This is a genomic window from Micromonospora endolithica (assembly GCF_003626595.1).
Lineage (GTDB): Bacteria > Actinomycetota > Actinomycetes > Mycobacteriales > Micromonosporaceae > Micromonospora > Micromonospora endolithica.
Genome location: NZ_RBAK01000002.1, coordinates 626474 through 682748, shown reverse-complemented (window position 1 = coordinate 682748; position 56275 = coordinate 626474). Strand labels below are relative to the sequence as shown.

At 73.5% G+C, this 56275-nt stretch carries 53 protein-coding genes and 1 pseudogene (2 of these 54 cut by a window edge); 31 read left to right on the top strand and 23 right to left on the bottom strand.

Annotation, left to right across the window (positions count from 1 at the left end):
* On the top strand, positions 1–213 hold the final stretch of the coding sequence (locus D7223_RS09060; RefSeq protein ID WP_202864606.1) for a response regulator transcription factor. Its footprint begins 447 nt before the window's first position; 213 of the gene's 660 nt are visible here — the last part of the coding sequence; its start codon lies beyond the left edge, outside the window; it ends in the stop codon at positions 211–213.
* A 77-nt stretch (positions 214–290) separates the two neighbouring features.
* Entirely contained in the window at positions 291–1364 is a 1074-nt protein-coding gene (locus D7223_RS09055) for a hypothetical protein (protein ID WP_120726979.1), read from the top strand.
* Between the two features lie 50 nt (positions 1365–1414).
* Here D7223_RS09055 and D7223_RS09050 read toward each other — a convergent pair whose 3' ends face one another.
* Positions 1415–1882 (bottom strand): GNAT family N-acetyltransferase, encoded by a 468-nt coding sequence (locus tag D7223_RS09050; protein ID WP_120726977.1) that lies wholly within the window; start codon positions 1880–1882, stop codon positions 1415–1417.
* A gap of 110 nt (positions 1883–1992) precedes the next feature.
* Between D7223_RS09050 and D7223_RS09045 the strand changes: the two genes are divergently transcribed.
* The 3 genes from D7223_RS09045 (at position 1993) to D7223_RS09035 (ending at position 6017) form a co-directional block, all read left to right on the top strand.
* Positions 1993–3498 carry a magnesium chelatase ATPase subunit I gene (locus D7223_RS09045; protein WP_120726975.1) on the top strand — a complete coding sequence of 502 codons (1506 nt, stop codon included), beginning with the start codon at positions 1993–1995 and terminating at the stop codon, positions 3496–3498.
* A 1-nt stretch (position 3499) separates the two neighbouring features.
* A complete protein-coding gene (locus tag D7223_RS09040) occupies positions 3500–5452 on the top strand; it encodes a VWA domain-containing protein (RefSeq protein ID WP_120726973.1) in 1953 nt (650 codons plus the stop codon).
* 103 nt (positions 5453–5555) lie between these two features.
* Positions 5556–6017 (top strand): hypothetical protein, encoded by a 462-nt coding sequence (locus D7223_RS09035; protein ID WP_120726971.1) that lies wholly within the window; start codon positions 5556–5558, stop codon positions 6015–6017.
* Between the two features lie 39 nt (positions 6018–6056).
* Here D7223_RS09035 and D7223_RS09030 read toward each other — a convergent pair whose 3' ends face one another.
* Together D7223_RS09030 and D7223_RS09025 are read right to left on the bottom strand one after the other, a co-directional pair.
* Positions 6057–6779, bottom strand: a complete 723-nt coding sequence (locus D7223_RS09030) for an RICIN domain-containing protein (protein ID WP_120726969.1) — start codon at positions 6777–6779, stop codon at positions 6057–6059.
* A 56-nt stretch (positions 6780–6835) separates the two neighbouring features.
* The gene (locus D7223_RS09025) at positions 6836–7120 is read right to left on the bottom strand and encodes a DUF427 domain-containing protein (protein ID WP_120726967.1); all 285 of its coding nucleotides are present in this window, start codon (positions 7118–7120) and stop codon (positions 6836–6838) included.
* Positions 7121–7202: 82 nt separating this feature from the next.
* Here D7223_RS09025 and D7223_RS09020 point away from each other — a divergent pair, with 82 nt between their 5' ends.
* The 10 genes from D7223_RS09020 (at position 7203) to D7223_RS08975 (ending at position 18616) form a co-directional block, all read left to right on the top strand.
* The gene (locus tag D7223_RS09020; protein WP_120726965.1) at positions 7203–8588 is read left to right on the top strand and encodes an FAD-binding oxidoreductase; all 1386 of its coding nucleotides are present in this window, start codon (positions 7203–7205) and stop codon (positions 8586–8588) included.
* Positions 8585–9928 carry a class I SAM-dependent methyltransferase gene (locus tag D7223_RS09015; protein WP_120726963.1) on the top strand — a complete coding sequence of 448 codons (1344 nt, stop codon included), beginning with the start codon at positions 8585–8587 and terminating at the stop codon, positions 9926–9928. The genes D7223_RS09020 and D7223_RS09015 overlap by 4 nt, the downstream gene beginning before the upstream one ends.
* Positions 9929–10018: 90 nt before the next feature.
* Positions 10019–10576 carry a winged helix-turn-helix domain-containing protein gene (locus D7223_RS09010; RefSeq protein WP_120726961.1) on the top strand — a complete coding sequence of 186 codons (558 nt, stop codon included), beginning with the start codon at positions 10019–10021 and terminating at the stop codon, positions 10574–10576.
* A complete protein-coding gene (locus D7223_RS09005; protein WP_120726959.1) occupies positions 10569–11432 on the top strand; it encodes an SRPBCC family protein in 864 nt (287 codons plus the stop codon). Before D7223_RS09010 ends, D7223_RS09005 begins: the two co-directional genes overlap by 8 nt.
* Positions 11433–11532: 100 nt before the next feature.
* Positions 11533–11766 (top strand): zinc-ribbon domain-containing protein, encoded by a 234-nt coding sequence (locus D7223_RS09000; protein ID WP_120726957.1) that lies wholly within the window; start codon positions 11533–11535, stop codon positions 11764–11766.
* A gap of 262 nt (positions 11767–12028) precedes the next feature.
* Complete coding sequence (locus D7223_RS08995; protein ID WP_120726955.1) at positions 12029–13426, top strand: MFS transporter; 1398 nt, start codon at positions 12029–12031, stop codon at positions 13424–13426.
* Positions 13427–13518: 92 nt separating this feature from the next.
* Positions 13519–14607 carry a hypothetical protein gene (locus D7223_RS08990; RefSeq protein ID WP_120726953.1) on the top strand — a complete coding sequence of 363 codons (1089 nt, stop codon included), beginning with the start codon at positions 13519–13521 and terminating at the stop codon, positions 14605–14607.
* A 37-nt stretch (positions 14608–14644) separates the two neighbouring features.
* The gene (locus D7223_RS08985) at positions 14645–16114 is read left to right on the top strand and encodes a hypothetical protein (protein ID WP_120726951.1); all 1470 of its coding nucleotides are present in this window, start codon (positions 14645–14647) and stop codon (positions 16112–16114) included.
* 107 nt (positions 16115–16221) lie between these two features.
* Positions 16222–17778 (top strand): glycosyl hydrolase, encoded by a 1557-nt coding sequence (locus D7223_RS08980; protein WP_120727153.1) that lies wholly within the window; start codon positions 16222–16224, stop codon positions 17776–17778.
* 79 nt (positions 17779–17857) lie between these two features.
* Positions 17858–18616 (top strand): MerR family transcriptional regulator, encoded by a 759-nt coding sequence (locus tag D7223_RS08975; RefSeq protein ID WP_120726949.1) that lies wholly within the window; start codon positions 17858–17860, stop codon positions 18614–18616.
* 49 nt (positions 18617–18665) lie between these two features.
* On the opposite strand, the gene D7223_RS08970 is transcribed toward D7223_RS08975, so the two are convergent.
* The gene (locus tag D7223_RS08970) at positions 18666–20963 is read right to left on the bottom strand and encodes a WD40/YVTN/BNR-like repeat-containing protein (protein ID WP_147442466.1); all 2298 of its coding nucleotides are present in this window, start codon (positions 20961–20963) and stop codon (positions 18666–18668) included.
* 152 nt (positions 20964–21115) lie between these two features.
* On the opposite strand from D7223_RS08970, the gene D7223_RS08965 reads away from it, so the two are divergent.
* Positions 21116–21400, top strand: a complete 285-nt coding sequence (locus D7223_RS08965) for a putative quinol monooxygenase (protein ID WP_120726944.1) — start codon at positions 21116–21118, stop codon at positions 21398–21400.
* 51 nt (positions 21401–21451) lie between these two features.
* Here D7223_RS08965 and D7223_RS08960 read toward each other — a convergent pair whose 3' ends face one another.
* Both D7223_RS08960 and D7223_RS08955 read right to left on the bottom strand, forming a co-directional pair.
* Positions 21452–22951, bottom strand: a complete 1500-nt coding sequence (locus D7223_RS08960) for a GntT/GntP/DsdX family permease (RefSeq protein ID WP_120726941.1) — start codon at positions 22949–22951, stop codon at positions 21452–21454.
* A 62-nt stretch (positions 22952–23013) separates the two neighbouring features.
* On the bottom strand, positions 23014–24564 hold the full coding sequence (locus D7223_RS08955; RefSeq protein WP_238161735.1) for a gluconokinase: 1551 nt from the start codon (positions 24562–24564) through the stop codon (positions 23014–23016).
* Positions 24565–24819: 255 nt separating this feature from the next.
* On the opposite strand from D7223_RS08955, the gene D7223_RS08950 reads away from it, so the two are divergent.
* The 4 genes from D7223_RS08950 (at position 24820) to D7223_RS08935 (ending at position 30462) form a co-directional block, all read left to right on the top strand.
* Positions 24820–25935 (top strand): hypothetical protein, encoded by a 1116-nt coding sequence (locus D7223_RS08950; protein WP_120726937.1) that lies wholly within the window; start codon positions 24820–24822, stop codon positions 25933–25935.
* Positions 25936–26000: 65 nt separating this feature from the next.
* The gene (locus tag D7223_RS08945) at positions 26001–27275 is read left to right on the top strand and encodes an RNA polymerase sigma factor (RefSeq protein WP_120726935.1); all 1275 of its coding nucleotides are present in this window, start codon (positions 26001–26003) and stop codon (positions 27273–27275) included.
* Positions 27276–27355: 80 nt separating this feature from the next.
* Positions 27356–27739, top strand: coding sequence for a YciI family protein (locus D7223_RS08940; RefSeq protein WP_120726933.1), 384 nt, complete (start codon positions 27356–27358; stop codon positions 27737–27739).
* Between the two features lie 563 nt (positions 27740–28302).
* A complete protein-coding gene (locus tag D7223_RS08935) occupies positions 28303–30462 on the top strand; it encodes an MMPL family transporter (RefSeq protein WP_120726931.1) in 2160 nt (719 codons plus the stop codon).
* A gap of 21 nt (positions 30463–30483) precedes the next feature.
* On the opposite strand, the gene D7223_RS08930 is transcribed toward D7223_RS08935, so the two are convergent.
* From D7223_RS08930 to D7223_RS08915, 4 genes are all read right to left on the bottom strand, one after another.
* Positions 30484–30936 carry a VOC family protein gene (locus tag D7223_RS08930; RefSeq protein WP_120726929.1) on the bottom strand — a complete coding sequence of 151 codons (453 nt, stop codon included), beginning with the start codon at positions 30934–30936 and terminating at the stop codon, positions 30484–30486.
* A gap of 2 nt (positions 30937–30938) precedes the next feature.
* Positions 30939–31307, bottom strand: coding sequence for a VOC family protein (locus D7223_RS08925; RefSeq protein ID WP_120726925.1), 369 nt, complete (start codon positions 31305–31307; stop codon positions 30939–30941).
* A 118-nt stretch (positions 31308–31425) separates the two neighbouring features.
* Positions 31426–33630 (bottom strand): choice-of-anchor J domain-containing protein, encoded by a 2205-nt coding sequence (locus tag D7223_RS08920; RefSeq protein WP_120726923.1) that lies wholly within the window; start codon positions 33628–33630, stop codon positions 31426–31428.
* Between the two features lie 175 nt (positions 33631–33805).
* The gene (locus D7223_RS08915) at positions 33806–34123 is read right to left on the bottom strand and encodes a GYD domain-containing protein (protein WP_120726921.1); all 318 of its coding nucleotides are present in this window, start codon (positions 34121–34123) and stop codon (positions 33806–33808) included.
* Between the two features lie 108 nt (positions 34124–34231).
* Here D7223_RS08915 and D7223_RS08910 point away from each other — a divergent pair, with 108 nt between their 5' ends.
* Positions 34232–35551, top strand: coding sequence for an AAA family ATPase (locus D7223_RS08910; RefSeq protein ID WP_120726919.1), 1320 nt, complete (start codon positions 34232–34234; stop codon positions 35549–35551).
* 81 nt (positions 35552–35632) lie between these two features.
* Here the strand turns inward: D7223_RS08910 and D7223_RS08905 are convergent.
* A pseudogene (locus D7223_RS08905) lies at positions 35633–35941 on the bottom strand (DUF3427 domain-containing protein); the annotation flags it as partial.
* A gap of 244 nt (positions 35942–36185) precedes the next feature.
* On the opposite strand from D7223_RS08905, the gene D7223_RS08900 reads away from it, so the two are divergent.
* Positions 36186–36551, top strand: a complete 366-nt coding sequence (locus tag D7223_RS08900) for a hypothetical protein (protein WP_120726917.1) — start codon at positions 36186–36188, stop codon at positions 36549–36551.
* Positions 36552–36653: 102 nt separating this feature from the next.
* Here D7223_RS08900 and D7223_RS08895 read toward each other — a convergent pair whose 3' ends face one another.
* Entirely contained in the window at positions 36654–37553 is a 900-nt protein-coding gene (locus tag D7223_RS08895) for a cellulose binding domain-containing protein (RefSeq protein WP_120727151.1), read from the bottom strand.
* A 199-nt stretch (positions 37554–37752) separates the two neighbouring features.
* Here D7223_RS08895 and D7223_RS08890 point away from each other — a divergent pair, with 199 nt between their 5' ends.
* From D7223_RS08890 to D7223_RS08875, 4 genes are all read left to right on the top strand, one after another.
* Positions 37753–38655 (top strand): hypothetical protein, encoded by a 903-nt coding sequence (locus D7223_RS08890; RefSeq protein ID WP_120726906.1) that lies wholly within the window; start codon positions 37753–37755, stop codon positions 38653–38655.
* A gap of 279 nt (positions 38656–38934) precedes the next feature.
* Entirely contained in the window at positions 38935–39603 is a 669-nt protein-coding gene (locus tag D7223_RS08885) for a hypothetical protein (RefSeq protein ID WP_120726904.1), read from the top strand.
* 20 nt (positions 39604–39623) lie between these two features.
* A complete protein-coding gene (locus tag D7223_RS08880) occupies positions 39624–39884 on the top strand; it encodes a hypothetical protein (RefSeq protein ID WP_120726902.1) in 261 nt (86 codons plus the stop codon).
* Positions 39881–40282, top strand: coding sequence for a hypothetical protein (locus D7223_RS08875; protein WP_238161729.1), 402 nt, complete (start codon positions 39881–39883; stop codon positions 40280–40282). Before D7223_RS08880 ends, D7223_RS08875 begins: the two co-directional genes overlap by 4 nt.
* Positions 40283–40374: 92 nt before the next feature.
* Here D7223_RS08875 and D7223_RS08870 read toward each other — a convergent pair whose 3' ends face one another.
* The 3 genes from D7223_RS08870 to D7223_RS08860 are packed head-to-tail and all read right to left on the bottom strand — an operon-like array spanning position 40375 to position 42124.
* Positions 40375–40749, bottom strand: a complete 375-nt coding sequence (locus tag D7223_RS08870) for a DUF4180 domain-containing protein (RefSeq protein ID WP_120727147.1) — start codon at positions 40747–40749, stop codon at positions 40375–40377.
* A complete protein-coding gene (locus tag D7223_RS08865) occupies positions 40742–41245 on the bottom strand; it encodes a helix-turn-helix domain-containing protein (RefSeq protein WP_238161727.1) in 504 nt (167 codons plus the stop codon). The genes D7223_RS08870 and D7223_RS08865 overlap by 8 nt, the downstream gene beginning before the upstream one ends.
* Before the next feature lie 6 nt (positions 41246–41251).
* Positions 41252–42124: a sigma-70 family RNA polymerase sigma factor gene (locus D7223_RS08860; RefSeq protein ID WP_120726898.1), complete on the bottom strand. Its 873-nt coding sequence runs from the start codon at positions 42122–42124 to the stop codon at positions 41252–41254.
* Positions 42125–42355: 231 nt separating this feature from the next.
* On the opposite strand from D7223_RS08860, the gene D7223_RS08855 reads away from it, so the two are divergent.
* Positions 42356–45556: an ATP-binding protein gene (locus D7223_RS08855; protein WP_120726896.1), complete on the top strand. Its 3201-nt coding sequence runs from the start codon at positions 42356–42358 to the stop codon at positions 45554–45556.
* A gap of 49 nt (positions 45557–45605) precedes the next feature.
* Here D7223_RS08855 and D7223_RS08850 read toward each other — a convergent pair whose 3' ends face one another.
* Complete coding sequence (locus D7223_RS08850) at positions 45606–46460, bottom strand: ABC transporter permease (protein ID WP_120726894.1); 855 nt, start codon at positions 46458–46460, stop codon at positions 45606–45608.
* The gene (locus tag D7223_RS08845; RefSeq protein WP_120727145.1) at positions 46457–47473 is read right to left on the bottom strand and encodes an ATP-binding cassette domain-containing protein; all 1017 of its coding nucleotides are present in this window, start codon (positions 47471–47473) and stop codon (positions 46457–46459) included. Before D7223_RS08845 ends, D7223_RS08850 begins: the two co-directional genes overlap by 4 nt.
* Before the next feature lie 332 nt (positions 47474–47805).
* On the opposite strand from D7223_RS08845, the gene D7223_RS08840 reads away from it, so the two are divergent.
* Positions 47806–48147 (top strand): GNAT family N-acetyltransferase, encoded by a 342-nt coding sequence (locus tag D7223_RS08840; protein ID WP_420330301.1) that lies wholly within the window; start codon positions 47806–47808, stop codon positions 48145–48147.
* A 7-nt stretch (positions 48148–48154) separates the two neighbouring features.
* On the opposite strand, the gene D7223_RS08835 is transcribed toward D7223_RS08840, so the two are convergent.
* Together D7223_RS08835 and D7223_RS08830 are read right to left on the bottom strand one after the other, a co-directional pair.
* Positions 48155–49141: an aldo/keto reductase gene (locus tag D7223_RS08835; protein ID WP_120726892.1), complete on the bottom strand. Its 987-nt coding sequence runs from the start codon at positions 49139–49141 to the stop codon at positions 48155–48157.
* A 109-nt stretch (positions 49142–49250) separates the two neighbouring features.
* Complete coding sequence (locus tag D7223_RS08830) at positions 49251–50102, bottom strand: aldo/keto reductase (protein WP_120726890.1); 852 nt, start codon at positions 50100–50102, stop codon at positions 49251–49253.
* A gap of 204 nt (positions 50103–50306) precedes the next feature.
* Here D7223_RS08830 and D7223_RS08825 point away from each other — a divergent pair, with 204 nt between their 5' ends.
* The 3 genes from D7223_RS08825 to D7223_RS08815 all read left to right on the top strand — a co-directional run bounded on the left by D7223_RS08825 (position 50307) and on the right by D7223_RS08815 (position 53426).
* Positions 50307–50810, top strand: a complete 504-nt coding sequence (locus tag D7223_RS08825) for an ArsR/SmtB family transcription factor (RefSeq protein WP_238161723.1) — start codon at positions 50307–50309, stop codon at positions 50808–50810.
* A gap of 65 nt (positions 50811–50875) precedes the next feature.
* The gene (locus D7223_RS08820; protein WP_120726886.1) at positions 50876–52342 is read left to right on the top strand and encodes a serine hydrolase domain-containing protein; all 1467 of its coding nucleotides are present in this window, start codon (positions 50876–50878) and stop codon (positions 52340–52342) included.
* 61 nt (positions 52343–52403) lie between these two features.
* Entirely contained in the window at positions 52404–53426 is a 1023-nt protein-coding gene (locus tag D7223_RS08815) for a hypothetical protein (RefSeq protein ID WP_120726884.1), read from the top strand.
* A 25-nt stretch (positions 53427–53451) separates the two neighbouring features.
* Here the strand turns inward: D7223_RS08815 and D7223_RS08810 are convergent, their stop codons facing one another.
* The 4 genes in view from D7223_RS08810 to D7223_RS08795 are tightly spaced (at most 42 nt apart) and all read right to left on the bottom strand, a layout consistent with a single transcriptional unit that may run on beyond the window.
* Positions 53452–54012, bottom strand: a complete 561-nt coding sequence (locus tag D7223_RS08810; protein WP_120726882.1) for an SOUL family heme-binding protein — start codon at positions 54010–54012, stop codon at positions 53452–53454.
* A gap of 42 nt (positions 54013–54054) precedes the next feature.
* Entirely contained in the window at positions 54055–54789 is a 735-nt protein-coding gene (locus tag D7223_RS08805; protein ID WP_120726881.1) for a YqeB family protein, read from the bottom strand.
* The gene (locus tag D7223_RS08800; RefSeq protein ID WP_120726879.1) at positions 54789–55580 is read right to left on the bottom strand and encodes an ABC transporter permease; all 792 of its coding nucleotides are present in this window, start codon (positions 55578–55580) and stop codon (positions 54789–54791) included. Before D7223_RS08800 ends, D7223_RS08805 begins: the two co-directional genes overlap by 1 nt.
* On the bottom strand, positions 55577–56275 hold the 3' portion of the coding sequence (locus D7223_RS08795) for an ABC transporter ATP-binding protein (RefSeq protein ID WP_120726877.1). 204 nt of this gene lie beyond the right edge of the window; 699 of the gene's 903 nt are visible here — the last part of the coding sequence; its start codon lies beyond the right edge, outside the window; it ends in the stop codon at positions 55577–55579. Before D7223_RS08795 ends, D7223_RS08800 begins: the two co-directional genes overlap by 4 nt.

The window sequence follows — 56275 nt, the reverse complement described above, 5'->3', positions numbered from 1 at the left end:
TTGCGGGCCGCCCGGCTCACCGACCGGGAAGCCGAGGTGCTGCGGCTGATGACCACCGGACTGTCCAACCCGGAGATCGCCGCCGAACTGGTCGTCGGGGTGGAGACGGTGAAGACCCACGTCGGCAACCTGCTCGCCAAGCTCGGCGTGCGGGACCGCACCCAGGCCGTCATCGCCGCGTACGAGTCGGGTTTCGTCACCCCCACCGGTTGAGTGTCTCCCCCCGGCGGGGGAGCGGGTTCACCGTCGTACGGGAGGAGTGCCCGGCCGCTCCGGCCGAGGCTGGAGGCATGACGACGACCGCTCCTCCCCGCGTCCCGGCCCGCCGGTCCGACCGGCTGGACCTCCTCGCCCCCCTCGCCGCCGGCTGGCTCGGCCTCGGCGGCGCTCTCGCGCTGCTCGGCACCGTCACCGGCGCCGGATACCCGTTCGGCGCCGACGACCCGAACCGGGAGGCGAACCTGCTGCGCCTGGTACCGGCCGATCTCGGGCCGCCGGTGTTCGCCGGGGTCCTGCTCACCGCCGCGGTGCTCGCGCTGACGCTGGCCGCGCCCGCCGCCCGGCCCGCCCGCCCGGTACGTGCCGTGCTGCTCGGCTACGGCTGGGCGGTCGCGTCCGTGCTGACCGTGGTGGTGCCCGGCATGCAGGTGCTGGTGATCCTCGGGTACCTGCCGATCCTGCTGGTCGGTGCCCCGTTCGGCTGGCCGCCGGTCGACTACGCCGACGTCTTCACCGGGGCGCTGGCCGCCCGCGTCGCGTCGATCGTCGGCGGGGTGCTGCTGGCCGGCGCGCTGCTGGTCTGGCAGCGGCGTACCTCCGGGGCCTGCGCGGCGTGCGGCCGCGACGGCGCCGACCGGGGCTGGCGCACCCCGGCCGCCGCCGCCCGCTGGGGCCGGTGGGCCGCCTGGACCGCCGCCGCCGTCCCGTTCGGGTACGCGCTGACCCGCTTCGCCTGGGCGGTGGGCATCCCGCTCGGCATCGACCCCGAATTCCTCGGCGGAATGCGGGAGAGCGGCGCGGTGTGGGCGGGAGCGGGGCTGGGCGCGTTCGCCACCGTCGGTGCGGTTCTCACGCTCGGCCTGGTGGCGCGGTGGGGTGAGCTGTTCCCCCGGTGGATCCCGGTGCTGGCCGGCCGGCGGGTGCCGGTGGCGCTCGCCGTCGTCCCGGCGACCGTGGTGGCGATCGCCGTCACCGGAACCGGCCTGAGTGCCCTGAGCAGCGCGAGCTTCTGGGACCTGGGCGACGGCGTGGTGGCCTGGGGACCGTTGCTGTTCTTCCCGCTGTGGGGCGTGGCCCTGGGCGCGGCCACGTACGCGTACCACCTGCGTCGCCGGGGCGCCTGCCACCGCTGCGACCGGGGCTGAACCGCCGGTGGCCCGGTCCCGGTCACGGGGCGGGACCGGGCCACCGGGTCCTATCCGGGCAGGTCGCGGGCGTAACAGACGGAGAGCGGCTCACCCCGGTACGGCCCGAAGTTCTCGATCCGCCGGTAGCCCTCCCGCTCGTAGAAGCGCATCGCGTCGGGCTGCGCGGTGCCGGTCTCCAGCAGCAGCGTCCCGACGCCGGCGGCGCGGGCGGCGTCCTCCAGGGCGCGCAGGATCGCCGTCGCCACGCCGGTGCCGCGGGCGGGCGGGTCGACGTACATCCGCTTGATCTCGGCCTCGCCGGGGCCGAGGATCCGCAGCCCGCCGCAGCCCAGGGCGACCCCGGCGGCGTCGCGGGCGACCAGGAAGACGGTGACGCTGTCGGCCGTCGGTGCCGCGCCCGGCTCGTGGTCGTCGCTGCCGTAGCGGGCGTCCAACTCGGCGCGTTGCGCGGCGCGCAGCCGGGCGGCGTCGGTCGAATCCCACGGTTCCCGGTCGACCGACAGGGTGCTCTCCATCGCGGTTCCCCTCTCCGTAACCCCGTGTCACGGTAGCGCCCGTCCGTCGGCGGCGGAGGCGGTGGTCAACGCACCGGTCGACGCCGATCCGGTGAGCTAGCGTTGGCCGGGTGACTGCGCCTTCCCCGGTTACCCCGGTCCCCCCGGTCGACCTGCCCGCCACGCTCGGCGCGCTGCGCGCGGCCGGTCACCGGTACCGCACCGTCAAGCAGGAACTCCGTGACAACCTCCTGGCCCGGATGCGTTCCGGCGCCGACCGCTTCCCCGGCATCGTGGGCTACGACGACACCGTGCTGCCCGAGGTCGAGCGGGCGCTGCTCGCCGGCCACGACCTGGTGCTGCTCGGCGAGCGCGGCCAGGGCAAGACCCGGCTCATCCGCTCGCTGGTCGGGCTGCTCGACGAGTGGACGCCGGTGATCGCCGGCTCGGTGCTCAACGAGCATCCGCTGCACCCGCTCACCCCGGCCTCCCGGGCCCGGGTGGCCGAGGCCGGCGACGACCTGCCGGTCGGCTGGCTGCACCGCTCGATGCGGTACGGCGAGAAGCTCGCCACCCCGGACACCAGCGTCGGTGACCTGATCGGCGACGTCGACCCGATCCGGATCGCCCAGGGCCGCACCCTCGGCGACCCGGAGACCATCCACTTCGGCCTGGTACCCCGCACCAACCGGGGCATCTTCGCCGTCAACGAGCTGCCCGACCTGGCCGAACGGATCCAGGTGGCGCTGCTCAACGTGCTGGAGGAGCGGGACATCCAGGTTCGCGGCTACCAGTTGCGGCTGCCGCTGGACCTTTTCCTGGTGGCCAGCGCCAACCCGGAGGACTACACCAACCGGGGCCGGATCATCACCCCGCTCAAGGACCGCTTCGGCGCCGAGGTCCGCACCCACTACCCGCTCGACCTCGACCTGGAACTGAACCTGATCCGCCAGGAGGCCGACCTGGTCGCCGAGGTCCCCGAGCACGTGCTGGAGGTCCTCGCCCGGTTCGCCCGCGCGGTGCGGGAATCGCCGTCGGTGGACCCGCGCTCCGGCGTCTCCGCCCGGTTCGCCATCGCCGCCGCCGAGACGGTCGCGGCCGCCGCGCTGCGCCGCTCCGGCCTGCTCGCCGCCGCGCCCGAGGTGTCAGGAGGGGAGTTGGGAGGGGACCCTTCCTCTACCGGAGGCGTCAACAGGGGGCCCTTCCTTTCCGAAGCGCCGGTGGCGCGGGTGGGGGACGCGGTGTCGGTGACCTCGACGCTGCGCGGGAAGGTGGAGTTCGAGAGCGGCGAGGAGGGCCGCGAGGTGGAGATCCTCGGTCACCTGCTGCGTACGGCGACCGCCGAGACGTTCCGGGCCCGCCTGGCCGGCCTGGACCTCTCCGGCTTCACCGCGCTTGTCGACGACGGCCGGGTGATCGAGACCGGCGAGCTGGTCGGCTCGGCCGACCTGCTCGGTCAGGTGGGCACCGTACCCGGCCTGGCCAAGGTGCTGGACCGGCTCGGCCTCGGTGACGCGACCAGCCCGGAGCAGGCCGCCGCCGGCGTCGAGTTCGTCCTGGAGGGGCTGCACCTGACCCGCCGGCTCGGCAAGGACGTCACCGACTCCGGCCGGACCCGCTACGGCAACCGGGCCTGACATGGCCGGCAACCGGTTCCGGTACGGGCAGTGGCACGACGGCCCCGATCCGCTGGCGCCCCCGTACGACGTGCGGGCGGCGGTGGACGCGGTCGGCTCCGAGGTGCTGGCCGGTGGCAGCCTCCGGGAGGCGCTGCGCAACCTGCTGCGCCGTGGCCCGCAGGGGCGCGGTGGCCTCGACGACCTCGCCGCCCGGGCCCGCCGGTTGCGCCGTGCGGCGCTGCGCCGCGGTGACCTGGACGGCGCGGTGACCCGGTCCCGGGCCCTGCTCGACCAGGCGCTCGCCGCCGAGCGCGACGCGCTGCGCGGGCGCGACGACGAGGACGCGCGGTTCGCCGAGGCGGTGCTGGACAACCTGCCCCGCTCGACGGCCCGTGCGGTGCAGGAGCTGTCCGGGTACGAGTGGGCCAGCGACGAGGCCCGGCAGACCTACCAGCGGATCCTCGGCGGACTGCGGGACGAGGTGCTCGGGCAGCGGTTCGCCGGGCTGCGGGAGGCCGCGCGCGCCGCCGGTGACCCCGAGGTGCAGCGTCGGCTCGCCGAGATGATGGGCGACCTCAACGACCTCTTGACGCGGCACGCCCGGGCGGAGGACACCACCGACGCGTTCGCCGAGTTCATGCGCCGGCACGGCGAGTTCTTCCCGGAACAGCCGAGGGACGTCGACGAGTTGGTCGACGTCCTGGCCCGGCGCTCGGCGGCCGGGGAACGGCTGATGCGCTCGCTGTCCGACCGGCAGCGGGAGGAACTGGCCGGCCTGATGCGCCAGTCCCTCGGCGACCGGCTCTCCGACCAGCTGTCCGCGCTCGACGCCAACCTCCGGGCGCTCCGCCCGGACCTGGGCTGGGGCCGGGGCGAGCGGGTACGGGGCGCCGAGCCGCTCGGGTACGCCGACGCGGCCGGTGCGCTGGGCGAGATCGGTGAGCTGGACGAACTGCTGGACTCACTCGAACAGGAGCACCCGGGCGCGTCCCTGGACGACGTCGATGTCGACGCGGTCGCCCGGACGCTGGGCCGGGACGCCGCCGACGACGTACGCCGGCTGCGTGAGCTGGAGCGGGAACTGCGCCGGCAGGGGTGGGTGAGCCGGGACTCGGACGGGCTGACCCTGAGCCCGAAGGCGCTGCGCCGGCTCGGCGGCACCGCCCTGCGCCGGGTCTTCGCCGACCTGACCGCCGGCCCGCGTGGCCAGCACGACCTGCGGTCGGCCGGCGCGGCCGGCGAGGTCAGTGGCGGGTCGCGCGCCTGGGAGTACGGCGACGAGCAGCCGCTGGACGTGGTCCGCACCCTCACCCGGGCGGTCAGCCGGTCCGGCGGCGGCGTGCCGGTGCAGCTGGCGGTCGAGGACTTCGAGGTGGTGGAGACCGAACGCCGGTCGTCGGCGGCGGTGGCGCTCTGCGTGGACCTGTCGTACTCGATGATCTCGCAGGGCCGGTGGGGTCCGATGAAGCAGACCGCCCTGGCGCTGTCGCACCTGATGGCGACCCGGTTCCCGCAGGACGCGCTGCAGATCGTCGGCTTCGGCCGGGAGGCGCAGCCGCTGACCCAGCGGGAGCTGGCGGCGGTCGAGCCGGACATGCAGCAGGGCACCAACCTCCAGCACGCGCTGCGGCTGGCCGGCCGGCACCTGCGGCGGCACCCGGACGCCGAGCCGGTGGTGCTGGTGGTCACCGACGGTGAGCCGACCGCGCACCTGGACCCGGACGACGGGGAGGCGCTGTTCCACTGGCCGCCGCTGCCGGAGACCATCGAGGCGACGGTCCGGGAGGTGGACCGGTTGGCCCGGTACGGCGCCACGCTCAACCTTTTCATGCTGGGCGACGACCCGGGTCTGCGCCGCTTCGTCGACGCGGTGGCCCGCCGCTCGAAGGGCCGCGTCTTCACCCCCGACCTGGACGACCTCGGCGAGTACGTCGTCTCCGACTACCTCCGCTCCCGCCGCACCCGCCGCTGATCGGCCTCTCCCGGTCGGGCTGAACCGCGCCGGGCCACCCGTCCGGGTGACCACGAACGGCGAACCCGGCGTGGGCCGCCGACCGGCGGGGTTGACTGGGGTCATGGACAGCGGGGCGTTGCGGCGGGCGTACTCCGACGTGCTCGCCGAGGTCGACGCCGGCGGGTTCGGGGTGGCGCCGGCCGGGATGCTCGGCGCCGAGCAGATCGTGGCGCACCTCGCCGCCAACGACGAGGTGATGAGCGAGGCCACCGAAGCCGTGCTCGCCGGCGCGCCGTTCGCGTACTACGACCTCGCGGGTGTGCACCGGCCGGAACTCGACGCGCTGGCCGCCGAGTGCGGGGGCCTGGACGGGCTGGCCACCCTGCTGCGGGCCACCAGCCAGAAGCTGCTGACGCTGGTCGACCGGTTGGGCCCGGCGGCCGACACCCCGGTCGAGACGCACCTGCGGGAGGGCTTCGACCTGGTCGTCGACGAGCCGCTGCCGTGGGCCCGGGTGATCGACCTGCACACCCGGGTCCACCTGCCCAAACACCAGGCCCAGCTGCAGACCCTCCGCCGGTGACCGCACGGCGTCGGTCGGGGACCGCCTACCGGGGCTGACTCAGCCGACCAGCCACTGCTGTTCGACCCCACCGGCGCACGCTGCCTGTTCCACGTCGTCGCCGGCCTCGGTGCCGCCGTCGTCGACCTGCCCGCACTTGCCGCTGTGCAGCGGGGCCAGCAGCACCGGGCCGGTGCCGGTCGGCACCAGCCGCCACTGCTGGTTGGCCCCGCCGTTGCACGGGAACTGCTGGATCTTGGCGCCGTCGTCGCCGCTGACGCCCTCGACGTCGAGGCAGAGCCCGTATGCGGCGTTGGTCAGCGTCACCACGTCCCCGCTCACCGGGTTGGCCACCCACTGCTGCTCGGGCCCGCCGGTGCAGGCGGCGAGCTGGGCGGCGGCCTTCTCGCCGCTGCCGTCGACGCCGAGGCACAGGTTCGAGGCGACCGCGCGGAACACCTTCGGCCCGGTCGGTGGGCCTGGTGCGGCCGGCGGGGTGGGCGACGGCGCGGCCGGGGTGGTCGGTGCCGGCTGGTCCGTCGTGGGGTTCGCCGCGGGCGTGGGGCCGGCCGCCGTCGGCGCGCCGGCCGCGGCCGGGACCACCGGCTGGTCGCCGCCGCCGCCGAGCACCCCGGTGGCGAAGAAGACCCCGAGGAGTACGCCGACCACGCCGACCGCCAGCGCGGCACGCAGCAGCGGGTCACCGGACAGCCGGGGCCGGGCTGCCGGGCGACCGCCGTACACGGTGCCGGAATCGTCGGGTCGGCGCGCGGGGACGGGCATACCGGCATCCTCACCCACCGGAGGGGTCGATGGCCAACCGTCCCGCACCCGGTGACTCAGTCGACGACCGTGACGTCCTTCCAGAACGCCACCCGGTCCCGGACCAGCTCGGCGTCCGGCTTCGGCTCCGGGTAGTACCAGACCGCGTCGGCGCTGGTCCGCCCGTCGTGTTCCAGGGTGTAGTACGAGGCGGTGCCCTTCCACGGGCAGACCGTGTGGGTGTCCGACTCGCGGATCAGGTCGTCGCGGAGGGCGGCGCGCGGGAAGTAGTGGTTGCCCTCCACCAGCACGGTGTCGTCGCTCTCGGCGACGACCAGGTCGTTCCAGACGGCTTTCGGCATGCCCCCACGCTATGCCGTACGGCGCGGCACGACCACGGTGGACATCCCACGGGATCCGGTTCCGGGCGCGTAAGGTGATCGCATGCACGCGGTGCGTGATCATGATTCGGCGGTGGCGCAGCTGCGACGGTCGTACGCGGCGGTGCCGCCGGGGGAACCGATCCGGCTGGCCAAGCGCACGTCCAACCTGTTCCGGCCACGCAACGCGCCCCGGGCGCCGGGGCTCGACGTGCGCGGGCTGGGCGGGGTGCTGACCGTCGACCCGGCCGCCCGCACGGCCGACGTGCAGGGCATGTGCACCTACGAGGACCTCGTCGACGCGACCCTGCCGCACGACCTCATGCCGCTGGTGGTGCCGCAACTGCGCACCATCACCCTCGGCGGGGCGGTGACCGGCCTCGGCATCGAGTCCACCTCCTTCCGCAACGGGCTGCCGCACGAGTCGGTGGTGGAGTTGGACGTGCTCACCGGGGCCGGCGAGATCGTCACGGCGCGCCCGGACGGGCCGCACGCCGACCTGTTCGCCGCGTTCCCCAACTCGCTGGGCAGCCTCGGTTACGCCACCCGGCTGCGCATCGAGCTGCAACCCGTACGCCGGTTCGTGGCCCTGCGCAACGTCCGGTTCACCCGACTGGCGGTGCTCGCCGACGCGATCGCCGAGATCTCCGCCACCCGCGCCTGGGCGGGCGAGCCGGTGGACGCGCTGGACGGGGTGATGTTCAGCCCCGGCGAGGCGTACCTGGTGCTCGGCTCCTTCACCGACGACGCCGCCGGGCCGCCGAGCGACTACACCGGCCAGGACATCTACTACCGGTCGCTGCGCCGGCGCACCCACGACCTGCTCACCACGTACGACTACCTGTGGCGTTGGGACACCGACTGGTTCTGGTGCTCGTCGGCGTTCGGTGTGCAGCACCCGGTGGTGCGGCGGGTCTGGCCGGCGCGCTGGCGACGCAGCGACGTCTACCACCGGCTGGTCCGGTGGGAGCACCGGCACCGGGTGGCCGCCCGGATCGACCGGTGGCGGGGCCAGCCCGCCCGGGAACGGGTCGTGCAGGACGTCGAGATTCCGCTCGACCGGACGGCCGACTTCCTGCACTGGTTCGCCCGCACGGTCGGCATGACCCCGGTGTGGCTCTGTCCGCTGCGACTGCGGGAGCCGGACGGTCCGGGGTCGGCCCGACCCTGGCCGCTCTACCCGCTACGGCCGGGGCGGGACTACGTGAACGTCGGTTTCTGGGGGAGCGTGCCGGTCGCCGAGGGTGCCGCCGACGGGGACGTGAACCGGGCGATCGAACGCGAGGTGTCGGAGTTGGGCGGGCACAAGTCCCTCTACTCCGACGCGTACTACGACCGGGCGGTGTTCGACCGGCTCTACGGCGGCGACACCTGGCGGGCGGTGAAGGACCGCTACGACCCGGACCACCGGCTCACCGGACTGTACGAGAAGGCGGTAGCACGACAATGAGCCTGACCGATCGAGACCGGGGAGCGGCGAGCGCTCCCGCCACCCCGCCGGCGGGGGGCCGGCGACCGCGTCCCACCGTGGCCGACGTGGTCCGCGCGTTGACGACCGGGGACCTGCCGGTGCGGGTCACCGGGTACGACGGCAGCGCGGTCGGCCCGGCCGACGCCGGGATCGGCCTGTCCATCCGCTCCGAGCGGGGCCTGACCTACCTGCTCACCGCCCCCGGCGACCTGGGCATGGCCCGGGCGTACGTCAGCGGCGACCTCGTCCTGCGTGGGGTGCACCCGGGCGACCCGTACGAGGCGTTGCGGGTGCTCAAGGACCAGCTGCGGTTGCGGACGCCACCGGTGGCCGAGGCGCTGAGCCTGGTGCGGGGGCTGGGCTGGGAGCGGCTGCTGCCGCCGTTGCCGCCGCCGCAGGAGGCGCTGCCCCGCTGGAAGCGGGTGGTGAACGGGCTGCGGCACTCCCGGTCGCGGGACAGCACCGCGATCTCGCACCACTACGACGTGTCGAACGCCTTCTACGAGAAGGTGCTCGGCGAGTCCATGACGTACACCTGCGCGGTCTACCGTTCGCCGGACGACACCCTGGAGCAGGCGCAGGCGGCCAAGTACGACCTGGTCGCGCAGAAGCTGGCGCTGAAGGCGGGGATGCGGCTGCTCGACGTGGGCTGCGGCTGGGGCGGCATGGTCCGGCACGCGGCCCGCGAGTACGGCGTACGCGCGCTCGGGGTGACCCTGTCGAAGGCGCAGGCGCAGTGGGCGCGGGCGGCGATCGAGCGGGAGGGGCTGACCGGCCTGGCCGAGGTGCGGCACCTGGACTACCGGGACGCGCCCCGGGAGCAGTTCGACGCGGTCTCGTCGATCGGCCTGACCGAGCACATCGGGGTGCGCAACTATCCGGCCTACTTCGGGGCGCTGGCCAACCGGCTGCGGGTCGGCGGGCGGCTGCTCAACCACTGCATCACCCGTGCCGACAACCGCGCGCCGCACCGGTCCGGCGCGTTCATCGACCGGTACGTCTTCCCGGACGGCGAGCTGGCCGGCCCGGGCCGGGTGATCTCGGAGATCCACGACGTGGGCCTTGAGGTGCACCACGAGGAGAACCTGCGGCAGCACTACGCGCTGACGCTGGCCGCGTGGTGCCGCAACCTGGCATCGCACTGGGACTTCTGCGTCTCCGAGGTGGGCCAGGGCACCGCTCGGGTGTGGGGGCTCTACATGGCCGGCTCGCGGATGGCGTTCGAGCGCAACGGCATCCAGCTGCACCAGGTGCTGGCCACCCGCAACGGCCCGGACGGGGTGAACGGCTACCCGCTGCGCCCCGACTGGCTGGCCTGACAGATCGGCGAGAGCCGCGCCGAACGCTTCGGCGCGGCTTTCCCCGAAGCAATTGACAAAGAAGTTTTGTACGTACAAACTGATTTTGCCATGAGAGACGTCCTGTACCTGGAGCAGATCGAGCAGGCCGAAGCCCTGCTCAAGCCGCAGCGTGTCGAGATCCTCCGGCAGCTGGCCGAGCCGCGCACGTGCACCGAGATCGCGGCCCGGATGGAGCAGACCCCCCAGCGGGTCTACTACCACGTCAAGCAGCTGGTCGCCGCCGGCCTGGTGGAGCTGGTCAACGAGCGCCGGGTCCGGGGCATCAACGAGGGCATCTACCAGGCCGTCGCCCGGTCCTACTGGCTGTCCCCCCGCCTGGTGGGGCGCATCGGCGGCCGCCGGGTGCGCGACGAGCTGAGCCTCGGCTACCTGCTCGACCTGATGGAGGAGGTCCAGGCCGACGTCGCCGCGCTGGACCGCACCGCCGGAGAACTCCCCTCGGTCGGGGTGTCCGGCGAGATCCGGGTCCCCCCGGAGCACCGCCAGCAGTTCCTGCACGACCTGCAGGCGACCCTGCAGGACCTGTTCACGCGCTACGGCGGCGCCGAGGGAGACGCCTTCAAGCTCGCCGTGGCCGTCTACCCGAAGGGAACCGACCGTGACTGACCAGATGATCCTCCGCGTCCGCCTCGCCGCGCCCGTCGCGACCGTCCACCGCGCCCTGACCGACCCGGCCGAGCTGCGCGTCTGGCTGGCCGAGCAGGTCGAGGTCGAGCTACCCGCGCGGTACGCGTTCTGGGGGCGGCACACCCCCGAGGGCGACGCCCCGCACCAGCGCCTCCTGCACGTCGACGACCACTCGCTGCGGTTCTCCTGGCTGCTCGACGGGGTCGAGACCACCACCGGGTTCGCCCTCGCCGAGGACGGGCCCGACGCGACCGTGCTGACCCTGGAGCAGAGCCACGTCGACTTCGCCGCGGCGACGAGTGGCAGCACCATCGGCGTCCTGCAGACCTTCTGGGCGCTGTCGCTCGCCAACCTGGCCGCCCACCTGGAGGGGCAGCCGCTGCTGCCGAAGACCGACTTCACCTCCGCCGAGCTGCGCGGCGAGCTGGTCATCGCGGCCCCCGCCGACAAGGTGTGGGAGTCGCTCACCGACTCCGGACAGGCCAGCGCCTGGTTCGGCTACCCGATCGGCATCGAGCCCTGGGTCGGTGGCCGGTACGCGATGGGCGGCTTCGAGTCCGGTCACGCGGCCAAGGTGGTCGACCTCGACCCGGGCCGGCGGATGTCCGTGGACTGGGGACCGATCGGTGTCACCACCTGGGAGCTGGCCGAGTCGCAGGGAAAGACCACGCTCACCTTCGTGCAGAGCGGCTTCGACGAGCAGCACCCCCCGTACAGCGCCTGGGCCGGGTCGGTCTCCGGGCTGGCCGAGCTGCGCCGCTTCCACGAGATGGCGGACTGGCAATCGATCTGGCTCTCGGTCGAGGTGCCCGGCCTGGAGCCGGCGGCGGGCTGACGCCGCGTGCCGACCCGACCGTCCCGGGGCCGAGCCACCACCGGTGGACCGGCCCCGGGACGGAGGTGATTCGGCGGGTGGAAGTGGGTAATGGCGGGCGATGTTCTTCATCTTCGGTCTCCGCACCAAGGTCACCCGGTCGGGCGTCGTGCAGCAGGTGTGCCGCAACTGCGGCAACCACGCGGCACAGGTCGTCACCCGCCGCTCGACCAAGTTCAGCCTGTTCTTCGTCCCGCTGATCCCCATCCGCACCCGCTACCTCCAGCAGTGCACCTTCTGCGGGGCCCAGTACGACGTACCGAAGTCCGCGGCGCAGCACCTTCCGGTCGGCTGAGGCGGAGATGGCCCGCTTCCTCTGCTGGTTGATCGGGCGGCAACCCGTCGCGCCGGTGCACACCGTCTCCCGGCCGCCGTGCACCCCTGGACGGCGTCGACGCCGTCGGCAGCTCCGCCCGACGGCCGGCACCACGCTGCCCCGCTCGCCCTGGAACCGCTCCGCCGGCCGGTGAGCCACCGCATGTGATCTCCACCCCGAACGGGCCGCCCGGCCGAGTCGTGACGACTAGCCTGGGGCGGCCGCGAAGAACGGGGGAGCCGTGCGCAACCACCCGGCCGTCGTGCTGGTGATCGTCCTGCTGTCCACCCTGTCGCTGCCGGTCTCGCTGACCGGCGCGTCGGTCGCCCTGCCGGACATCGGCCGCGACCTGGACGCCGGACTGGCCGCCGTGCAGTGGGTGGTGAACGGGTACAACGCCACCTTTGCCAGCTTCATGCTCGCCGCCGGCGCGCTCGCCGACCTGTTCGGCCGGCGCCGCGTCTTCGTCGCCGGTGTGGCGGTCTTCGCCACCGCCGGTCTGGTCGCCTCGGTCGCCGGTGACATCGTGCTGCTGGACGCCGCGCGGGTGGTCGCCGGCATCGGCGCGGCCGCCGCCGCGACCAGCGCCTCGGCGATCCTCGCCGGCCGGTTCCACGGCGCGTCCCGGGCCCGCGTGTTCAGCGTCTTCGGTACGACCATCGGCGTCGGCCTGGCCTTCGGCCCGTCGATGGCCGGCCTGCTCATAGACGCCTTCGGGTGGCGGGCCGTGTTCGCCGCGCCGGCCCTGGCCGCCGTGGTGGTCCTGCTGCTGTCCCCGCTGTTGCCGGACTCCCGGCCGGCGCGCCCCGGGCGGGTCGACTGGCCGGGAACCGTGTCGTTCACGGCCGCGCTGCTGCTGCTCATCTACGGATTCGTACAGGGACCCGAGCACGGCTGGTCCGACCCGACGATCGTCGGCGCGTTCGTCGCCGCGCCCGTGCTGCTGGTGCTCTTCGTCCGCGTGGAGCGCGGGCGCGCCGAGCCGATGTTCGACCTGTCCCTGCTGGGCAGCCCCCGGTTCCTCGGCATCTGCCTGGCGGCGGCCACCACCGTCGCGGTGCTCGTGCCGCTGCTGGTCTACCTGCCGTCGTACCTCACCACGGTCGTCGGGATGGGGCCCGGCGCGGCCGGGGCGACGCTGATCCTGCTCACCGCTCCGACCGTGGTGCTGCCGCTGCTGGCCGGAGCGCTCACCCGGCGGGTACCGGCGGTGGCGGTGATCGTCGTGTCGGTGGCGGTGGTCGCGGTGGGCGCGGCCTGGACGACGGTGCTCGCGCCGGCCTCCGACGCGGCTGCCCTGGCCGGCCCGCTGCTGACCATCGGCGTCGGGATCGGCCTGTCGATCGGGCTGCTCGACGCGCTGGCCATCGGCAGCGTCGCGGCTGATCGCGCGGCCACCGGCGCCGGAATGATCAACACGGCTCGGCTGGCCAGCGAGACCGTGGCCATCGCGATCGTCGGCGCGGTGCTGGCCAGCACCACCGGCGGCCGGCTCGCCGATCCGGGCTTCACCGGCGGCCTGCGGATCGTGCTCTGGACGATGGCGGCGTTCGCCGGCCTGGCCGCGGTGGTGGTGGCGGTGCTGGTCCGGCGTCCCGCACCGATCCGGGAGCCGGCCACACCGGTCGCCGTTCCCTGAGGCCGTCGCGCGTCGGTGAGGCGTTAACAGGGGACCCTTCCTCTACGCGAGGCGTTAACAGGGGGCCCTTCCTTTCACTAAGGTGGCGGATCGTGACGAGCAACGAGGCGCGACTGGCCGCGATCCGGGGCGGTGGTCCGGCCCGGCGGCACAACGCGCGGACCATCGCCGCGTTGACCGGCAACCCGGGCTGTACCCGACGGGCGGTCCTCGACGGGGCCGGCGTGGACAAGCCGGCGCTGGCCGAGCGGATCGGCTTTCCCGCCCGGTTCGGGCAGTCCCGCTTCGCGATCACCCGGGGCAACGCGTTCGAGGCCCAGGTCAAGGCCGACGGCGGGACGGAGTTGCTGCGGCTGGTCGCGGAGCGGCTCGGCGTACCGGTGCCGGACTCGGCGACCTGGACCGACCTGGGCGGCGCGGACGACCTGCCGGACCGGCGGGACCGGTCGCGGGCCGCGTTGACCGCCGACGGCAGCGGTGCGGCGCTGTTCGACCATCCGCTGCTCGCCCTGGACGTCGGCGGGAGGCGGGTGCACCTGGAGCCGGACCTGGTCGCCGCCCGGCTCGCCGGCCGGTTCCACGTGGTGGAGATCAAGTCGTTCCCGGTGATCGACGGCCAGGCCGACCCGGCGAAGGTGTCGGCCGCCGCGATCCAGTCCGCCGTGTACGTGCTGGCCCTGCGCGACCTGCTGGCCGCCGCCGGGCGGGATGCGGAACTGGTGTCGCACGAGGTGGTGCTGGTCTGCCCGCGCGACTTCGCCAACCAGCCGGTGGCCAGTCTGGTCGACGTGCGCAAGCAACTGCTGGTCCTGCGCCGGCAACTGGACCGGATGGCCCGGCTGGACACGCTGCTCGCCACGGTGCCGGCGGACTTCACCGCCGACCCGACCGCCGATCCGGCGGCGCTGCGCGCCGCGCTGTCCCGGGTGGAGGCCCGCTACGCGCCGGAGTGCCTGGCCGCCTGCGAGCTGGCGTACTTCTGCCGGCACGAGGCGGGCGGCCACACCGCCGTGCTGGGTCGGCCGGTCCGCGAGGCACTCGGCGGCGTCGCGTCGGTGGCCGAGGTGCTGGCGCTGGCCGCCGGCGAGCACGCCCCGGACCCGGAGCGGGAGGAGGCCGCCGCGCTGCTGCGGGCCGCCGCCCGCCTGCGCGCCGACGCCCTGACCGGGGACGCCGCATGAGTACGCCCGGCCCGACCGTCGCCACCGGACGGCCCGCGTGAGTACGCTGCGCGCGCTGGCCAAGGCGCAGGCGCTCGCCGCCGGGCGGGCCCAGCCGGTGGCCACGGTCCGGCACCTGCACCTCGCCCAGCGGCCACTGGTGCTGGTGCCGCTGACGCTGGCCGGTGAGGCGAACGCCCCGCTCGCCGTACTGGTCGGCGCGGCACCGAAGCGGGCGCGGCTGCTGATCGTCCCGCAGCCCCGCAACCGGGACCAGCGCTTCGCCTTCGCCGCCGAGCTGGCCGGCATCCTGCTCGACCACCTGGACGGGTTCCGGGCCGTCACCGAGGCGGTGCCGGTGGACCGGGGCCGGGACGTCCGGCACCGGTACGCCGACGCGCCGCAGCTGCTCGTACCGAACCCGGCCGGGGTGACGTTCCTGCGGCTGTTCGGCCGGTCGACCCGGTTCCGCCGGCCGGACGGTGAGTACCCGGTGCACCCGTCGGTGCCCCTGCTCGGCCGGTGGTTGACCTTCTTCGCCGAGCGGGCCGAGCAGCCCGGCTCGTCGGCGCTGCTGGCGATGACCGACGCGCTGACGCTGCACTGGGCGACCGGGCAGAGCGCGGTGGAGGATCTGCACCTGCCGGCGCTGCTCGGCTGGATCGACCCGCCGCCGGGGCTGACCGGGGCGCGGGCCGCGGCCCGGGCGGAGGACCCGTCGGTGTGCCCGCCGGCCGGGCCGGCCACCGATCCGGGTTTCGACAACGACGTGCTCGCCCCGGCGATGGCCCGGTACGCGGAGGCCACCGACGAGGCGGCGCGCGTCGAGGCGTACGCGGAGCTGGAGGGACTGCTGCGCGATCAGCTCGCGCCCACCTGGGAGCTGATGTGGCGTGGCGTGGGGTTGCTCCGGTCGTTGCCGGCGGGCGCCCGGGTGGCCGTCCGGTGGGACGGTGACAAGGACGCCTTCACCGGGTACGCCGAGCACGTCGACGCCGGGGGCGGACCGCAGCCGCGTCGCGACGGCGCGGTGGCGGCGGCCCAGCGGCTGCACCGGCTGGAGCGGGCGGCGGCGTCGTACGCGGTGCAGCGCGCCTACGACGATCCGCTGGTCATGGCGGAGCACCGGCTGGCCGGGGAGGCGTTCGTCGGCATGGTGACCCTCGCCGACCCGAAACGGGTGGACGACAGCGGCAAGCGGCCGGTGCTGCGCCCGCGCGTGCAGGTGGTGACCACCGAGCCGGTGGCGGTGCCGGTCGGCGCGACGCTGTGGTCGCCGGCCCGGCCGGGGCAGAAGGCGCGGGTGGTGTTCGTGACTCCGGGCGACGGCAAGACCGAGGTGGTGGTGGAGCTGTCCGGCGGCATGGGGCGTGGGCTGACCGCGCCCCCGGGCACGGTTCCGGAGGTGGGGGAGCGGGTGTGCCTGACCACGCTCTCCGACGGGTACCTGCCGGTGGCGACGTTCCCGGCGGTGGACGAGACGCCGTGGACGCACGGTGGCCCACCGGCCGAGGTCGACCCAGCGTAGGGAGGTCGATACATTTACATACTTGAAACTTAACCGGTTCAGGGGTGAACTGGTGGAGAACCCGGGGTTCCACCACCACCACCGCCCCCGACCCGAAACAGGTGACCATGCGAAGCAGAAGACTGCGCCTCGCGCTGAGCGCCGCCGCCACCGCCCTGGTGTCCGCGTCCCTCCTGACCGCCGTCGCTCCCGCCCAGGCGCACACCGTCGCCCCCGCCAACCCGAACGCCTCCCCGGCCACCCGCAACGTGCTGAACTGGCTGGCCCACCTGCCCAACCGGGGCAGCAACCGGATCGCCTCCGGCTTCTTCGGCGGCTACAGCAACAGCGGCTTCTCGCTCGCCCAGACCGAGGAACTGCGCAACGCCACCGGGCAGTACCCGGCCTTCCTCAGCTGCGACTACGGCTCCGGCTGGGCCACCAACAACGACATCACCGCGCTCGTCGACTGGTCCTGCAACAGCAGCCTCAAGTCCTGGCACAACTCCGGCGGCCTGGTCACCATAAGCGTGCACCTGCCCAGCCCGGCCAACGCCAACGGCGGCGGGCTGAACACCCCGATGGGCAACTTCGCCGACCTGCTCAACCCCGGCACACCCGCCGGCGCCCGTTGGCGGGCCCTGATGGACAAGATGGCCCAGGGCCTCCAGGACCTGGAGAACGCCGGCGTACCAGTGCTGTTCCGGCCGTTCCACGAGGTCAACGGCGACTGGTTCTGGTGGGGCAACCGGGACGCCAACACGTTCCGGCAGGTCTGGCAGCAGATGTACGGCTACCTGACCACCACCAAGGGGCTGGACAACCTGATCTGGGTCTACTCGGCCGACTTCAGCCGGGGCAACCGCACCGCCTACTACCCGGGCGCCGCCTACGTCGACGTCGTCGGGGTGGACGCGTACGACGACAACCCGCAGGCGTCCGGCATCCAGTCCGCCTACAACGAGCTGGTCGGGCTGGGCAAGCCGTTCGCGTTCTCCGAGATCGGCCCGGACAGCCAGGGCTCCTTCGACTACGGCCGGTGGATCACCGCGTTCCAGCAGAACTACCCCCGGACCACCTACTTCCTGGCCTGGAACGACGGCTGGGGGCCGGCCCGCAACTCCGGCGCGGGGACCCTCTTCGGCAACGCCTGGACCCTCAACCGGGGCGAGGTCGACCTCGGCACGATCGTCGAGCCCGGCGGTGGCACCCCGACCACTCCGCCGCCGGCCGGCGGCACCCTGCTGCACGGCTTCGAGTCGTCAACCGAGGGCTGGGCGGGGACCACCGTCACCGGTGGCCCGTGGCGGGTCAACGAGTGGGCCGGTCAGGGAAGCTGGTCGCTGAAGGCCGACGTCAACCTCGCGGCCGGGGCCAGTTATCTGCGCCGGACCGTCACGACCAGCCTCGCCGGGCGGAGCACGCTGCGGGCCACCGCGCGGATCGCCCCGTGGGGCAACCACGGGGCGGGCACCCAGGCCAAGCTGTACGTGAAGACCGGCGGCGGGTGGCAGTGGTTCGACGGCGGCGCGGTCACCGTCGGCTCCGGCGGCACCGCCCTGACGCTCAACCTGGCCGCGGTGGCCAACCCCGGCGACGTCCGTGAGATCGGCGTGCAGTTCGTACCGGCCGGCGGAGCCGGCGGCACCTCGGCGGTGTACGTGGACAACGTCACGGTGCAGTAGAACCTCCGCCGACGAGGCTTCCGCTTGACCCTCCCGTAACGGAAGGCGGGAGCCTCGTTGACGGAAGGGAGGGGGAACCATGGCGTACACGGTGGGACAGGTGGCCAGGGCCGCCGGGGTGACGGTGCGGACGCTGCACCACTACGACGAGATCGGGCTGCTCTCGCCGAGCGGGCGCAGCTCCGCCGGCTACCGTCGGTACGACGACGCCGACCTGGACCGTCTGCAACTCATCCGGTACTACCGGGAGCTGGGGTTCCCCCTGGACGAGATCGCCGCGATCCTGGACGACCCGACGGCCGACCCGAGTGCGCACCTGCGCCGCCAGCACGAGCTGCTGACCGGACGGATCGGGAAACTCCAGGAGATGGTCGCGGCGATCGAGATGGCGATGGAGGCACGCCGGATGAACATCAAGCTGACCCCGCAGGAGCGGTTCGAGGTCTTCGGCGACTTCGACCCGGACACGTACGAGGACGAGGCACGGGAACGCTGGGGCGAGAGCGACGCGTACCGGGAGTCGTCCCGGCGCACCGCCGGTTACTCGAAGGAGGACTGGCTGCGCAACAAGGCCGAGAACGAGGACTGGGGGCGGCGGTTCGTCGAGGTGATGGCCTCGGGTGCGCCGGCCGACAGCCCGGCGGCGATGGCGCTGGCCGAGGAGCACCGGCAGCTCATCACCCGGTGGTTCTACGACTGCTCGTACGAGGTGCACACCGGCCTGGCCGACATGTACGTGGCGGACGAGAGGTTCACCGCGTACTTCGAGCAGATCCGGCCCGGCATGGCCGCGTACGTCGCCGAGGCCATCCACGCCAACGCGATCAGCCGCGCCTGACGCGCCGTGGCCCCGGCGGGTCGTCCGCCGGGGCCACGCCGGGCACGGTCTAGCCGCTGATCGGGGCGTACAGGATGCCGCGACCGAACGTCGCCGCGAACAGCGTCTTCGTCGGGGCGTGGAAGTGCAGGTCCTGGACCGGCACGGCGGGGAAGCTCGCGCCGACCTGCAGCCAGGTGCGGCCCAGGTTGGGGCTGAAGAAGACGCCCATGTCGGTGCCGACGTAGAGCCAGCCCCGCTTCGTCGGGTGCCGGATCACGTCGTTGACCGGCGCCTGCGGCAGGTTCCCCGAGACGTCGCGCCAGCTCGCCCCGCCGTCGGTGGTCATCAGCACGTGCGGCTGGGTCTCGCTCTCCCAGCGGAACCCGGAGTAGGTCACCCAGGCCACGGCCGGGTTCCCCGGGTCGACGGTGACCCGGGTGACCCACCGGTCGGGCAGGTCCGGATCGGTCGCCCTCGTCCACGTCGCCCCGCCGTCCCGGGTCACCGACAGGTGGCCGTCGTCGGTGCCGACGTACACGGTGTCCTCGTCGGTCGGCGCGATGCCGATCGTGGTGATCGTCGCGTACGACGTGGCGTTGCGCGGCGTCGGACCGCCGGTCAGGTCCGGGCTGACCGCCCGCCAGGTGCGGCCCCGGTCGTCGGAGCGGTTGAGCACGTTGGACCCGAAGTAGACGGTGTCCGGCGCGCCCTGGGCGATCTCCAGCGGTGCGACCCAGTTGAACCGGGTGCCGGCGAACCGGGACCGGATCGAGGTCATCGTGTCGCCGCCGTCGTCCGAACGGGCGCAGCCGCCGTTCTGCGAGCAGGCGTAGACGTTGTCCTGGTCGACCGGGTTGATCCGGTTCATCATCCCGTCGCCACCCCGGTACAGGTTCCAGTCGGCGCCGCCCCAGGAGCGCAGCGACCCGTTGTCCTGGGTGCCGCCGGAGGCACGGGAGCGGTCCTGGGTGCTCACGTCCATCGAGTAGAACTGCATGTACGGCTGCACGGAGGCCGCCGTCCAGGTGCCGATGACGTTGCCACCCTGGTCGTTCCAGTAGAGCCCGCCGTCGTTGCCGACGTACACCCGGCCGGGGTTGTGCGGGTCCCAGGCCATCGCGTGCTGGTCCACGTGGATGCCCTGGCCGGTCACCCAGGTCTGGCCGCCGTCGTGCGACTCCATCAGCGGTACGCCGGCGGAGAAGACGTGGTCGGCGTCGGCGGGGTCCACCCACAGCCGGCCGAACCACCAGGCGAACCCGCCGTCGGCGGCGTCCAGCGCGGGCTCGCCGGCGGTCCGCCGGGTCCAGGTCGCTCCGGCGTCGTCGGAGACGAAGAAGCCGGTCAGGTTGCCGATCCGGTCGTTGGTGATCGCGTACGCCCGGGTCGGTCGGTCGGTCGCGAACGCCACGCCGATGCGACCGGGCTCGCTCTCGGCGGCCGGCAGCGGCGCCCCGATCCGCGTCCACGTCGCACCGCCGTCGGTGGAGCGGTGCAGGCCGGAGCCGGGGCCGCCGTACTCGCGGCCGTCGGGGTAGCGGAGCTTGTCCCACATCGCCGCCAGCAGGATGTCCGGGTCGGCCGGGTTGATCGCGACGTCGATCGCGCCGGTGGAGTCGTTCAACCCGTCGAGGACCCGCTTCCAGGTCCCGCCGCCGTCGGTGGTCAGGAAGACGCCCCGGTCGCCGCCGGTGTCGAACAACCGGCCCTGCGCGGCGACCACGATCCGCCGTGGATCGGTCGGGTCGATCCGGATCCGGCCGATCGCGCCGGTCTCGGTCAGCCCGAGGCTCGTCCAGGTCGCCCCGCCGTCGGTGGAGCGGTAGAGCCCGGTGCCGTAGTAGGACCCGCCGCCGCCGTGGTCGGGCTCGCCGGTCCCCGCGTACAGGGTGCCGTCGGGCGCGACGGCCAGCGCCCCCATCGACTGGGGCAGGTCGTCGGACCAGACGCTGGTCAGCGTCGCGCCGCCGTCGGTGCTCCGCCACACGCCGCCGGTGCCGGCCGCCACGTAGACCGTGCCCGGCCTGGTCGGGTCGAGCACCACGTCGATGAGCCGCCCGCCGATGTTGGTCGGGCCGAGTTGCCGCCAGCGCACGCCGGTCAGTTGGGGATCGCCCCGCCGGGTCGCGTTCTCCAGCGTCCGGCTCTGGGCGAGGGCCTCCTCGTACGCGGTCGCCGGGATCGAGCCGTCGGCGTTGGCCCGCTGGGCCCACATCCACTCGGCCGGCGCGGCCGGATTCTCCTCCTCCTCGACCGCCACCGGCAACGGCGGGACACCCGCCAGGTGCACCAGCGTGGTCGCGGCCGTCAGGGCGGCGACCGCCGTGACCGCGCCGACCAACCGGAACCGTGTCCGCCTCGACAACACCGACCGCACAGGTCACCCCCGGCCCGACGGCATCGCCGTCGATCGATTTTTGGCCAGCGTACGCAAGGATCGACCGTCATGGAAGCCGCGGACGGTGTCACACCCTCGGTGGAGGATGGCCGGACAGCCGTCACACCAGGAGGTCCAGCGTGTTCATCGTCGCCGGAAGTCTGTACGTCGACCCCGAGGCCCGGGAGGACTACCTCGCCGGGTGCGTCCCGGTGGTCCGGGCGGCCCGGTCCGCGCCGGGCTGCGTCGACTTCGCCATCGGGCCGGACCTGGTCGAGCCGGGCCGGATCAACGTGTACGAGCGTTGGGAGTCCGAGGAGCAGCTGCTCACCTTCCGTGGGTCCGGGCCGAGCGACGACCAGGCGGCGGCCATCCGCGGCGCCGAGGTGCACCGGTTCCTGATCTCCGGTGTCGAGGCACCCTGACCGCACCCGCCGGACGTGTCGGGGTGGGGGCGGTCGGGACGGTGGCGCCGGCTAGAGCAGCAGGTCGAGCAGCAGGACACCGAGGAAGCCGACCACCGAGATGATCGTCTCCATCACCGACCAGCTCTTGATGGTCTGCCCGACGGTCAGCCCGAAATACTCCTTCACCAGCCAGAAGCCGGCGTCGTTGACGTGCGAGAAGAACAGCGAGCCGCAGCCGATGGCCAGTGCCAGCAGCGCCACCCCGGGCCGGTCCAGGCTGCCCGCGAGCGGCGCGACGATGCCGGCGGCGGTGATGGTGGCGACGGTGGCCGAGCCGGTGGCGACCCGGATGCCGACCGCGACCAGCCAACCCAGCAGCAGCGGGGAGAGGTTCGCCCCGTTGGCCGCGTCGGCGACCAGGTCGCCCACGCCGGCGTCGACCAGCACCTGCTTGAATCCGCCGCCGGCGGCGACGATGAGCAGGATGCCGGCGATCGGCGGCAGCGATCCGCCGAGGACCGACGACACCTGGGTACGGCTGAAGCCGGCCTGGTAGCCGAGGGTGAACATGGCGACGATGACGCCGGCCAGCAGCGCCACGATCGGGGTGCCGGCGATGTCCAGCGCCTGCCGGGCGGTGGTGCCCTCGTCCAGCAGCAGCTCACCGACCGCCCGCAGCAGCATCAGCGCCACCGGCAGCAGCACGGTGATCACCGCCGGCCAGAAGGCCGGGGTGCGCCGGGAGGTCTCGGTGCCGGTGTCGTCGACCGGGGCGCCGGGTCGGCCGGTGCCCGGGTTCAGCAGGTCGTCGTCGGTGAGCAGGTCGCCGTCGACGTTCCGCTGGGCGGCGGCCTCGGTCTGCCGGGGTCCGCTGTCGCGGCGGGTGGGCAGCAGGTCCAGCGGGACGGTGGCCGGCACGTAGCGGGCGATGATGTTGCCGAACACCGGGCCGGCGATGATCACGGTGGGGATGGCGACGAGCAGCCCCAGCCCGAGGGTGAGGCCCAGGTCGGCGTCGAGCGAGGAGATCGCCACCAGCGGGCCGGGATGCGGCGGCACCAGGCCGTGCAGCACCGACAGGCCGGCCAGCGCGGGGATGCCGAGCTTCATCAGGGGTATGTCGGTGCGGATCGCGACCAGCAGCACGATCGGCACCAGCAGCACCACGCCGACCTCGAAGAACAACGGCAGGCCGATCAGTGCGGCCACGCCGGCCATCGCCCAGGGCAGCGCGCCACCGGAGACCCGCCCGACGATCCGGTTGACGATGCCGTCGGCGCCACCGGACTCGGCGAGCAGCCCGCCGATCATCGCGCCGAGGGCGATCAGCAGGCCGACGCTGCCGACGGTGGAGCCGACCCCGCCGCTGAACGACGTGACGATCTTTTCGGGCGCGGCGCCGGCGACGACGCCCAGCACGGCCGCGCCGAGGATGAGGGACAGGAACGGGTGCACCTTGGCCCAGGCGATCAGCACCACCACCGCCGCGATGCCGAGCAGGGCGGCGACGACGAGCTGGGTGTTGCCGGCGTCGGTGAGGGATTCGGCCGGTGCGGCGAGAGTGATCATCGGATCTCACGACCTTTGCGGCGGCGGGTGAGGGAAACGTCCGGCGGCGGGGCCGGTCGGCACTACGACGGTGGCGGCGTGGGGTTGGGCTCCGACGGCAGGCCGGGGGCGAGCCGGCGCAGCGACGTGAACGTCGGCACCAGCGCGTCGTACAACTCGGAGAAGAGGGGCAGCAGCGCCGCGTACGTGGCGGACGCGGCCGGGTCGGGGCGTACGGTCTCGGAGATCTCCACCAGGTCGGCGGCGACGTCGATGGACGCGACCAGCCCGAGCGCCTGCATGCCGAGCAGTGCCGCGCCGAAGCCGGAGCCCTCGTGCCCGGCGGGGAAGCGCACCGGCATGCCGAGCACGTCGGCGAGCATCTGCCGCCACAGCGGACTGCGGGCGAAGCCGCCGCTGGCCCGGATCTCCCGCACCTCGTTGCCGGCGGCCCGCACCGAGGCGAGCACCAGTGCCAACTGCTGGCAGACCCCCTCCAGCGCGGCCCGTACGAGGTGGGCTCGGCGGTGCCCGTGGGTCAACCCCACGAACGCGCCGCGTGGTAGCGCGTTCCAGTGTGGCGCGCGTTCGCTGAGCAGGTACGGCAGCATGATCAGCCCGCCGGAGCCGACGGGTGCCTGGGCGGCCAGCGCGAGCAGTTCCTCCTCCGCGTTGTCGCCCAGTTCGGGGGCGAGCGCGTCGCCGGCCCAGCCGAGCACGATCCCGCCGTTGTTGATCGCCCCGCCGACCACCCAGCGGTGCTCGGTCAGGGCGTAGCAGAAGACGCCGCCGAGCGGATCGACGCCGGGGTGCTCGACCATCACCCGCAGCGCGCCGCTGGTGCCGATCGAACAGGCCATCACGCCCGGGGCGACCGCGCCGAGCCCGAGGTTGGCCAGCGGGCCGTCACCGGCACCGACCACGACGGGCGTGTCCCGGGGCAGGCCGGTCGCGGCGGCGGCCTCCGGGGTGAGACCGGGCAGCACGGTGGTGGTGGGTACCAGTTCGGGCAACTGCTCCTCGGTGATGCGGGCGATCCCCAACGCCTCGGCGTCCCAGGCGAGCTGGAAGATGTCCATCAGCCCGGTGGCCGAGGCGATCGAGTGGTCGGTCATCAGCACCTCGCAGAGCCGCAGCAGGACCCAGTCCTTGATGCCGACCCAGTGCGCGACGGTGGCGAACAGCACCGGTTCCTGTTCGGCGTACCAGAGCAGCTTGGGCAGCGGCGCCATCGGGTGGATCGGGGTGCCGGTGCGGCGGTGCAGGGCCAGCCCGGAGGGGACCGCCCGCAGTCGCTCGGCCTGCCGGGCGGCCCGCGAGTCGGCCCAGGTGATCGACGGGGTGAGCGGGTGGCCGGCCGCATCGAGCCCGATCAGGCTGTGCATCGCGCTGCTGAAGGACAGCCCGGCGACCGGCCGGCCGGCCAGCTCGGCGGCGACGGTGCGGATCGACTCGACGACGGCGGCGTAGATGGCGTGCGGGTCCTGCTCGGCCCAGCCGGGCTGCGGCTCGTCCAGTGGGTAGCCGACGGAGTGGTGGGCCACCTGGTCGCCGTTGATGTCGTACGCGACGGCCTTGGTGCTGGTCGTCCCGAGATCGACACCGATCACGATGGCCGGGGTCGTGTCGCGCACCGACTCACCCCCTCGTCGTACCCGCCGGGACGTCGCGCCTGACGTTACCGACGCCCCCGCGGAGCCGCACGGCGAACGGGAGTCGGTCCCCCCGACACGCCCGACCGACATGAATCGACGCAGCGAAACCGGCCTATCGTCCGGGTTGCTCCACCGATTGGGTAATTTGCGCTTTCCTGCCCGTCGCTGTCCGGTGTCCGGCGGAGTTATCCCGGTAACACCCCGATTGGTGGCCTGCACGGCGGAGGAGTCGGCATGGCAAGGACTGATTCGACGGGTTCCACATGGCGGTACCGGTGGGCGCACCGGCAGAACGAACGGCGGCAGCGGGCATTCCGCGACGCCGACGAGACATGGCGGCGGCGGGACGAGGAGCTGCGGCGCCTGCGTACGCTCGCCGAGGACTTCACCGGCTCGGCCGCCGCCGGCGCCGGTCTGCCCCTGGAACTGGCCGGGGACGAGGTGGTGTTCTGGGTGCTGCCGGCGGCGCAGCTGGTCGAGGTGCGACACACGGCGGTGCTCCCGGCACCGGACCTGACCGTCGCCCCGCAGGGTACGCCGATGCGGTCCCGCCGCGCCGACGGGACGCGGATCGCCGACGCCGGGATGGCGGTCATCACCAGCCGCCGACTGGTGCTGCTGGGCGGTCGCGGCCGGCGCGACTGGGCGTACGGAAAGATGACCGGCCTGGCCCACGACCCGGCGGCGCCGGTCACCCTGATCCAGGTGCTCGACCGGCGGCGGGCCTCCGGGGTGATGCTCCCCGCCGACGTGGCGGCCGACTTCCGGTTCAAGCTGACGCTGGCGTTCGCCGACGCGATCGAGCAGCGGCCGGCGGTGATCGCCCAGCTCGACGAGGCGATCGCCGAGCACGCGCAGCTCAAGCCGTTCCGGCCGGGTATCGCCACCCCGGCGCAGGCCCGGCTGACCGGGTTCGTGCCCGGTGGCCGTCGCACGGTGGCCATCGCCGCCGGAATCGCCCTGCTGGTGCCCGTCGCGCTGTTGGAGTCCGACCCGTCCGACCCGACGTCGGAGGTGGCGGTCGCCGCGACGCCCGCGCCGGGCACGCCGGCCCGCCCGGCCGCACCCGCGGTCGCCGGTCCGAAGCGCAGCTCCGGCGCGGCCACGCCGACGCCGGCCCGCGACCGGCTCTGCGGCGCGCCGGACAATCCGATGGGGTACGGCTTCTGCGCCGGCGAGCGGATCCGCGAGCCCGCCGTGGCGGTGTGCGACCACCTCGACTGCGTGCCGGAGTTCTGGGCCGGCCGCGGATACCTGGTGCAGTGCGGCGACGGCTCGGTCAGCCTGGCCGGCGGCAGTCCACGCGCCTGCGGCTCGCACGGTGGCGTACGGCACACGTTCCGGAACTGACCGCCTCCCGCCGCGCCCGCCGGTCGCGTTGCCTGACCGGGGCCCGGCTGCTGTGATTGTCGGTCATGGGGGTCTCCGAGGTGCGCCGCACGGTCGAGGCGGTCTGGCGGATCGAGTCCGGTCGGGTGGTCGCCGCACTGGCCGGCCTGGTGCGGGACGTCGGCTGGGCCGAGGAACTGGCGCAGGACGCGCTGGTCGCCGCCTTGGAGACCTGGCCGCGCGACGGGGTGCCGACCAACCCGGGGGCCTGGCTGACGGCGGTCGGCAAGCGGCGCGCGATCGACGGGCTGCGCCGCCGTACGCTGCTCGACCGCAAGGTCGCCGAACTCGGCCGCGAACTGGGCGACGAGCGGTTCACCCCGGACTTCGACGCCGCGCTGGACGAGCCGATCACCGACGACCTGCTCCGGCTGGTGTTCACCGCCTGCCACCCGGTGCTGACGCCGCCGGCGCGGGCGGCGCTGACCCTGCGGGTGATCGGCGGGCTGAAGGTCGAGGAGATCGCCCGCGCCTTCCTGGTGCCGGAGTCCACCATCGCCCAACGGATCACCAGGGCGAAGAAGACCCTCTCCGACGCGAAGGTGCCGTTCGAGGTGCCCGGCCCGGAGGAGCGCGGCGAACGGCTCGCCAGCGTGCTGGAGGTCGTCTATCTGATCTTCAACGAGGGCTACTCGGCGACCCGCGGCGACGACTGGATGCGCCCGCAACTGTGTGCCGACGCGCTGCGCCTGGCCCGCATCCTCCAGGGCCTCATGCCCGACGAGCCCGAGGTGCACGGGCTGGCCGCCCTGTTGGAGATCCAGGCGTCCCGCACCGCCGCCCGGGTCGACGCGCAGGGTCAGCCGATCCTCCTGCTCGACCAGGACCGGCGCCGCTGGGACCGGCTGCTGATCCGCCGGGGCCTGGCCGCCCTGGACCGGGCCCGTGCCGTGGACGGCCCGCCCGGCCCGTACGCCCTCCAGGCGGAGATCGCGGCCTGCCACGCGCGGGCACGGACACCCGCCGAGACGGACTGGGCGCGGATCGCGGCCGGCTACGCGGAGCTGGCCCGGGTCGCGCCGTCGCCGGTCGTGGAGCTGAACCGGGCCGTGGCGGTGTCCTTCGCCGACGGCCCGGCCGCCGGCCTGGCGGTGGCGCGGGCGTTGGTCGACGAGCCGGCGCTGGCCGGGTACCACCTGCTGCCCAGCGTGATCGGCGACCTGCTGGCGAAGCTGGGGCGCTACGACGAGGCGGGCGCCGAGTTCACCCGGGCGGCGGAGATGACCGGCAACGAGCGCGAACGGGCCCTGCTGCGCTCGCGTGCCGCCGACTGCGCGCGGGGTCTCGCGCCGAGCCGCTGAAAGCTTTCGTCGACGGTGTCGGATCCGGTCGGTGCCGCTCGACGGGTCAGTGACGGACCACTTCGTGGAAGGAACCACCGATGCGTTTCATGATCATGCACAAGCTGGACCAGAACAACCCGGCCGCCTACTCGCCGGACGCCGCCTTCATCGCCACCATGGGCGCGTTCGTCCAGGAGATGACCGACGCCGGAGTGCTGCTGGCCGGCGACGGGCTGCGTCCCACCAGCAAGGAGGACGCCACCCGGATCACCGCCACCGGCGGGCGGACGACCGTCACCGACGGGCCGTTCACCGAGACCAAGGAACTGATCGCCGGGTTCCTCATGGTCGAGGTCCGCGACAAGGCCGAGGCCGTGGAGTGGGCCCGGCGGTACGCCGACATCTTCACCGCCTCGCTCGGCGAGGTGGAGGTCGACGTGCGCCGGGTGACCGAGATGGCCGACCTGGAGGCGCTGGCCTGAGCAGGCTGCGCCCCGGGGCCGGGTCGGGCCCGTCCCGGCCCGGTCCCTGCCGGCCCGTCCCGGCCCGGTCCCTGCCGGCCCGGCGCCGGTCGGTGCCGAGCTGCCTCCCACGCTGCCTTCCGCGCTGCCTTCCGCGCTGCCTTCCGCGCGGCCTTCCGCGCGGCCTTCCGCGCGGCCTTCCGCGCTGCCTTCCGCGACGCCGCCCGCGCCGACGTGGTGATCGGGTCCCGGTGGACCGAGGGTCACCGGCGACGGTCCCTTTCGAGCTGAGTGGTAAACGACATCACGCATCGAGCGGCGGGACTGATCCATCCACGACATCAGCTCGAAAGCGACCGTCCACGCTCATCCCTGCTCGACCGCCGCCACCCCGGCCGCCACTCGTCCCGCCCCGTCCCGTCCCGCCCGGCACGGCACGGCACACCGGCCGACGTCCGAAAAGGATGGCGTGGGACCGGTAGGCTACACGCCTGGTGGTCGGGGCCGTCCGCACTGTGACGGGCGGGGCGCGGGTGGCGCCGAGGGTCCGACCCCCGACCAAGGCGAAGCACACGGGGGAAACGATGTTCGAGCGGCTGGGCAGATTCGTCGTGGGTAAGGCGTGGTGGGTGATCGGCGGCTGGGTGCTGGCGGCGGTCGCCATCATCCTCACCACACCGTCACTGGGTGACATCACCTCCGCCGACCAGGAGAGCTTCCTGCCCAGCTCCTACGAGTCGGTGCAGGCCACCGAGCTGGGGCAGAAGGCGTTCCCGCAGGCGGCCACCGCGACGGCGGTGATCGTGGTCGAGCGCGCGGACGGGCAGCCGCTCACCCCCGCGGACGAGGCGAAGGTGGGCCAGCTCGCCGAGTCGCTCAAGGCCGAGAACATCTCCCAGACGTCCGGCTACCTGACCGGCCCGCAGGCGGTGGCGCCGGACCGGTCGGTGCAGATCATCAACGTCGGGCTCGACGCGCCCGCCCCGGACGACCCGGCGCTGCTCGACGCCGTACGCGAGCTGCGGGCGGACATCGGCCCGGCGCTCCAGGGCAGCGGACTGACCGCCGGCGTGGCCGGCGACGTGGCGAGCTTCGTCGACAACGAGGACACCTTCAACGACGCCTTCGCGGTGGTCGGCATCGCGACGATCATCCTGATCATCGGACTGATCCTGATCATCTTCCGCAGCCCGATCGCCGCGCTGATGCCCATCGTGGTGATCAGCGTCGTCATGAGCGTCACGACCGGGCTCGTCGCCGCCGCGGGCAAGGCCTTCGACCTCAGCGTCAGTCAGGACCTCCAGACGATCCTGCTGATCGTGCTGTTCGGCATCGGCACCGACTACATCCTGTTCCTGCTCTTCCGCTACCGCGAGCGGCTGCGCGCCGGTGACGACAAACGCACCGCGATGATCGTGTCCGTCCAGCGGGTCGGCGAGGTCATCACCTCCGCCGCCGGGGCGGTCATCGTCGCGTTCCTGGTGCTGCTGCTGGCCTCCCTCGGCTTCTTCGGCTCCCTCGGCCCGGCGCTCGCGATCGCCGTCGGCGTCATGCTGATCACCTCGCTCACGCTGATCCCGGCGGTCGTCTCGCTGCTCGGCCGCTACGTCTTCTGGCCGTCCAAGGCGTGGCAGCGTACGCCGAAAGCGACCCTGTCCCGGCGCCTCGGCACCGCCATCGGACGCCGTCCGGCGCTCGTCGCGGTGGCCTCCGGCGCGCTGCTGGTCGCGCTCGCCGCCGGTGTGCTCGGCTACAAGGCCGACTACGACTTCAGCGCCGGGTTCCCGCAGGACACCGAGTCGGCGCGGGCCGCGCAGGATCTCCAGCGTGGGTTCGCCGCCGGTGCCCTGGCCCCCACCGAGGTCTACCTGACCACCGGCGACGGCACCCCGCTCACCGACCAGCAGGTCACCGAGTTCGCGGCGGCGGCCGGGGGAGTCCCGGGGGTGGGGCAGGCGCAGCCACCGGAGCGCGGCAGCGACCCGAGCGTGGCCCGGATCAACCTGCTGCTCGACGAGAACCCGGTCTCCAACGAGGCGATCATGCTGGTCCGCGACGACCTGCGCGACGCCGTGCACGCCGCCGCCCCGCCCGGCACCCGGGCGCTGGTCGGCGGGACCACCGCGATCTTCGCCGACATCAACTCGGCCAACAACCGGGACCTGTCGGTGATCCTGCCGGTGGCGGCCGCCCTGATCGCGCTCATCCTCGCACTGCTGCTGCGCAGCCTGGTCGCACCGATCTACCTGGTGATCGCGGTGCTGCTGAACTTCGCCGCCACGCTGGGCGCGACGGTCTACCTCTTCCAGGGTGTGCGGGGGGAGCCCGGCGTCACCTTCCAGTTGCCGATCATCCTCTATCTGTTCGTGGTGGCCATCGGCACCGACTACAACATCCTGATGATCGCGCGGCTGCGGGAGGAGGCGCGGGAGGGCAACGATCCGCACCGGGCGGCGGCCATCGGGGTGGAGCACGCCGGCCCGACCGTCGCCGCGGCGGGCCTGATCCTCGCCGGCACCTTCGGGGTGCTGATGCTCGCGCCGATCTCGTTCCTGCAACAGATGGGGTTCGCGGTGGCGATCGGGATCGTGCTGTCGGCGTTCGTCATGTCGATGTTCTTCGTGCCGGCGTTGACCGCGCTGATCGGGCACCGGGCGTGGTGGCCGGGGCATGGGGACGAGCGCCCGGCCGCGCGTACGGCACCGGAACCGGCGAGCGTGGCGGGGGGCGACGTTCGGGAATGACCGGATCGCCTTCGTGGCTGGTCAGTCCGCCGGGTCCTGCGGTCCGGGCGTGCCGAAGTCCGGGACGGTGAGGGTGCCGTCGGCGGCGAGCGGGAAGCCGGGGTTCCAGGCGATCTCCCACACGTGGCCGTCCGGGTCGCTGAAGCAGCCGGCGTAGCCGCCGTAGAAGGTCTCCCGGGCGGGGCGGGTCACCGCCGCCCCGGCCGCCGAGGCCGCCGCGAGCACCGCGTCGACCTCGGCGCGGGAAGGGACGTTCTGCGCCAGGGCCAGGCCGCCGAACCCGCCGCCGTTGTCGGCCACGCCCGCGTCCTCGGCCAGCTTCGCCCGTCCCCAGAGCACCAGCGCCAGGCCGCCGGCCTGGAAGAAGGCCGTCTCCTCGACCTCCTGGCCGTGCCAGCCGAGATGCTCGTAGAAGGCCCGGGCCCGGGACACGTCGGCCACCCCCAGGGTGACCAGGCTGATCCGCTGCTCCATCGTCACTCCGGTGCGTGGCAGACGGCCTCGACGTTGTTGCCGTCCGGGTCGCGGACGAACGCGCCGAAGTAGGTCGGGTGGTATTCCGGCCACACCTTCGGTGCGTGCAGCACCTCGGCGCCGGCCGCCACGGCCGCGTCGTGGAACGCCCGAACGGCGGACCGGTCCGGCGCGGAGAACGCGATGTGCGACTCCCGCCCCTCGCCGTCGCCCTCGACCGCGCTGATCCAGAAGTCGGGCTGCGTCGCGCCGTAACCGATGTGCTCCCCGTAGTCGAGCATGCGGCGGGCGCCGAGCGTGGCCAGCACCGTGTCGTAGAAGGCGGTGCTGGCGGCCAGGTCACGGACCTGGATGCCGAGGTGGTCGATCATGCGCGGGCCTCCGGCCGGTCGGGGTCGTCGTGGGCACGCTAACCCCCACCCCCGACACCCCGACGACGAAACTCCCGGCACCGCGCCCGCGGTGCCGGGAGTTTCGTGGGGTGTCGGGTCAGCTCAGCGGCGCGCCACCGGGCTGCACGACGTTGTTGACCTTCAGCGAGTACGGCGCGTACTGCGTCACCTGCTCGGTCGGCTCGTCGTAGGCGACCACGGCGACCACCTTCGGGAAGGCGCGCAGGATCAGCGTCTGGGCGGCCCCGAGGGTGAAGCTGGACTTGCCGTCCACCTCGAACTGCCAGGCCAGCTTCTTCTTCTCGTCGATGCCGACGAACCGCACGTTCCAGTTCGCCACCGGGGTCGGGCTGATCTCGGTCGGCGAGTCGAACTCCGCCAGGCTCGATCCGTCGCTGACCAGCGTGCCGCCGACGGCGATGTCGTCGATCAGCAGGCCACCCTCGTTGACGCCGCCGTCGCTGACGTACCGGAAGCTGATCAGCACGCTCTGCCCGGCGTACGCCGACAGGTCGAACGAGTGTGGCTGGAACCCGTCGGTGGTGCCGTTCAGCGCCGGGCCGAGCGGACCGGCGACGGTCTGCTCACCGGGGATGATCGTGTAGCTCTTGCCGCCGTCGGTCGACACGCTGACGTAGCCGTAGTCGTAGCCGGTCTCGGCGCCGTACTTCGCGAGGAAGGTCAGCGTCGGGTCGGCGGCCGGCACGGTCACCGGCGTGACGGCGGCGGCGTCGGTGCTGTTGCCGTTGCCGGACCAGATCACCGAGTTGCCCGGGCGGTCCGGGTCGTCGGTCACCGTGGTCCAGGCCAGCGGGACCGCCGGCAGCGCCTTGGCGCCGTTGAACTTGATCGAGCGCAGCTCGTGCGCCTTGAGCGGGGTGCCGCTGGCCTTGCGCAACTGGACGTAGTCGGCGCCGTTCGGTGCCGCGCCCGGGGTCTCGTAGGAGGCCGGGTTGGCCAGGTTGACCGTGGCGTCCAGGCTGGCCGTGGTGACCTTGCGCTTGTCCGCGCCGAGCATGATGCCGAACCGGGAGCCGACGATCCGGTCGACCAGGTTCATCGTCTGGTACTCGTGGATGACGTCGTACATGTCGCGGACGCCCTCGGCCTCCAGCGCCGCGTCGAGGCTGGCCAGCCCCTGGAGGTCACCGTCGCGGTGCAGCTTCGAGATGAAGTCCAGGCCGTACCGGTCGTAGAGGTACAACATCAACGAGTACGCGTTGCCGTAGTCGGCCAGCACCCCGCTGGAGGTGTTTCCCTCGTCCCAGAGGTTGAGGGAGTTCTCCGGACCACCGCAGTCCCGTGGATTGGTGTTGTACGGCGTCTGCACCGTGCCGAAGCCCTGGAAGCAGTAGATGTGGCTGTCCGTGCCGGGCTCGTCGACGGTGGCCGTGGCGTCGACGTAGCCGCCGAGCGTCTGGGCGAAGTCGGAGAGCCCTTCGTTGATCAGGATGCTCTCGAACGGGTCGGTGTAGTAGTGCGCCAGGTGCTGCCACTCGTGGATGAACGTGCCCTCGTACAGGGCGGGGCGGGCGGGACGGCTGGTGCACAGGTCGTCGGTCGGCTCGTTCGGCGGGTTGGCACCGGTGCGGTGCGCCCAGTCGAACGCGTCGATCGTCATGATGTTGCGGTCGAGCAGCTCGTTGAAGAGCGAGAAGAAGAACCCGGCGATGTACGTGGGGGCGGCCGGGAAGTCGTAGAAGTTGTCGTCCCGGACGTTGTCGACCAGGGTGACCGTCTTGTTGCCGGCGCCGGAGAAGTCACCCTCGACGGACGCGTTGCTGCCGTCCCGGTCGGGCGGGGTGCTGAACGCGGCGGTCGACTTCGGGTACATGTTGGTGTCGAACTCGTTGACCAGGTCTGCGACCTGCGCGTCGGTGACGTCGGTCGAACCCGGGATCTGCGCGCGGCAGTCGCCCGCCGGGAACGCGGTGTCGTTGGCGACCCACACCTCGATGTGTTCGCCCACGCCGCGCAGCGTGTAGTCCTTGAAGTAGATCTCGCCGTTGTAGTCGTCCAGTGCCAGCCACTGCCGTACGGTGCCGACCGGCGGCGTCTCGGCCTGCGCCTGCGACCGCTTGGCCTGGGCGCGGGCCTGGTACTGGGCGGGTACCTCGACGGGCTTGCCGTTGAGGGTGAAGTCCTTGCGGGTGAGTTGGCGGACGTCGCTGGCGACGCCGGTGGCCGGCGGGGTGGCCGCACCGGAGGGGTTGGCCGAAGCCGTGCCGGAGGGGGCCACGACGGCGAGCAAGGGCAGGACGATGGCGCCGGCGGCTATTCCCGCAAAGCGGCGACGGACCATGGGACCTCCTCATCGTGGGGAAGACCCGGTGCTCGGACGGAGCCGACCGGGCCTGTGCACGCTGATCGAGCGCCCTCGTATCCTTCGCATCAACGCAGGGAAATGGCAAGATGTTGCGTCGATCTCCGTTTCTTCTCGGCCGATCGGCCGATCGGCCGGCTGGCCCGGGTCGGGGTCAGCCGCCCGGCGGCTGGTACATGACCGGGGTCCGGGCCGCCGTGTCGATCTCTTCCGGCGTCAGCAACGTGACGACGGTTGCGTCCACCCCGCCAGCCGCCCGGCTGCCGACGCCCACGGCGGCGGCGGTCACGTGATCGGGTAGGTCGCACAGGATGTAGAGGTCGAACTCACCGAACGCGAAGTACAACGCCTCCACCTGGCCGCCGGCGTTCTCGATCAGCGCCCGGATGACCTCGGCGCGTACCGTCCCGCCCTCCTTGCCGACCCCTCGGATCCCCTCGGTGGTGTACTTGGCCGTGACCAGGAACTTCACTGTCCCACCCGCCCTCCTGGTTGTTGCGCCGCGGGTACCCGCGATGCGCCCGGTTACTCGTCCGTTGGGTAGGGTCCGGACACACCGCAAGGGGAGGTGACACCGACGATGCGCGCAGGTCTGACGGTGCCGCCGGCGGTCGAGGCGGAACGCGTCATCACCGCCGTCCTCACCGACCTTCGCGCCGGCCGCCACCGCGGCGTCGTGGTCGACTCGCCGCCCGGCGCCGGCAAGTCCACCCTCGTGGTCCGCGCCGCCGTCGAGCTGGCCGCCGCCGGCGAGCCGCTGATCATCGTCGCGCAGACCAACGAGCAGGTCGACGACCTCACCGACCGGCTCGCCCGCAAGGCCCCCGAGCTGCGGATCGGCCGGCTGTCCGCCGCCGACTACCGGCCGTCGGAGCGGATCCGGGGCCACCAGCAGGTCCGGGTCGCCGCGAAGGTCGCCGACCTCGGTGGTCCGGCGGTCATCATCGGTACGGCCGCCAAGTGGGCCACGGTCACCGAGGGCTGCTGGCCGTGGGCGATCGTCGACGAGGCGTACCAGATGCGGTCGGACGCCCTGCTGCGCGTGGCCGGCAGGTTCGAACGGGCGCTGTTCGTCGGCGATCCCGGGCAGTTGGACCCGTTCGCCACCGTCGACACCGCGCGCTGGACGGGCCTGAGCTGGGATCCGATGCAGTCCGCCGTGGCCGTGCTGCTGCGGCACAACCCGGACCTGCCGGTGCACCGGCTGCCGGTGTCGTGGCGGCTACCCGCGTCGGCGGCGACCGTGGTGGCCGAGGCGTTCTACCCGTTCACCGGCTTCCGCGCCGGCACGGGTCTTCTCGACCGGGCGTTGCGTCTGGTGGAGCCCGGCCCGTCCGACCGGCTCGACCGGGCGCTCGACCTCGCGGCGTCGACGGGTTGGGCGCTGTACGAGCTGCCCGAGCGCTTCACCCCGCGTACCGACGCGGAGGCCACCGCGGCCTGCGCGGACCTGGCGCTGCGGGTGCTGGCCCGCGGCCCGGTCGCGGTCTCCGAGCACGCGCCGGCCGGCGCGCCGGTCACCGCGGACCGGATCGCCGTCGGGGCCGCGCACCGCGACCAGGTCGCGGCCATCCGCGCCCGCCTCGGCGCGGCCGGCGCGGGCATCACCGTCGACACCGCCAACCGGCTCCAGGGCCGGGAGTACGACGTGACGATCGTCCTGCACCCGCTCTCCGGCCGGCGCGACGCGACCGCGTTCCACCTGGAGTCGGGGCGGCTGTGCGTGCTGACGTCCCGGCACCGGCACGCGTGCGTGGTGGTGGCGCGGGCCGGGATCGCGGAGCTGTTGGACGCGCACCCGTCGACGGAGACGGTGCACCTGGACGTCCCGGTGAAGTTCCCGGACGGCTGGACCGCCAACCAGGCGATCCTCGCCCGCCTCGCGAGTGGTGGCGCTTGATCCACTCGGCTTCAGTGAAGTCGGGCTGTCCCGTTGAGTTTTCACCCCGACTTCACTGGAACCGAGTGGATCTAGGCCGTCCTACGCGGCGATAGCGCGGGCGGTCGTGTAGATGTCGGCGGGCAGCGGGTGCGCCAGCTCCCAGATGATCCGCATCGGTCGGTCCCCGGTGTGCTCGCGGTAGGTCATCGGGCCGGCGTACAGGTATGCCGGTGCCCCCAGGTTCCCGTCGTGCACCTTGGACTCACGGACGAACAGGTGCACCGTCGAGCCGCGCGCGGCGTGGTGGATGTAGCGCTGCCCGGTGGCCGACGCCGCCGACGTGGTGCTCTGTGAATCCCACCGGAACAGCTCGTCGGTCATGGCTCGGTGCGCACCGGTGGTGGGGGGGCGCATCGAGAACGCCCTCCGCCGGTGGCAGTCCGAACCCCGCGACGAAGCTGGCGATCCTGAGCGATCCCCTATAGATCCCGGCCACGAATCGGCACAGACCAAGACGAGCAAGGCAGATTCATACCTGAAGCGCACGAATGGTTTTGTGCTCACCGCCGCTGGCGGGATACGAATCATCTGCACGAGTTCACCCGAGAACACCGTCCCCGACCCCCGGGGCGGCAGACAGAAGGAGAACCCCATGCGAATCGCCAAGCGGCTGTGCGCCTTCGTCGGCGGTGCCACACTTGCCACCGTCGGCGCGCTCGGCGTGACGTCACCGGCGTCCGCGGCGCCGTCCACCGTGCAGAGCGCCACGACCGTCACGGCCGCCGCCGAGGCCATCCCGGTGATCGTCACGTTCCGGGGCTACGCCGTCTGGAGCTACGCCGACGCCTACTACGACAGCCTGCTGTCGGCCTTGACCACGTACGAGTTCAGCAACGGCGTGCGGTGCAGCCCCAACGGCCCGTACCGGGAGGTCGGTTTCGGCGACCCGCTCTACAACAATGCCGCCGCGGCGGCCGGGAACCTGTTCCAGGTCGCCCAGGAGTACACCTGCCAGTAAGGGTTGTCGGCGGGCGGGGTGCGGGCGAACCGCACCCCGCCCGTCGTCATGCCGGCTTACCCGGCCGGCCGGGTGGGCAGGCGGGGTGGACCGCCTTCGACCTCAGGAGTACGTGTCGCCGAATTCGCGTACGCCGTCGACGTCGAGGGTGATCCGGCTGTTGTCGGTCCACTGGCCGCTGGGCGCGCGCCAGCTCGGGTCGTCGCGTTCGTCGATGTCGCTCCAGCTGTGCCGGTGGTGGCGAAGCTGGATCGGCCCGGTCGAGGTGCCGGGGGCGAGGATCCCCTCGGTGAAGGTCAGCTCCACCCAGCCGGGGACCGGTGTGCCGGGCAGCGGATAGCGGGTGGGCGTCGGGGATGGCGTACCGCCGGGCGGCGGGGGTGGTGGCGCGGGCGGCGGGAAGAACGCCAGCGTGCGCCGGGTCCGGTCGCAGCCCATCGCCGCCCAGTCGCAGTTCAGCACCAAGGAGGTGTTGCCGCCCTCGAAGAGCAGGTGGTAGCGCACCCGCACGGTGGTCAGGTCGAGCGGTTCGTCGCCGGTGTTGGTGACCTGGAGAACGTGCTGGATCTGGTTGTTCGTGGGTGACCAGTCGAGGTTGAGGTAGCTGACCTTGGCCCGCCCGTACGCGGTGCGGACGAGCGTGACCGGGGACGGGTCGGAGTAGCCGCCGATGGTGTGCGCGCTTATCGCGATCCGGTACTCGCCCCCTGGGGCGAGGTCGGTCAGCGTGATGGTGGTGGCGGTGGTGCTGCCCAGTCCACGGTAGACGTGGGGGCCGAGCTGCGCCTGTACCTCGTACGTGATCGGCTCCGCGCCGCCCGGCTCACCCACCCAGGTGGAGCCGGCCCAGGAGAGGGTGAGTCGGTGCGGCTCGTCGACCACGACGACCGGCGCGCCGGGGGTGCTCAGCGCCGGGGTGTCTGCTGCCCGCGCGGCGCCGACGGCGAGCGGGCCCAGTAGCGCGGCGAGGGCGACGGCGAGGGTGACGCGACGGGCACGCATGGTGGAGATGGTAGGGGCGCCCATCAATGCTTATCAATCGTTAGGGGCGCGCGCGGCAGGCGGCGGGCCGGCTGGTTACGCCCTCGTCGGTTACATGACGTAGTCGTCTTCGGGATATCGCCTGGTGAAGCGACTACCTAGCGTGAACTCGTTGTCATATTGGGCCTCGGCGATGCCGGGCCACAGACAGGAGAGAGTCATGCGTCCACACAAGGTGTCCCGACGGTTCGGCGTCCGAGCCTCCGTACTCGTGCTCGGTCTGGTCGGCGCGGCCGTGCTCGTCCCGGCGAGCCCGGCGTCCGCGGCGGTGCCCGGCCTGGTGCGGGTCTCCGCCGTCAGCGCCAACAACTCCAACGACTTCCACACGGTCACCGCCGTCTGCCCGGCCGGCAAGGTTCTCACCGGCACCGGCTACGAGATCAACGGGGCCACCGGCGAGGCGGTCGTCGACGACCTGCGCCCCAACGGCGGCCCGGCGGTCGCGCCCACCGCGGTCACCGCGACCGCGTACGAGGCCGAGCCGTTCGCCGGCAACTGGTCGGTCACCGCGTACGCGATCTGCGCCAACCCGGTCGCCGGTCTGGTCCGGGTGTCCGTGACCGGCGCGAACACCTCGGCCGACTTCCGCACCACCACGGCGACCTGCCCGGCCGGCAAGGTGCTGACCGGCACCGGTTACGAGATGGTCGGCGTCACCGGTGAGGGGATCGTGGACGACTTCCGTCCCAACGGCGGTCCGGCGGCGGCGCCCACCGCCGTCACCGTGGGCGCGTACGAGGCGGAGGCGTTCGCCGGCAGCTGGACGCTGACCGCGTACGCGATCTGCGCCAACCCGCTGGCCGGCCTGGTGCGGGTGTCCCTGACCAGCCCGAGCAACTCCAACGACTTCCGTGGCGTCACCGCGACCTGCCCGGCCGGTAAGCGACTCACCGGGGCCGGCTACGAGCTGAACGGTGCCACCGGTGAGGTCGTCGTGGACGACTTCCGTCCCAACGGCGGGGCCGCCGTCGCGCCGACCTCCGACACCTCCGGCGCGTACGAGGAGGACCCGCTGGCCGGCAACTGGACCAACACGTCGTACGCCATCTGCGCCACCGCATAACCATCCACAACGGTCGGCCGGGTGCCTCGCGGCACCCGGCCGACCTGCCCGTGCGGGTGTCGTGGGGCCGGGCCGGACGAGGTCGAGATGGCGTTGCGGCACGACGTGTGGCGGTCTTCCGACGCCCGTCCGGCGGTAATCCGACCGACAGCAGAATGAACGGATTCACGCCGCCGTCGATCACCGACATTCATGTCGGTGTCCCGATAGAAAGGCCATTCATCTGATCAAAACCGGTCTGTAGCGTCTCGTGAACTGGCCGTCACCGAAAGGCGGACGATGAACGAGACGCTTCCCTCCCTGTCCCGCAGGCGTGTCCTGGTAGGTGCCGCCGCGGCATCGGCGGCGGTCACCGTGACCGGGTCGACCGCCGCCCACGCCGCTCCGAACTCCGCCGTACCGGCCGGGGTGTCCCGCGCCCCGACCGGCTCGACCCGTACCGCGCTGGTCGTCCGGGACCGGATCGCCACCGCGTCGCTGCGGCCCGGGCCGGCCCGCTTCCAGACCGACCTGCACCGCCGGCTCACCGCCTGGTTGGCGTTCTGGTCGGCCAACTCGCCCGCCGAATGGACCGGGCCGGTCGAGGTGGCCGGCCACGTCGACCCGGACGGCGGAGCGTTCACGCTGCACGCGATCCGGTCCTCGCGCGAGGACCGCGTGTTCGACGCCTTCACCGCCGGTCGCGCCGACGCCGCGCACCTGGCGACCCTGGCCAGCCTGCACCACCACTTCCCGCAGGTCGGTGTCGAGGCCGGCGGCGCCGTACGGGTGACCCACGGGCCGGCCGGATTCACCGGCTCCGCCGATCAGGTGGCGTTCGCGGTGACCGCCTGCCGTGAGCTGTGGGGCGTGCGTGCGGCCGGTGCCGACAGCTGGCGGAGCCTGCCGTACGACGGCTGGGCCGCCTTCACCAGAGCGAGTCTGCGGCGTGGGCTGCGGACCGGTTGAGCCACCACAGAGGAGACAGCATGGCACGCAGTGAGTTCCGGTTCGTCGTCGACGGCGTCGACCTCTCCGTCGACCAGCAACGCCTCATCGGCAGTGAGATCCAGAAGGCGGGACTGAACGCGCTCTCCGTCGCCAGCGCCAAGCTGACCAACCCGCTGACGCTCGGGCACGGCAACCTGAAGTTGCGCCCCGAGTGGTACGGCCTGTGGGTGATCGACGGGCCGTTCGCCGAGGACCTCGGCCAGAAGATCAACGACATCGGCTTCTGGTTGCAGCGGTGACCGACACCGTCCCCCGATCGGACTCGCCGGAGCGGATGTGCCCGAGTACGCCCGCGGCCAACGCCACGGTCTTCCTCGGCATGATCACTCCGGCGGGTCGGGTCGCCTACGTGACGCCGGCGCTGCCCGCCGAGGTGGCACTGGCCACCGCCGGCACCGACGCGCCGGTGGAGTCCCGGTACCGGCTCGCCGGCCCCTGCGTCACCACGACCTGCGGTTTCTGGACCGGTGACCACTGCGGGTTGGGCGAGCGGGTGGTGGCGTCGTACCGGGAGACCGCCGGCCCCGCCGAGACCGACCTGCCGCACTGCGCGATCCGGCGGACCTGCCGGTGGTACGCCGAACAGGGCCGTGCCGCCTGCACCGCCTGCTCCCACGTGGTGACCGACGCCCGCTGAGTCGCACCGGTTCGGGCCCTGATCCACGCGTAGTCAGTGATGTCGGGGTGTCCGGCGCGATCGGACACCCCGACATCGCGGAAGGGGAGGGATCAGGGATTCGGGGCGGGTGTCAGGCGGGCGTCGAGGGCGTCCAGGTCCGGAAGGAACCAGACGTGGCCGCCCCGGTTGGACTCCTGCACCAGTGCGCGCAGCGCCGACGACTCCGCCAGGTGCGGGGAGATGTCGCCGACGACGGCGAGCCGCAACCGGTAGTTGACGAACTTCTGCATCACCTCGCCGGCGAACCGGCTGCCGAGGGAGAAGAAGCGCGGGTCCAGCCGGGCGGCGGGGACCGCCACCACCTGTGCGCCGAGGAACGCCGACCCGATCAGGTCCAGCGCGTCCTGCTCGGTGGCGATCGGCGGGCCGTCCGGGTCGCACACCAGCACCGGTACGCCGGCCCGCTCCTGGATGTCGTCAGCCACCACGCACCGTCCCGTCCCCGCCACCGGGCGCCGCCGGGTCCGTGCCGCGCCCGGCCGGGTCGACGGCGGAGGCCCCACCGAGCACACCGTCGAGCACCCCGTCCAGCATGCCCAGCAGTTCGGCGGTGGCGGCGGTTCCGCCCAACACCATGATCGTCATGCGTTGTCGCTCCTCGTCGTGGATCGTCTGCACCCGCAGCGGGTCCGAAGGGTCGTGACCGGTGTTGACGGCGGCGAGGACGAACGTGCCGATCCGGTCGGCGGCCGCCCGGTCGACGCCGTCCACGCGTACGACGCTGGACACCTCCACCGAGGAGGTGGCGGGGGCCGGTGGGGGCGTGCCGGTCAGCGCGTCGAGGTCGGCGCGGGCGATCCGGTACTGCTTGCCGATCCGTACCGCGCGCAGCCGCCCGGAGCGGATGTAGCCGCGGACGGTCCGCACGTGCAGCCCCAGCCGCTCCGCGACCTGCTCGACCGAGTACATGTCATTACCCATCGCTCCCTAAGATAGCTCGTCGAGGAAGGTTAGGGACAGAAGGGTGAGCTTCTCCGGGTCGGCGATCAGGTCGACGGCCACGATCCGGTCGCCGGCCGGGTCCGCGGCGAGGGTGAACCGGAACACCACCCGGGGCTCCCCGCCGACCAGCCACGCCGCGCCGGGCAGGCCGTCCACCAGCGCCGGCCGGGCCGCCCGCGCCCGACCGGAGAACGTCTCGGCGACGGCGTGCGCCCCGCGTACCTCCGGGGTCGCCCCGGACGCGACCGCGGCGGCGTCGGCCCGCAGCACGACCTCCGGGTCCAGCAGCGCGAGCAGCGCGGCGAAGTCGCCACCGCGCGACGCGGCGAGGAACGCGGCGACGACCTCCCGCTGGCGTACCGGGTCGGGCGCGACCGTGGCCCCCCGGACCCGGCGGCGCGCGCGGCTGGCGAGCTGTCGCGCGGCCGTCGGCGTCCGCCCGACGATCGGACCGATCTCCTCGTACGGCAGGGCGAACAGGTCGTGCAGCACGAACGCCAGCCGTTCGGCGGGGGTGAGCGTCTCCAGGACGACGAGCAGCGCCACCCCGACCGAGTCGGCCAGCTCGGCCTCCTGCTCCGGGCCCGCGGTGGTGCCGACCTCGGGGGTCAGGTCGGCGGGATCCTCCCGGCGGGCCCTACGGGACTGGAGCATGTTGAGGCTGACCCGGGCGACGATCGTGGTGAGCCAGCCACCGAGGTTGTCCACCCCGTCGGCGCCCGCGCGGCTGGCCCGCAGCCACGCCTCCTGCACCGCGTCGTCGGCGTCGCCCGCGGAGCCCAGCAGCCGGTAGGCCACCGCGCGCAGGTGGCGCCGGTGCGCCTCGAACCGCTCGGCCAGCAGATCGGTCCCGTCCATCCGGTCACATCCTCCCGTCGCGCCCTGTCAGAGAGACTGACCGGCGCGCGGGCGTCGGTGTGACGAGGGGCATACCGGTCCGCACGTCGGGCCGGTCGACCGGAGCCGACGCGTTCGGGGGCGCCGGCTCCGGTCAAGGTGGTGAGGTCCGGGCGTACCCGGATGCCGGTGCGCGTACGACGCCCCTTGGTCGGGGGAGTCTGTCGGTGTTTTCCGTTACCGTGCGGAGCCATGGAACCGCGGCGGGGCGAGGCCCTCATCGGGCGCGAGCATCCGGCCGCCCTCCTGCGCGCCGAGGTCGACCGGGTGCTGGACAGCCACGGGGGGTTGGTCCTGGTCACCGGCGAGCCGGGCATCGGCAAGACCACGCTGGTGACCGCGGCGGCCGAGGAGGCCCGCCGGCGTGGCGCGCTGGTGCTCGGCGCGGCCTGCTGGGACTCGGACAACGCGCCCGGCTACTGGCCCTGGGTGCAGGTCATCCGCGGGCTGCGACGCTCCGCCGACGACTGGGCGGTCGCCCGGGAGGTGGCCGAACCGGCCCTGGCGATGCTCCTCGGTGAGACGTCCGGTCCGGACGCCGACGGGAAGCCGACGGCGGACGACGACGCCGAACGCGAGGCTTTCGCCCTCTACGACGCGGTGACCACCGCCCTGGTCGCGGTCTCCCAGCGCCGGCCGGTCGTGGTCGTCCTGGACGACCTGCACTGGGCCGACCCGGCGTCGGTGCGGCTGCTGCGGTTCGCCGCCCAGCACACCTGGTTCGAGCGGTTGCTGCTGCTGGGCACCTACCGCGACGCCGAGGTCGAGCTGACCGACCACCCCCTCGCGCCGCTGCTGGTGCCGCTGACCGCGAAGGCGACCACGGTGACCCTGACCGGCATGTCCCGGGACGAGGTGAGCGCGCTGGTGGCCCGCACGGCGGGACGCGAACCCGACGGGGATCTGGTCGACGAGATGCACCGGCGCACCGGCGGCAACCCGTTCTTCGTCGAGCAGGCCGCCCGGCTCTGGCACGCCGGGGGACCGGTCGACCAGGTCGCCCCCGGTGTGCGGGAGGTGGTCCGGCAGCGGCTGGCGCAGCTGCCGGCACCGGTGGTCGACACGCTCACCGTCGCCGCGGTGCTCGGCCGGGAGTTCCACCGGGGGCTGCTGGCGGCCACCGTGGGCCGTCCCGCCGCGCAGGTCGACCGGGACCTGGACCGGGCGGTGACGGCCCGGCTGGTGCTCGACCGGGGTGCCGGCCGTTCCGCGTTCGTGCACGACCTGGTGCGGGAGACGCTCTACGACGGACTGCCGGTGGCCGACCGCCGGGCCCGGCACGCGGCGGTGGTGCGGGCGGTGGACACCTCGACAGTGCTCGCCGAGCAGCTGGTCCCCGCCGACCTGGCCCGGCACGCCTGGCTCGGCGTGCCCGATCTCCCGCCGGGGCGGGTGGCCGACCTGCTGGTGGTCGCCGCCCGGGAGGCCAGCCGCCGGATGGCGCTGGAGGAGGCCGCCGAGCACCTGCGTCGGGCCGGCACGGTGGTGACCGACCCGGGCCAGCGGGTACGGATCATGGTCGAGTTGGCCGCGCTGCTGCACCACGCCGGACGCCGGGACGAGGCGGGTCGGCTGCTCGCCGAGGCCGAACCTCTCGCCCTGGCGCTGGACGACCCGGCGGTGCTGGCCCGGGTCGCGCTGATGGTCCACCGGCACCACTGGACGCCGGCCGGGCAGTCGGACGACGCGGAGGCCATGCTGCGCGAGGCGCACCGGCGGCTCGTCGGCGTTCCGGACGAGGTGCCGTCCCTGCCCACCGTGGTCACCGACCTGGTCACCGTCACCGAGAAGCTCGCCCGGCGGGGTGCCGACGACGAGGCGCTGACGTTCAGCCTGTGGACCCTGCACGACACCACCTGGGGGATGGGCACCGCCGGTGAACGGGCGGCCATCACCGCCGAGATCCGGGACGTGGCCCGCCGGGCCGGCGACGAGGAGACCGTGCTGTGGGCCACCTCGTTGCGCTGGGTCGCACTCCTCGAACTGGGCGACCCGGGCTACCTCGCGGAGTGGGCCGCGTTCGTGCGGGGGACCGCGGAGAGCGGCGCCGCCCGGCACCGGATGGCCGGGGCGATCGACGGCGGCATCGTCAACGCCTTCCGGGGTGACTTCGCCGCGGCCGGCGTGTCCTTCGACGAGGTGGGCCGGCAGGACTGCTGGCCGGAGGGCGAGCACGGTTTCCTCGGCCAGCACGTGCGGTGGTCGTGGCTGGTGCTCCAGGGTCGGATCGCCGAGGGCGACGCCCTGCTCGACGGGCTGGGCCCGGACGACTACCCGTACGTCGCCCTGCTCCGGGGCATCAACGCGGTGGAGCGTGGCGACCACGCCGAAGCCGTCCGGCTGGTCGCCGAGATCGAGGCGGCCGGCGTGGCGTACCCACGTCCGGTGTCGCCGCTGTGGCTGCGCCTGGCCGCCCAGGTCGCCGCCGCGTCCGGTGACCCGGTGCGCGGCGGCCGGGTGCGGGCGGAGCTGGCGCCCTACCGGGGGCAGTGGCTGGTGGCGTTGTTCGGCTGCGACCTGAGCGGGCCGGTCGACCACTGGATCGCGGCGGTGGACGCGGCGGGACGCCGGTGGGACGAGGCGGTCGCCGGATTCGCCGCCGCCCGGGACGCGGCCGACCGGATGGGGTCCCGACCGTGGTCGGTGCTCGCCCGCGCCGGACTGGTCGAGGCGCTGACCGGACGGGACGGGCCGGGCGATCGGAGCGAGGCGGCCACGATCCGCGCCGAGGTGCTGCGGGACGCCCGTGAGCTGGGCATGGCCCAGGTACGGGCCCGGCTCGGCGACACCGGTCCGCCGCCCGCCGCCGAGACGCCGGCACCCCCTGAGGTGGACACCGGGCAGCCGGCGTACGCGTTCCGCCGGGACGGCCCGGTCTGGGAGCTCGCCTGGGACGGCACCGTGGTGCACCTGCCGGACGCGAAGGGCCTGCACGACCTGCGCCTGCTGCTGGCCCGGCCGGGCGTCGACGTGCCCACGGTCGAGCTGCTCGACCCCGCCGCCGGCCCGGAGCTGGTGGCCGCCCGCCGTCTCGGCGGCGACCCGGTGCTGGACGACGAGGCGAAGGCCCGCTACCGGCGGCACCTGGAACGCCTCGACGACGAGATCGACCGGGCCGCCGGACGCGACGACCTGCGACGGGTGGCCGCCCTGGACGCGGAGCGGGCCGCGCTGCTGCACGAGCTGCGCGCCGCGGCCGGACTGGCCGGCCGGACCCGCCGCCTGGGTGACGAGGCGGAGCGGGCCCGCAAGGCGGTCACCGCCCGGATCCGGGACACGCTGCGCCGCATCGACGGCCGGCACCCGGCGCTCGCCGCGCACCTGCGGGACAGCGTCTCCACCGGCAGCTCCTGCCGGTACCAGCCGGCCGCGCCGGTGCCCTGGCGGCTGTGACCCCGCCGCGCCCCGGGCGCCGCCGATGTCGACGGCGCCCGGGAGCCGGTCAGCGGCGGTTGTAGCGGTACATCGTCAGGGTGCCGAAGACACCGACGAACACCGCGCTCCACACCAGCATCCAGCTGATCGCGGACATGTCCGTGGTGCCGGCCATCGCGGCGCGGACCGCCGACACCAGGTGGGTGACCGGGTTGGCCTTGACGAACGCCTGGAGCCAACCCGGCATGGTGGCCGGGTCCACGAAGACGTTGCTGAGGAAGGTGAGCGGGAACAGCACCATCATGCTGACGCCCATCACCGACTTCTCGCTGCGCAGGACCAGCCCGAAGAACGTCCACACCCAGGAGAACGCGAACGAGAAGACCACCAGCAGGCCGATCCCCGCCAGCACGCCGAGCGGCCCGCCGTCCGGCCGGAAGCCCAGCACCAGTCCCACGGCCAGCATCACCGTCGCGGCGAGGACGTAGCGCAGCAGGTCGCCGAAGATCATGCCGACCAGGGCGGCCGGCCGCCAGACCGGCAGCGTACGGATCCGGTCGAAGACACCCTTCTCGATGTCGGCGTTCAGCCCGACCCCGGTGTACATCGTGATCATGACAACGCTGCTGACCATGATGCCGGGCAGGAAGAACTGGAGATAGTCACGCGGGCTGTCGGCCAGCGCGCCACCGAACAGGTACGTGAACATCAGCACCATGATGATCGGGAACGCGGTGACGTCGAACAGCTGCTCCGGCACGTGCTTGATCTTCAGCAGGGCCCGCCAGCCGAAGGTCAACGACGCGGACAGCGGGCTCGGCCGGGGCGGCCGGGCACCGGGGGCGAGGACGGTCGCCAACGCCTCCGCCGACGGCACGTAGACCGCGGGTGCCCGCCCGGTCGTGGTGGTCGTGTCGGTCATCGGGCTGCCTCCAGATGCGCGTCCCGCTCGGTGCCGTCGGTCTCGGCGGGGTGGTCGGTCAGGGCCAGGAACACCTCGTCCAGGCTCGGCTGGCCGAGGGAGAAGTCGTCGACCACGATGCCGGCGCGGGACAACTCGCCGAGCGCCCGCGCCGCCTGCTCGCTGGCCTCCAGGTCGGTGCCGTCACCCCCGACCCGGGCGGTCAGCACCACCGGGTCCGGCTCGAGCTGCACCGGAACGCCGAGCGTGGCGTGCAGCAGCCGTTCCGCCTCGGGCCGCCGGCCGGGGTCGCGCAACCGCAGGTGCACGGTGCCCGAGCCCACCGACGACTTCAGCTCGCCCGGGGTGCCCTCCGCGATCACCCGGCCGTGGTCCACGACGGCGATCCGACCCGCGAGCTGGTCGGCCTCGTCCAGGTACTGCGTGGTCAGCAGCACCGTCGTGCCGTGCGCCACCACCGCCCGGACGATCTCCCACACCTGGTTGCGGCTGCGCGGGTCCAGGCCGGTGGTCGGCTCGTCCAGGAACAGCAGGTCGGGGGTGCTCAGGATGCTCGCGGCGATGTCCACCCGCCGGCGCATCCCGCCGGAGTACTTCTTCACCTGCCGGCCGGCGGCCTCGGTCAGGCCGAACGCGGTCAGCAGCGCCTCCGCCCGCCGCCGCGCGGCGACCTTGTCCAGCCCCAGCAGCCGGCCGAGCAGCACCAGATTCTCGGTGCCGGTCAGGTCCTCGTCCACGGAGGCGTACTGGCCGGTGAGGCTGACCCGGGCGCGTACCGCGTCGGCGTCGGTGACCACGTCGTGGCCGAAGACCCGGGCCCGGCCGCCGTCCGGGCGCAGCAGGGTCGCCAGGACCCGTACCGCCGTGGTCTTGCCGGCCCCGTTCGGGCCGAGCACCCCGTAGACGGTGCCCGCGGGCACCCGCAGGTCGAGCCCGTCGAGTGCCCGGGTCTCGCCGAACGACCGTTTCAGGCCCTCGGCCTCGACGGCGAGGCCGGTGGTGCGTCTGCTCATGATCTCCACCTTGTTCCGGGATGGGTCGACGCCGCACGGCACTCGCGCGGCGTTCCGCACCCCTTCGGCGCGAGACGGCCCGCCAGATCGAATCTGGCGGACCGACCCGTATGTCGGCGGTCACTGCTTGAATCGGCGCGACCGACCGGAACGGAACGACGGGATGACCGCGGTGCGACTGGTGACCTGGAGTGTGGACGACCTCGACCTGCTCCGTCAGCTCAACGCGCCGCAGGTGCGCCGGCACACCGGTGGGCCGGAGACCGACGAGCGGGTCGTCGCCCGCAACGACCGTTACGCGCGGCTCGTCGACACCGGCCCCGACCGGATGGATGTACGTGATCGTCCTGCCGGACGGGACGCGGGTGGGCAGCGTCGGCCACTGGGAACGCCGGTGGCGTGGTGCACAGGTGTGGGAGATGGGGTGGGCAGTGCTGCCCGCGTACCAGGGCAGGGGCCTGGCCACCGCCGCGGTGCTCGCGGCGGCGGCCGAGGCTCGCGCCCGACGGACGCACCGCTTCGCCCACGCCTACCCGTCGGTGGACAACCCGGCCTCCAACGCGGTCTGCCGACGGGTCGGCTTCACGCTGCTCGGCCCGACCGACTTCGAATACCCGCCCGGGCAGCTCATGCGCGCCAACGACTGGCGCCTCGACCTGACCGGGAACGACTGACCGGTGGTCAGCGGGCGGCGTCGAGACGGGTGCGCTGCTCCGGTGTCAGCTCCAGGTCCACCGCCGCCAGGCTCTCCTCCAACTGCGCCACCGAGGACGCGCCGACCAGCGGGATCGCCGCCGGCCGGCCGCCGATCAGCCAGGCCAGCACCACCTGGTTGACCGTCGCGCCGGTCTCCGCCGCGACCTCCCGCAGCGCGGCCAGCCGGCCCGGCGCGCTGGGCAGGTCGTACGCCGGGCCGAACGGCTTGTCCGGCCGGGTGTACGAGCCCTTGACCAGCGGCGAGTACGCCACCAGCGCCAGGTCCGGCTCGACCCGCAGATAGCTGAGCAGGTCGGGGCCCACCGAGCCGGGGTCACCGTCCGGGTCCAGCTCGCTCGGCAGGTCGACGCGCCGGTGCAGATAGCTGTGGTGGTACTGGAGCACCTCGTAGCCGGGCAGGCCGGCCGCCGTGGCCAGCGCGCGGGAGCGTTCCAGCCGCCAGGCCCGGAAGTTGCTCGCCCCGAGCAGGCCCACCGTGCCCTCGGTGACCAGCTCGGCGAACGCGCCGACGGTCTCCTCCAGCGGGACCGTCCGGTCCTCGACGTGCGCGTACAACAGGTCCAGCCGTTGCATGCCCAGCCGTTCGCGACTGCGCTCGGCCGACTCCCGGATCACCTTCGCCGACAGCCCTTCGGCGTTGTCGGTGAAGCTGGTACCGGGGGCGAGCGGCCGGGCGCCCAGCTTGGTGGCGACCACGATCTCGTCGCCGACGCCCCGGCTGCGCCGCCACCGACCCAGCAGTTCCTCGCTCTGGCCGCCCTGACCGCCGTCGACCCAGAACGCGTAGTTGTCCGACGTGTCGACGAACGTGCCGCCGGCCTCGACGTAGCGGTCCAGGATCGCGTAGGAGGTCGCCTCGTCGGTGACGCTGCCGAAGAGCATCGCGCCGAGGCTGAGCACGCTGACCTGGCGACGGGTCGCCGGGTCGGTGCCGATGGTGCGGTACCGCATGGTGAACTCCTCTCGTGCGTCCCCGCACTCTGGTTGCTGGAGTGCACTCGAGGTCAAGCACGCCACCGCCCCCGGGCCGGCGGGCGGCCCGGGGGCGGTGCGGGGCGGGTCAGCTCGGTACGTAGTCGAAGGTGTCCGGGTTCGGGCCCTGCCGGCCGGCCTCGCCCTTGTCCAGCCCGGTGATCCGCTCCATCGCCGTGTCGTCCAGCTCGAAGTCGAAGATGCGCAGGTTCTCCTCGATCCGCTCCGGCGTGGTCGACTTCGGGAAGACGATGTCGCCGCGCTGCACGTGCCAGCGCAGCACCACCTGGGCCACCGTACGGCCGGCCTGCTCGGCGATGTCCACCAGCGTCGGGTCGTCGAGCACCTTGCCCTGCGCGATCGGCGACCACGCCTCGGTGGGGATGCCGTTGGCCCTGCCGTACGCCCGGACCTCCTCGTTGCCGAAGTACGGGTGCACCTCGATCTGGTTCACCGCCGGCACCGTCCCGGTCTCGGCGGCCAGCCGCTCCAGGTGGGCCACCTGGAAGTTGGACACGCCGATGGAGCGGGCCCGGCCGTCGCGCTGGAACTCCTCCAGCACCCGCCACGTCGAGGCGAAGTCGCCGTCGTAGAGGGTCGGCAGCGGCCAGTGGATCAGGAAGAGGTCGATCTGGTCCATCTTCAACGCCGACAGCGTCGACTCGAACGCCTTGCGGGCGTCGTCCGGCCGGTGGAAGCCGTTGTTCAGCTTGCTGGTGACGAAGACCGCGTCGCGGTCCAGCCCGGATTCGCGCACCGCCTGGCCGACCTCGGCCTCGTTGCCGTACATCTGCGCGGTGTCGATGTGCCGGTAGCCGAGGTCCAGCGCGGTGCGGACCGCCCGCACGGTGTCCTTCGGCTCGATCTGGAACACCCCGAAACCGAGCTGGGGAATGGTGTTGCCGTCGTTCAGGGTGATGTCGGGAATCGTGTTCGCCACTGCGGCTCCTCACCGTCGTCCTCGGCGGCGTCCGGCGCGGAAACGTTCCCCCGCACCGGTCGCCTTTCCTCCCGGAATGCCTACCCTCCCGGCGGTTCCGCTCACCGCCCGGGCGGGTGATCCCCGATACGCCTCGGGCGCCCGATCGTGCCGGGTCAGCCCCGTACGTTTGCTCGTTGGTACGTATTTTCGTACTTTGGGCACGTGGCGAGTGTGGAGGAGCGGCTCAGCGCGCTGGAGGCCCAGGTGGCGGCCCTGACCGGGCGGGAGACGGCGGTCGGGTCGGTCGCCGCCCCGGATGCCGACGTCTACTGGGCGCTCCAAGGGCTGAAGGAGCGACTTCCCGACGTGAGCACCGGCGCGTTGCTCTACACCGGCACGGTCCAGATCGCCGACCAGCGCCTCGACTGGCAGTACGGGCACACCATCGACGAGGTGCTCGGCGACGACTGGACGGCCCTGGCCGGCACGTTGAGCGCCCTGGCCCACCCGGTGCGGCTGCGGCTGCTGCGCGAGGTCCTCGGCGGCCGGCACGGCACCGCCGAGCTGGCCGCCATCGAGGGCCTGGGCACCACCGGTCAGCTGCACCACCACCTGCGCCAGCTCGCGGCTGCCGGGTGGCTGCGCAGCGCCGGGCGCGGCCGGTGGACGGTGCCCGGGGAGCGGGTCGTGCCACTGCTGGTGATCCTCGCCGCCGCCCGCCGCTGACCCCACCCCTGACCGCCCGTCCGGATCGTCCCACCCGGACGACCACCCCTGACGGAGGAGACACCATGCGCAAGCCGGTCGTGATCGTGGCGATCGTCGGGCTGCTGGCCACGCTCGCCGGGCTCGCCGCCCTGCCCCGCCCGCCCCGGCTGGGCGACGGGAGCACCGGTGACGCCGCCCTGGCCGCCGCCGCCCGGGACGCCGTCCGGGACCGGGAGGGCTACCGGGGGCTCGCCGTCGCGTTGATCGAGGACGGGCAGGTCCGCACGGCCGGCCTCGGCGACCGTGGGCCCGGCGGCGGGCCGGTGGAGGCGGCCACCCCGTTCGAGATCGGCTCGGTGGGGAAGGTGCTGACCGGGATGCTCCTGGCCGACCAGGCCGCCGCCGTACGCCCGGAGGACACCCTCGGCGCCGTCCGGCCGGAGGTCACCGGCCCGGCCCGGGACGTCACCCTCGCCGAGCTGGCCAGCCACCGTTCCGGCCTGCCCCGGATCGCCGTCGACGGCGTGCTCGGGTTCGGACGCGTGCTCTGGACGAACCTGACCGCCGGCAACGCGTACGCCGGCTGGGACGCCGGCCGCGTGGTGGCCGCCGCCTCCGACAAGGAGCCGGGCGACGACCGGGGTGAGGTGGGCTACTCGAACTTCGGCATGGCCCTGCTCGGCCAGGCGCTGGCCGGTCGGGCCGGCACCCCGTACCCGGACCTGCTGGAGCGGGAGGTCCTGCGACCGCTGGGGATGACCGGCACGACGGTGGTCACCGGGTCCGGGGCGCTGCCGGACGGCGCCGCGACGGGCGCCACGGCGGCCGGGCGTTCGCCGGAGCCGTGGGTCGGCTCCGGCTACGCCCCGGCGGGCGTCGGCATCTGGTCGAACGCCGAGGATCTGTCCCGGCTGGTCGGCGCGATGCTCACCGGGACGGCCCCGGGTGCCGACGCGGCCACCCCCCGGTTCACCGAGGACGAGCGCAGCCGCGTCGGGTACGGCTGGTTCACCGCCCGCTACGGCGACCGGGAGGTGGTCTGGCACAACGGCGCGACCGGCGGGTTCCGGTCGTACGTGGGCTTCGAGAGGGCCACCGGCCGGGGTGTGGTCGTGCTGGGCAACACCGAGCGGGGCGTGGAGCCGATCGGCCTGCGACTGCTCGGTGTCGGCGGCGACGAGGCCGACCGGGAGGGCGGCGGCGCCCTGCCCGCCTGGGCCGGCGCCGGCCTCGCGCTCCTGCTCACCTTCATCGGCGGTCTGTCCCTGCTGTTCGCTGCCCCCAGGAGCCCGGACCGGCTGAGCCTGGTCGCCGGGAGCGTCTGGGCGGTGGTGTACGTCGGTCTCGGCCACCGGCTCGGCGACTGGTCGGTGGTGCCGGCCCTGCTCTGGCCGCCCGGCGTCGGGGTCTCGGCGGCGGGGTTGGCGCTGGCCGCGTACCGCTGGCGGGAGGTGCCGCTGGTCCACGGGGCGGCGCTCTGGCGGCGCGCGACCTCGGTCGGCCTGTCCACGGCGGCGGCCGTGGCGCTGTTCGGCTTCGTCGTGGTCTGAGCCGGCGGCGGTCGGCCCGGCGGGGGCGGCGGGACGGTGCGACGACGGCTACGGTCGGTGGATGCGCGTCACCCGCATCGCCGGCCTGTCGCTCGCCGCCCTCGCGGCGGTGCTGTGGGCGCTGGGCGTGACCATCCTGCAACCCCTGACCGAGCCGATCGGGCCGTGGCCCGAGGCGCTGCCGGTCGAGGGCACCTACTGGGCGCGCGACCTGCGCTTCAGCGCGATCGTGGCCGTCGTGCTCGGTCTGGTCCTGGCCGGCCGGGGCGACCGGCGTCAGACGATCCCCGCCGTCGTGCTCGGCGGCCTGTGGGTGGCCGCCGACGTCGCCGTCGACCGCCTCGACCTCAGTGGGGCCGGTCCGACCGTCCTGCTGGCCGCCGCCGGCTGCGCGGCCGTCGCCACGGCCGCACTTCCCGGCGTACGCCGGCACCCGCCGGTCGCGGACCGCCGGGTTCTCGTCTCCGCGGCCTGCGTCGCTGCGGTGTCGGCGCTGGTGGCCGCCGTGATCGAGTCACCGACCGGCCGGGAGCCCGAACTGACCTGGGCGACGGTGAGCACGGCCCTGCTGCTGGTGGCGCTCGCCGCCGGCTGCGCGCTGGCGGCCGCGCCGGCGTCCGGTTCCGGCCGTCGTGGGTCTGTCGCCGCGCTGGCCGGCCTGACCGCCGTCGGGGTCGTGCTGCTCCGGGTGCCGACGCTCGGGGCGCGCATCCCGCTGGCGATACTCCTCGGAGCGGCGTTGCTGATCGGGATCACCTTCGTGGCCTGGGACCGGCCGGGCGGCGGCCCGGAGTGGCGTTGGCACGCGCTGGGTGGTCTCGGTGCCGTCGTCGGCGCGCCCACGATGCTGTTCCTCGCGGTCCTGGCGATGGTCAAGCTGCGGGTCGGGGCCCCGTTCACCGCGCTGGCCGGCAACACCGCGATCGAGGCGGCGGGCAACGACGTGCTCTACTCCCTCGCGGGACTGCTCGCCGGGCTCGGCACGGCACTGCTGCTCGCCTGGCCACCCGCTCTCGGTCACCGCCCGGCCGCGGCCGGCCGTCCCGGCCGACCGGACGTCCCGCCCGCCACCCGATCCGCCTGACCCGTGCCCGATCGACGTCGGCCGCTCATTCGTCGACCGGCAGCAGCACCTCGTTGCGGCGCAGGAACCACGGCTTCCACGGCGGGTCGAAACGCGCGTACCGGATCGCCCCGGCCGGCCGCAGCCCGACCCCGGTGATCGCCCGACCCAGCGCGGTGGCCTGCCGGTCGAAGGCGGCGGCCGTGCCCCGGCCGGAGAACCGCATCGCCGCGACCAGCTGGTCCGGCACCTCCCGGGTGCGCACCCGGGGATCGGTCGGCTCGGGCAGGGTGTCCACGGTGAAGCCGGCCGGCATCACGAACCGCACCAACCAGGAATCCGGCCGGTCCCCCTCCTCCTGCACCACCGGGGCGGTCATCGCGATGGTCTCCGGGGCGGCCTCCTGGACCACCGGCGCGGTCATGGCGATGCCGTGCCGCGAGCGGTTGGCGCCCTTCAGGTAGGCGGCCAGCGGCCGGAACGCCTCGCCGGCCGCCGCGTCGAAGCTTCCCCGCACGCGCATCTCGGCCACCAGGTGCGCCGGGTACCGGCGCAGCTCGAAGCGGGGGTGCCGGGCCACCACCCGGTACGGCTGCTGCTCGGTCATGGCGCGCCCCCCGTACCGCCGGGCCGGTTCTCCAGACCGACGCTACCGCCCGCCGCCCTCCGGCTCAGGCGAAGTGGCGTCCTCGCCTCCCGACCGGGTCAACCGCCAGTACTGCCGGCGGCCGTCGTCGCGCACCACCACCCCGCAGCGGGCCAACTCGCCCCGCAGTTCCCGCGCCTCGCCGCCCTTGTCGGCCTCCAGGGCCCGCTGCCGGGCCCGCAGCAGCGCGTCCGCGGCCGGCGGCAACCCGGGCAGGTCCGGCACCCAACGCCGGTACGCGTCCCGGTGCGGGTCGGCGTCCGCCCACCGCCAGCCGTGCCCCCGGAACGCGTCCCGGAGCCGGTCGGCCGACAGGTCGGTGCGCTCCCGGGCCAGTTCCGCGCCGTCGGCGGCGAGCAGGACCAGGTCCTTCCCGTCGACGTACGCGGTGTGCACGTCCCGCCGGGGCACCTCCCGGTCGGAGCCCCGGCGACGCAGCCGGACCCGCTCCGGGCCGACCGTCACGACGACCCGTTCGGCGGTGCCGACGGCGGCGACCACCAGCCCGCCGAGCACGCCGACCGCCACCGCGGCCAGCAGGGCCGTGTGGTCGGGCAGCCGGTCGATGAGTCTGAACAGGCCCCGCATCGGGATCCACCGCAGCTCGGCGAGCCAGTCGGCGGTGGCGGCCAGCACCCATCCGGCGGCGGCGCCGACCGCCGGTAGGCCGGCCCACAGCACCGCCAGCTCGCTCCGGCCGCCGTCCACCACGATCGGGTCGCCCGGTCCGCCGGCCATCACGCCACCTCCCGCCGTAGGGTCCGCAGGAGACCAGCGAGCAGCGGTACGACCAGCCACACCAGCAGCGACACCCCGAGCCGGGCCCACTGCCCGGCGGTCACGTCCGGGGTGAAGAACGGCTCCATGGTGCGGCCGGTGTCCAGCCAGCCGGCCGGACCCCGTAGCGGGCGGATCAGGCCGCCCAGCACCGACCAGAGCGTCGGCAGCAGCAGGAAGCCGACGATGGCCAGCGGGGTGTTCAGCAGCAGCAGGCCGAACGCCGCGCCCATCAGCACGTTGGCCACCTGGATCACCAGCGCGTGCAGCACCAGCGAGCCCTCGATCCGCCAGTCGCCGGCCCCGCCGGTGAACCCGGTGGCGAGGGTGCCGATCGCGGCGGCACCCAGGCTGGTGAGGATGGAGGCGACGGCCGCCAGCGTCACCGCGACCAGCTTCGCGGCGATCACCCGTTCCCGTCGGGGCACCAGCGCGTAGGTGGTCAGCGCGGTGCGCTGCGACCACTCACCGGTCACCGAGAGGATGCCGAGCACCGGCAGCAGGAACCCGGTGGGCAGCAGCGAGAAGACGAAGAAGGCGGCGAAGGTCTGGTCGGCGTCCGGCGCCCAGATCAATTGTGCCACCACCAGGGCCACGGTGATCAGCGCGATGGTGGCGAGCAACCACGCGCCGGCCCGGGTGTCGGCGAGCTTGCGCAGTTCCACCCCGGTGAGCCGGAGCAGGGACGGTCCGCGTACCTCCGGGGGAGCCGGCGGCGCGACGGCGGGTGCGGCGGCGGTGGTGCCGGTCATCGGACGGCCTCCCGGGCGGTGTCGACGGTGGTGAGGGTGAGGAAGAGTTGCTCCAGGCCGCCGTCGCCGGCGGGGCGCAGCTCGGTGAGCGCGATCCCGGCGTCGGCGGCGGCCTGCCCGACCGCGTCCGGCCCGGCGGACACCAGCAGGGATCCGTCGGTGCCGGACGCGGCGGCGGCGAGGCCGGCGGTGTCCAGGGCGCGCCGTAGGCCGGGCAGGTCCCGGGCGCGCACCCGGGTACCGGTCCCGCCGAGCAACTCGTCCTTGCCGCCCTGCGCCACGACCCGGCCACCCCCGATGACCACCAGCCGGTCCGCGACCGCCTCCACCTCGCGCAGCAGGTGGGAGGAGAGCAGGACGGTGCCGCCCCGGTCGGCGAAGTCACGCAGCAGCCCGCGCATCCAGAAGATCCCCTCCGGGTCCAGCCCGTTCGCCGGCTCGTCCAGGATCAGGATCCGGGGGTCGCCCAGCAGCGCGTGCGCCAAACCGAGCCGCTGCCGCATCCCCAGCGAGTACGCCCGCACCCGCCGCCGCGCGGCGGCCCCGTCCAACCCGACCCGGTCGAGTGCGGCGGCCACCTTCCGCCGCTCGACGCCCATCGTCGCGGCGGCGACGGTGAGCACCTCCCGCCCGGTCCGACCGGCGTGCTGGGCGGACGCGTCGAGCAGGACGCCGACCTCCCGCCCCGGGTTGGG

Coding starts and splice junctions, on each gene's coding strand:
- D7223_RS09055 (WP_120726979.1), top strand. CDS start 291: ATGACGACGACCGCTCCTCCCCGCGTCCCGGCCCGCCGGTCCGACCGG.
- D7223_RS09050 (WP_120726977.1), bottom strand. CDS start 1,882: ATGGAGAGCACCCTGTCGGTCGACCGGGAACCGTGGGATTCGACCGAC.
- D7223_RS09040 (WP_120726973.1), top strand. CDS start 3,500: ATGGCCGGCAACCGGTTCCGGTACGGGCAGTGGCACGACGGCCCCGAT.
- D7223_RS09035 (WP_120726971.1), top strand. CDS start 5,556: ATGGACAGCGGGGCGTTGCGGCGGGCGTACTCCGACGTGCTCGCCGAG.
- D7223_RS09030 (WP_120726969.1), bottom strand. CDS start 6,779: ATGCCCGTCCCCGCGCGCCGACCCGACGATTCCGGCACCGTGTACGGC.
- D7223_RS09025 (WP_120726967.1), bottom strand. CDS start 7,120: ATGCCGAAAGCCGTCTGGAACGACCTGGTCGTCGCCGAGAGCGACGAC.
- D7223_RS09020 (WP_120726965.1), top strand. CDS start 7,203: ATGCACGCGGTGCGTGATCATGATTCGGCGGTGGCGCAGCTGCGACGG.
- D7223_RS09015 (WP_120726963.1), top strand. CDS start 8,585: ATGAGCCTGACCGATCGAGACCGGGGAGCGGCGAGCGCTCCCGCCACC.
- D7223_RS09010 (WP_120726961.1), top strand. CDS start 10,019: ATGAGAGACGTCCTGTACCTGGAGCAGATCGAGCAGGCCGAAGCCCTG.
- D7223_RS09000 (WP_120726957.1), top strand. CDS start 11,533: ATGTTCTTCATCTTCGGTCTCCGCACCAAGGTCACCCGGTCGGGCGTC.
- D7223_RS08980 (WP_120727153.1), top strand. CDS start 16,222: ATGCGAAGCAGAAGACTGCGCCTCGCGCTGAGCGCCGCCGCCACCGCC.
- D7223_RS08975 (WP_120726949.1), top strand. CDS start 17,858: ATGGCGTACACGGTGGGACAGGTGGCCAGGGCCGCCGGGGTGACGGTG.
- D7223_RS08960 (WP_120726941.1), bottom strand. CDS start 22,951: ATGATCACTCTCGCCGCACCGGCCGAATCCCTCACCGACGCCGGCAAC.
- D7223_RS08950 (WP_120726937.1), top strand. CDS start 24,820: ATGGCAAGGACTGATTCGACGGGTTCCACATGGCGGTACCGGTGGGCG.
- D7223_RS08945 (WP_120726935.1), top strand. CDS start 26,001: ATGGGGGTCTCCGAGGTGCGCCGCACGGTCGAGGCGGTCTGGCGGATC.
- D7223_RS08940 (WP_120726933.1), top strand. CDS start 27,356: ATGCGTTTCATGATCATGCACAAGCTGGACCAGAACAACCCGGCCGCC.
- D7223_RS08935 (WP_120726931.1), top strand. CDS start 28,303: ATGTTCGAGCGGCTGGGCAGATTCGTCGTGGGTAAGGCGTGGTGGGTG.
- D7223_RS08930 (WP_120726929.1), bottom strand. CDS start 30,936: ATGGAGCAGCGGATCAGCCTGGTCACCCTGGGGGTGGCCGACGTGTCC.
- D7223_RS08925 (WP_120726925.1), bottom strand. CDS start 31,307: ATGATCGACCACCTCGGCATCCAGGTCCGTGACCTGGCCGCCAGCACC.
- D7223_RS08920 (WP_120726923.1), bottom strand. CDS start 33,630: ATGGTCCGTCGCCGCTTTGCGGGAATAGCCGCCGGCGCCATCGTCCTG.
- D7223_RS08910 (WP_120726919.1), top strand. CDS start 34,232: ATGCGCGCAGGTCTGACGGTGCCGCCGGCGGTCGAGGCGGAACGCGTC.
- D7223_RS08900 (WP_120726917.1), top strand. CDS start 36,186: ATGCGAATCGCCAAGCGGCTGTGCGCCTTCGTCGGCGGTGCCACACTT.
- D7223_RS08895 (WP_120727151.1), bottom strand. CDS start 37,553: ATGCGTGCCCGTCGCGTCACCCTCGCCGTCGCCCTCGCCGCGCTACTG.
- D7223_RS08890 (WP_120726906.1), top strand. CDS start 37,753: ATGCGTCCACACAAGGTGTCCCGACGGTTCGGCGTCCGAGCCTCCGTA.
- D7223_RS08885 (WP_120726904.1), top strand. CDS start 38,935: ATGAACGAGACGCTTCCCTCCCTGTCCCGCAGGCGTGTCCTGGTAGGT.
- D7223_RS08880 (WP_120726902.1), top strand. CDS start 39,624: ATGGCACGCAGTGAGTTCCGGTTCGTCGTCGACGGCGTCGACCTCTCC.
- D7223_RS08865 (WP_238161727.1), bottom strand. CDS start 41,245: ATGGGTAATGACATGTACTCGGTCGAGCAGGTCGCGGAGCGGCTGGGG.
- D7223_RS08860 (WP_120726898.1), bottom strand. CDS start 42,124: ATGGACGGGACCGATCTGCTGGCCGAGCGGTTCGAGGCGCACCGGCGC.
- D7223_RS08855 (WP_120726896.1), top strand. CDS start 42,356: ATGGAACCGCGGCGGGGCGAGGCCCTCATCGGGCGCGAGCATCCGGCC.
- D7223_RS08850 (WP_120726894.1), bottom strand. CDS start 46,460: ATGACCGACACGACCACCACGACCGGGCGGGCACCCGCGGTCTACGTG.
- D7223_RS08845 (WP_120727145.1), bottom strand. CDS start 47,473: ATGAGCAGACGCACCACCGGCCTCGCCGTCGAGGCCGAGGGCCTGAAA.
- D7223_RS08840 (WP_420330301.1), top strand. CDS start 47,806: ATGTACGTGATCGTCCTGCCGGACGGGACGCGGGTGGGCAGCGTCGGC.
- D7223_RS08835 (WP_120726892.1), bottom strand. CDS start 49,141: ATGCGGTACCGCACCATCGGCACCGACCCGGCGACCCGTCGCCAGGTC.
- D7223_RS08820 (WP_120726886.1), top strand. CDS start 50,876: ATGCGCAAGCCGGTCGTGATCGTGGCGATCGTCGGGCTGCTGGCCACG.
- D7223_RS08815 (WP_120726884.1), top strand. CDS start 52,404: ATGCGCGTCACCCGCATCGCCGGCCTGTCGCTCGCCGCCCTCGCGGCG.
- D7223_RS08810 (WP_120726882.1), bottom strand. CDS start 54,012: ATGACCGAGCAGCAGCCGTACCGGGTGGTGGCCCGGCACCCCCGCTTC.
- D7223_RS08805 (WP_120726881.1), bottom strand. CDS start 54,789: ATGGCCGGCGGACCGGGCGACCCGATCGTGGTGGACGGCGGCCGGAGC.
- D7223_RS08800 (WP_120726879.1), bottom strand. CDS start 55,580: ATGACCGGCACCACCGCCGCCGCACCCGCCGTCGCGCCGCCGGCTCCC.